The sequence below is a fragment of the Streptomyces sp. NPDC029138 genome (assembly GCF_055564375.1).
Window position 1 is genome coordinate 12205 of the sequence record NZ_JBVHWM010000041.1, and the last position, 57671, is coordinate 69875.

17 protein-coding genes and 1 pseudogene are annotated in these 57671 nt (G+C 75.5%); 3 read left to right on the plus strand and 15 right to left on the minus strand.

What is annotated here, in order from left to right:
* Positions 1 to 408 precede the first annotated feature (408 nt).
* From ACZ4WH_RS27520 to ACZ4WH_RS27535, 4 genes are read right to left on the minus strand one after another with little or no spacing between them, the layout of a single operon-like run.
* Positions 409 to 909, minus strand: a complete 501-nt coding sequence (locus ACZ4WH_RS27520; protein WP_468185300.1) for a metallophosphoesterase family protein — start codon at positions 907 to 909, stop codon at positions 409 to 411.
* Between the two features lie 9 nt (positions 910 to 918).
* Complete coding sequence (locus ACZ4WH_RS27525) at positions 919 to 1929, minus strand: SDR family oxidoreductase (RefSeq protein WP_468185303.1); 1011 nt, start codon at positions 1927 to 1929, stop codon at positions 919 to 921.
* Between the two features lie 30 nt (positions 1930 to 1959).
* Complete coding sequence (locus tag ACZ4WH_RS27530; RefSeq protein ID WP_468185306.1) at positions 1960 to 3069, minus strand: enolase C-terminal domain-like protein; 1110 nt, start codon at positions 3067 to 3069, stop codon at positions 1960 to 1962.
* Between the two features lie 2 nt (positions 3070 to 3071).
* The gene (locus ACZ4WH_RS27535) at positions 3072 to 6107 is read right to left on the minus strand and encodes an FAD-binding and (Fe-S)-binding domain-containing protein (protein WP_468185308.1); all 3036 of its coding nucleotides are present in this window, start codon (positions 6105 to 6107) and stop codon (positions 3072 to 3074) included.
* 145 nt (positions 6108 to 6252) lie between these two features.
* On the opposite strand from ACZ4WH_RS27535, the gene ACZ4WH_RS27540 reads away from it, so the two are divergent.
* From ACZ4WH_RS27540 to ACZ4WH_RS27550, 3 genes are read left to right on the plus strand one after another with little or no spacing between them, the layout of a single operon-like run.
* The gene (locus tag ACZ4WH_RS27540) at positions 6253 to 6690 is read left to right on the plus strand and encodes a MarR family winged helix-turn-helix transcriptional regulator (RefSeq protein WP_365784166.1); all 438 of its coding nucleotides are present in this window, start codon (positions 6253 to 6255) and stop codon (positions 6688 to 6690) included.
* Positions 6687 to 8072 (plus strand): MFS transporter, encoded by a 1386-nt coding sequence (locus tag ACZ4WH_RS27545; protein ID WP_468185311.1) that lies wholly within the window; start codon positions 6687 to 6689, stop codon positions 8070 to 8072. The genes ACZ4WH_RS27540 and ACZ4WH_RS27545 overlap by 4 nt, the downstream gene beginning before the upstream one ends.
* A 7-nt stretch (positions 8073 to 8079) precedes the next feature.
* Positions 8080 to 8664, plus strand: a complete 585-nt coding sequence (locus ACZ4WH_RS27550; protein ID WP_468185314.1) for an isochorismatase family protein — start codon at positions 8080 to 8082, stop codon at positions 8662 to 8664.
* Between the two features lie 52 nt (positions 8665 to 8716).
* Here ACZ4WH_RS27550 and rfbB read toward each other — a convergent pair whose 3' ends face one another.
* The 11 genes and pseudogenes from rfbB to ACZ4WH_RS27605 all read right to left on the minus strand — a co-directional run bounded on the left by rfbB (position 8717) and on the right by ACZ4WH_RS27605 (position 57163).
* On the minus strand, positions 8717 to 9688 hold the full coding sequence (gene rfbB / locus ACZ4WH_RS27555) for a dTDP-glucose 4,6-dehydratase (RefSeq protein ID WP_468185317.1): 972 nt from the start codon (positions 9686 to 9688) through the stop codon (positions 8717 to 8719).
* An 86-nt stretch (positions 9689 to 9774) separates the two neighbouring features.
* Positions 9775 to 9960 carry a hypothetical protein gene (locus tag ACZ4WH_RS27560; protein ID WP_468185319.1) on the minus strand — a complete coding sequence of 62 codons (186 nt, stop codon included), beginning with the start codon at positions 9958 to 9960 and terminating at the stop codon, positions 9775 to 9777.
* 128 nt (positions 9961 to 10088) lie between these two features.
* Positions 10089 to 10457, minus strand: a complete 369-nt coding sequence (locus tag ACZ4WH_RS27565) for a DUF6479 family protein (RefSeq protein WP_468185322.1) — start codon at positions 10455 to 10457, stop codon at positions 10089 to 10091.
* 164 nt (positions 10458 to 10621) lie between these two features.
* Positions 10622 to 10894 (minus strand): hypothetical protein, encoded by a 273-nt coding sequence (locus tag ACZ4WH_RS27570; RefSeq protein WP_468185325.1) that lies wholly within the window; start codon positions 10892 to 10894, stop codon positions 10622 to 10624.
* 81 nt (positions 10895 to 10975) lie between these two features.
* On the minus strand, positions 10976 to 13423 hold the full coding sequence (locus ACZ4WH_RS27575) for a SpoIIE family protein phosphatase (RefSeq protein WP_468185328.1): 2448 nt from the start codon (positions 13421 to 13423) through the stop codon (positions 10976 to 10978).
* A gap of 164 nt (positions 13424 to 13587) precedes the next feature.
* Entirely contained in the window at positions 13588 to 14175 is a 588-nt protein-coding gene (locus ACZ4WH_RS27580) for a GNAT family N-acetyltransferase (protein ID WP_468185330.1), read from the minus strand.
* A 137-nt stretch (positions 14176 to 14312) separates the two neighbouring features.
* A complete protein-coding gene (locus ACZ4WH_RS27585; protein ID WP_014676677.1) occupies positions 14313 to 14516 on the minus strand; it encodes an MbtH family protein in 204 nt (67 codons plus the stop codon).
* A gap of 125 nt (positions 14517 to 14641) precedes the next feature.
* Positions 14642 to 34848: pseudogene (locus tag ACZ4WH_RS27590) on the minus strand (non-ribosomal peptide synthase/polyketide synthase).
* Positions 34849 to 34861: 13 nt separating this feature from the next.
* Positions 34862 to 54049, minus strand: coding sequence for a non-ribosomal peptide synthetase (locus tag ACZ4WH_RS27595; protein WP_468185333.1), 19188 nt, complete (start codon positions 54047 to 54049; stop codon positions 34862 to 34864).
* A 451-nt stretch (positions 54050 to 54500) separates the two neighbouring features.
* The gene (locus tag ACZ4WH_RS27600; RefSeq protein WP_468185335.1) at positions 54501 to 55853 is read right to left on the minus strand and encodes a serine hydrolase domain-containing protein; all 1353 of its coding nucleotides are present in this window, start codon (positions 55851 to 55853) and stop codon (positions 54501 to 54503) included.
* Between the two features lie 101 nt (positions 55854 to 55954).
* Positions 55955 to 57163 (minus strand): cytochrome P450, encoded by a 1209-nt coding sequence (locus tag ACZ4WH_RS27605; RefSeq protein ID WP_468185337.1) that lies wholly within the window; start codon positions 57161 to 57163, stop codon positions 55955 to 55957.
* Positions 57164 to 57671: the final 508 nt, after the last annotated feature.

Below are 57671 nucleotides of genomic sequence, written 5' to 3' on the forward strand. Positions count from 1 at the left end.
GGGAGTTCGTCGGCGCATCCGCCACAGCGAGGAATCACCGGCGCGTCCGCCACAGCGAGGAATCACCGGCCGCGTCCGCCACAGAGGGGATCACCCGGGCGTCCGCCACGGCGGGAATCCATCAACGCCCCCGCCCCACCGGGAGATCACCCGCGTGTCCTGTCGCAGCCGGGGGGCCGTCGGCGCGTCCGCCGCAGAGGGGATCACCGGGCGTCCGCCACACCGGGGATTTATCAGCGCCCCTGCCCCAGCGGGAGGCCACCGGCGTGTCCGCCACAGCGGGAATTCATCAGCGCCCCTTCGCCACCGGAGGTCACCGGCGCCCGTTCCCCACCGGAAGATCACCGGCGCCTCCGTACAGCCGGAGACCACCGGCCTCTCCGCGCCCGGCGCCTCCGCCCCCGGCGGCTACCGCCGCGGCAGCCGGTGCAGGGTCACCTCCGTGAGGGTTCCGGTGGCGACCGTCGCCGTGAGGTACGTGCAGTGGGGCTGGCGGCGGCGGTCCGTCGGGGAGCCGGGGTTGAGCAGGCGCAGGCCGCCGGGGGCGGTGGTGTCCCAGGGGATGTGGCTGTGCCCGAAGACCAGGACGTCCAGGTCGGGGAAGCGGGCGGCGCAGCGGGCCTCGCGGCCCTGGGCGGGGCCGGTCTCGTGGACGACCCCGAAGCGCAGGCCGCCGAGTTCGGCGCGGGCCACCTCGGGGAGCCGGGCGCGCAACTCGGGGCCGTCGTTGTTGCCGTACACGCCGATCAGCCGGCGGCTGCGGCTCTCCAGCAGGTCGAGGGTGGCGGTGTCGACCCAGTCCCCGGCGTGGAACACGACGTCCGCGCGCGGGAGTTCGGCGAGCAGCTGCTCCGGGAGCGCCTTGGCGCGCTTGGGCAGATGCGTGTCGGACATGAGCAGGAGGCGCACCTCGTCAGCCTATGCGGAGGAGGAGGTCAGGCGGCGGATGCCGCGTACGGTGCCCAGCAGCGCGGCGCCCGCGCCGAGGGCGGTCGCGGCGGGGTGCCGGACCAGGGTCTCCTGCCAGGAGCGGGCGTGGGCGGTGTCGTCGAAGGAGCCGTGGGCGCCCTGGTCGTCGGCGGGCCCGCGGTCGACCGGTTCGAAGAGGTTGTCCAGGCCGGCGGGCGGGATGCGGTCGGTCTGCTGGGAGTCGTAGCCGGTGCGGGCCAGGTAGCGGTCGAGCAGCGCCGGGGCCAGCCGGTTGGCCCAGATGGTGGCGACGGTGGACGCGCCGATGTAGTACTGCTTGCGGCCCGGATGGTCGGCGGCGTACAGCACGCCCCGCGCGGCCACCTCGGGCTGGTAGATCGGCGGGACCGGCATGGGGTGCTTGGCGAGGCGGGAGCGGACCCATTCGAACTGGGGGGTGTTGACGGCCGGCAGCTGGGCGACGGTGACACGGACGCCGCTGCCCCGGTGCAGCAGTTCGGTGCGCAGGGAGGAGGTGAAGCCGTTGATGGCGTGCTTGGCTCCGCAGTACGCCGACTGGAGGGGGATGGAGCGTTCCCCGAGCGCTGAGCCGACCTGCACGATCGTGCCCCGGTCGCGGGGGAGCATGCGCTTCAGCGCGGAGCGGGTGCCGTTGACGAAGCCGAGGTAGGTCACCTCCGTGATCCGCCGGTACTCCTCGGGGGTGATCTCCTCGAACGGCGCGAACACGCTGGCGAAGGCGCAGTTGATCCAGACGTCGATGGGGCCGAACTCCTTCTCCGCGGCCTCGGCGACGGCTTCCGTCTGGGCCGGGTCGGCGACGTCGGCGGGCCGTACCAGGGGCCGTCCGCCGAGCGCCGCGACCTCGTCGGCCGCCGCCTCCAGGCCGCCCTCGCCGCGCGCGACCAGGACGACGTCGGCGCCGCGCCGGGCGTACAGGCGGGCGGTGGCGCGGCCGATGCCGGCGCTGGCGCCGGTGATGACGACGGTGGGGGGCATGTTCGTCTCCTCCTGCGTACGCGGTGTGTGTCACTCCACCCGGTAGGGCGCCGCCCGCTCCTCCACGAGGGTCAGGCCGAGGCCGGGTGCCCCGTCGGCGCCCGGTGTGACGCTGCCGCCGCCCGGGTCGAGGACGCCGTCGAACAGGAGCCGTTCGATGCGGACGTGGTCGTGGAACCACTCCAGATGGCGCAGGTTGGGCACGGCCGCGGCCGCGTGGGCGTGGGCGTGGGGCGCGCAGTGCCCGGAGACGTCGAGCCCGCGCGCGTGGGCGAGCGCGGCGGCGCGCAGCCAGACGGTGATGCCGCCGCACCGGGTGACGTCGGCCTGGAGGCAGTCGACGGCTCCGGCGTCCAGCATGTGCTGGAAGTACGGCAGGGCGTAGCCGTATTCGCCGGCGGCGACGTCGATCGGGACGCGCCCGCGGATGTCGGCGAGCGCGGTGAGGTGGTCGGAGGAGACGGGTTCCTCGAACCAGGTGACGCCGTGGTCGGCGAGAGGGCCCGCGAGGCGTACGGCCTGGCCGCCGCGGTAGCCGCCGTTGGCGTCGACGTACAGCTCGGCGGTGTCGCCGATGACGGCCCGCGCGCGGGCGACGCGTTCCAGGTCGCGCTCCTCCCGGGCGCCCCATGACTCGCCGATCTTGATCTTGACGCGGGGGATGCCCTGTTCCTCGGTCCAGCCGCGCAGCTGGCGCTCCTGCCGGGCGGTGTCGTAGGTGGTGAAGCCGCCGCTGCCGTAGACGGGCACGTCGTCGCGGGCGGCGCCCAGCAGGTGGACGAGGGGCAGGCCGAGCAGGCGTGCCTTCAGGTCCCACAGGGCGATGTCGACGGCGGCGACGGCCTGGGCGGCCACGCCGGGCAGTCCGGCGTTGCGGACGGCTCGGCACATGCGCTCGTTGGCGCGCGGCACGTCGTACGCGGACAGGCCGGTGACGGTGCCGGCGAGCAGTTCGCGGACGACGTGGCCGGTGGCGGCGGGCGCGTAGGTGTAGCCGAGCCCGGTGGTGGTGCCGGCGCGGGCGGTGACCAGGACCAGGGTGGTCCTGTCCCAGGCGAGGGTGCCGTCGGCCTCGGGCGTGTCGGTGGGCACGGTGTAGACGGCGGTGTCCACGGCCTCGACGGCCGGCAGGTCGCTCATGGTCACCTCCTCAGCTGCCGCAGTCCGCCCGCGGCGCCCAGGGCGAGGGCGGTCACGGAGGCGGCCGTCGCCCAGCGGGCCGTACGGGACGGCTGGGCGGGGCGGTCGGCGAGCCGCTCCGGATGGTCGCTGGGCAGGTTGCCGTCGAGGGCGAGCGCGAGGACCTCGGCGAGGTGCAGCGCGCGGCGGCCGGTGGTGCCCTGCTCGATCTGGGTGCGGCAGCTGAAGCCGTCGGCGAGGACCAGGCTGTCCGGGGCGGCCCCGCGCACGGCGGGCAGGACGCCCTGTTCCGCGACGGCCATGGACACCTCGTGGTGGCCGCGCTCGAAGCCGAAGTTGCCGGCCAGGCCGCAGCAGCCCTCGTCGAGCACCTCGGCGTCGAGGTGGGCGCGGCGCATCAGTTCGCGGTCGGCGTCGAACTTCATGATGGCGTGCTGGTGGCAGTGGGTCTGCACGGTGGCCTGCCGGGCGAGCCGCGGGGGCCGCCAGCCGTCGGGGGCGTGGTGGACGAGCTGTTCGGCGAAGGTGCGCGTCTGGGCGGCGAGCCGCTCCACGTCCTGGTCGCCGGGCATCAGCTCCGGGGCGTCGGCGCGGAAGACGGCCGTGCAGGAGGGCTCCAGGCCGATCACCGGGGTGCCGGCCTCCAGATAGGGGCGCAACACGTCGAGGGTGTGGCGCAGCACCCGCTTCGCGGTGGGCAGTTGGCCGGTGGAGATCCAGGTGAGGCCGCAGCACACCGGCCGGGAGGGGACGGCGATCCGGAAGCCGGCGTCCTCCAGGAGCCGTACGGCCGAGATCGCGATGGAGGGGTGGAAGTAGGTGCTGAAGGTGTCGGGCCACAGCACGACGGTGCGCGGGTCGGCCGGGTCGGGCTCCTCCCGGTCGCGCGCCCGCCACCACTGGAGGAAGGACTGCCCGGCGAACACCGGTGCCGGGCGGGCCGCGTCGATCCCGGCGAGCCGTTTGCCCAGGCTTGCGAGGCCGGGCGCGTGCAGCGCGGAGTTGACCAGGGACGGGGCGGCCCGGGACAGCCGGGCCCAGACCGGCAGCCAGCCCATGGAGTAGTGGGCCATGGGGCGCAGCCGTCCCTCGTAGTGGTGGGACATGAACTCCGCTTTGAGGGTGGCCATGTCGACGCCGGTCGGGCAGTCGGACTTGCAGCCCTTGCAGGCCAGGCAGAGGTCGAGGGCGTCGCGTACGGCGGTGGAGCGCCAGCCGTCCTTGACGGCGGAGTCGGCGTGCCCGTCGAGCATCTCGAACAGCAGCCGGGCCCGGCCGCGGGTGGAGTGTTCCTCCTCCATGGTGGCCCGGTAGGAGGGGCACATGACGCCGCCGGAGTGGGCGCGGCAGTTGCCGATGCCGACGCAGCGCATCACGGCGCGGTTGAAGGAGTGGTCGTCCTCGGGATAGCCGAAGTGGGTCGCCGGGGTGACGGGACGCCAGGAGGGGCCGAGCCGCAGCTGTCCGTCGACGGGGTTGGGGTGGACGACCTTGCCGGGGTTCATCCGGTTGCGGGGGTCGAAGAGGGCCTTCAGTTCGCCGAACGCGGTGACGAGCCGTTCCCCGAACATCCGGGTGAGCAGCTCGCCCCGGGACTGGCCGTCCCCGTGCTCGCCGGAGAGGGAGCCGCCGTAGGAGGCGACGAGGTCGGCGGCCCGCTCCACGAACCGCCGGAAGTCGGCCACGCCCTGGGCGGTCCGCAGCCCGAAGGGGATGCGGGTGTGCACGCAGCCCTGGCCGAAGTGCCCGTACAGGGACGGGTGGTCGTAGTCGAACTCGGCGAACAGGTCCTTCAGGTCGCGCAGGTAGTCGCCGAGCCGCTCGGGCGGTACGGCGGAGTCCTCCCAGCCCTCCCAGGTCTCCCGGTCGTCGGGTGGGCGGGCGGTCACGCCGAGTCCGGCCTCGCGGGCCTTGAGCATCTTCTGCTCGCGTTCGGGGTTGTCGGAGAAGGCGACGTTCGCCTCCTTCTCGCCGCGGCCGACGGCGCGCAGCAGCGCGTGCGCCTGTTCGTCGACGTCCTCCTGGCTGTCGCCGCTGTACTGCACCATCAGCCAGCTGTCGCCCTCGGGCAGGACGTCGAGGGAGTCCAGGTAGGCGCCCTCCTCGCGCATCAGCTGGGCCATGCGCCCGTCCAGGGCCTCCAGTTGGCTGGGCGAGCAGTGCTCCAGCAGGTGGGGGACGTCGTCGGCGGCGGCGCAGATGTCGTCGTAGCCGAGGACGAGCAGGGACTGGTACGGCGGCACGGGCACGAGGTCGAGTTCGGCGCGCAGGACGGTCACCAGGGTGCCCTCGCTGCCGACGAGGGCCTTGGCGACGTCGAAGCCGTTCTCGGGCAGCAGGGAGTCCAGGTTGTAGCCGGAGACGCGGCGGGGGATCTCGGGGTAGCCGCGGCGGATGTCGGCCAGGTACTCGGTGGCGATGCGGTCGAGGCCGGCGTAGATCTCGGCGAGCCGGCCGCCGCCGGAGATGATCCGGGCGCGCTCGTCGGGCGGGGTGGGGCCGACCCAGGCGCGCTGCCCGTCGTAGGTGAGGATCTCCAGGCGCCGGACGTTGTCGACGGTCTTGCCGTAGGCCTGGGCGGAGGCGCCGCAGGAGTTGTTGCCGATCATGCCGCCGAGCGCGCAGTGGCTGTGGGTGGACGGCTTGGGCCCGAACTGGAGCTTGTGGCGGGCGAGGTGCCGGTTGAGCTGGTCCAGGACGATGCCGGGCTCCACCACACAGGTGCGCCGTTCCGGGTCGACGGAGAGCACACCGGTGCAGTACTTGCTCCAGTCGATCACCACGGCGGTGTTGGTGGACTGTCCGGCCAGGCTGGTGCCACCGCCCCGGGAGAGGACGGGGGCGCCGAAGCGTGCGCACACCGACACCGCCCGGGCGCCCGCCTCGACGGTGCGGGGCACGACGACTCCCAACGGGACCTGGCGGTAGTTCGAACCGTCCGTGGCGTAGGCGCCTCGGCTGCCCGCGTCGAAGCGGACTTCGCCGTCCACCTCGGCGCTCAGGGCCGCCTCCAGGCCGGACCTGTCCGGAGGGGTCATCTGCGCTCCTCGATTCGCTCCGTGCGGGCATCGACCTTCGGGGCTGCCGCGCTGTCCGAGGTCCGGCGAGTACCCCGGCAAACAGACAGTCAAAACTGAACAGTTCCAACTGGACAGTCTCGACTGCCGGTCCTAGCCTGGCGGCATGGCTGACATCTCCGACTCCGCCGCCCGCGCCGCGCGCGATCTGCGCGTGGTGTTCAGCAGGCTGCGGCGCCGCATCCGCGAGGTCGCGCAGGACGCCGACCTCAGCCCCTCGCAGGAGTCGGCGCTCACCCTGGTCGGCAAGCACGGAGCGGCCACGGCCAGCGCGCTCGCCGCCGCCGAGGGGGTACGCCCGCAGTCCATGGCCACCACGCTGGCCGCCCTGGAGCAGCACGGGCTGATCCGCCGCGCCCCCGACCCCGACGACGGCCGCCGCCAGCTGGTCACCCTGACCGACGGCGGCCGGGCCCGCATCGAGGGGAACAGGCAGGTGCGCGAGGAGTGGCTGGCCCGCGCCTTCCAGGACCGCTACACCGAGGAAGAGCGGCAGACCGTCCTCGCGGCGCTGGAGCTGATGGAACGGCTGTCCCGGCCGTGACACCGAGGCTCACCGCGCGCGCCGGGACCGCCCGTCCCTCCCCCGCCGGATTCGACCGCCGGCTCGTCCCGCCGATGGTCCTCGGCTCGGTCCTGAACCCCGTCAACTCCTCGATGATCGCCGTGGCGCTCGTGCCGATCGGCGTCGCGTTCGGCGCCCCGCCGGCCGAGACGGTGTGGCTGGTCTCGGCGCTCTACCTGGCCACCGCCGTCGGCCAGCCCGTCATCGGCCGTCTGGTGGACATGTACGGCCCGCGCAGGCTCTACCTCACCGGTACGGCCCTGGTCGGCGTCGCCGGACTGCTCGGCGCGCTCGCCCCCTCGCTCGGCGCGCTGATCGCGGCCCGGGTGCTGCTGGGCCTCGGCACGTCGGCGGCGTACCCGGCGGCCATGCGGCTGACCCGCGCCGAGGCCGAACGCACCGGGCAGGACAGCCCGGCGGGCGTGCTGGCCGCGCTCGCCGTCGCCAGCCAGACGGTGGCCGTCGTCGGGCCCGCGCTCGGCGGCCTGCTGATCCAACTGGGCGGCTGGCGGGCCGTGTTCACCGTCAACGTGCCGCTCTCGGCGGCCTGTCTGGTGCTCGGCGCGCTGCGGCTGCCCCGCTCCGAGACCCGGCGGCGCGGCCTGGACGTACCCGGCATGGCACTGTTCGCCGCGCTGCTGGTCGCGCTGATGCTGTGCCTGACGGAGCCTCGGGCCGGCCGCTGGTACCTGCCGGTGCTGTCCGCCGCGGCCGCCGCCGGCTTCGCGCTGCGCGAGCTGCGGGTGCCGGACCCGTTCATCGACCTGCGCGTCCTCGGCGGCAACGGCCCGCTGCTCGCCACCTACCTGCGCCAGCTGCTCGGCTACACCACCGCCTACGCCTTCATGTACGGCTACACGCAGTGGCTGGAGCAGGGCCGCGGGCTCGGTGCCTCCACCGCCGGGCTCGCGCTGCTGCCGCTGTCGGCGGCGGCGCTCACCGCCTCCGCGCTGACCGGGCGCCGCGAGGCGGTGCGGGCCAAGCTGATCACCGGTTCCGTCCTCCAGCTCGCGGGCTGCGCGGTGCTGCTCCTGATCGGCGACCGCAGCCCGTTCTGGCTGCTGCTCGGGGTCGGTGTGCTGCTCGGCGTCCCCCAGGGGCTGATCGGCCTGGCCACGCAGAACGCGCTGTACCGGCAGGCCGAGCCGGAGCGGATCGCCTCCGCCGCCGGGCTGCTGCGGACCTTCATGTACCTCGGCGCGCTGGGCGCGTCCGCCGCCACCGCGGCGTTCTACCCGCACCGCGCCGACACGGCCGGGCTGCACAGCCTGGCCCTGTTCATGCTCGCCGGCTCCGCACTGCTGCTGGCGACGACCCTGCCCGACCGGTCCCTCGGCCGGCTCACCCCCCGAAAGGCCTGACCGACTCATGTCGCTCACCACGCTCGACCCCCGTACCGCCCTCGTCGCGATCGACCTCCAGAACGGCATCGTGGCCATGCCGACGCAGCCGTACCCGGGCGCCGAGGTCGTCTCCCGCACGGCCGCGCTCGCCGACGCCTTCCGCTCCCACGGGCTGCCCGTCGTCCTGGTCCGGGTGTCCTTCGCGCCGGACGGTGCGGACGCCGTCCCGGGCCGCACCGAGCGCCAGCCGCGCGGGCTGTCCTTCCCGGAGGGCTGGGACGTCGTCGTCGACGACCTGTCCGGACACCCCGGGGACATCCGCGTCACCAAGCACAACTGGAGCGCCTTCCACGGCACCGACCTGGACGTCCAGCTGCGCCGGCGGGGCGTCACGCAGATCGTGCTGACCGGCATCGCCACCAGCATCGGCGTCGAGTCCACCGCCCGCGACGCCTACGCGCACGGCTACCACGTCACCCTCGCCACCGACGCCATGGCCGACGCCGACGGCGAGGCGCACGCGAACAGCGTCGAGCGCGTCTTCCCGCGCCTCGGCGAGACCGGCACGACCGCCGAGATCCTGGAGCTGCTGACGAAGACCCACGCCTGACCACCGCCCGCGCCGACGAGGGAGGGGGTGGGGGCCACGGCCATCTGCCGGCTCAGCGGGCGGTGTGCCGCTTGAGCGGTTCCCACCAGGTCCGGTGGGTGCGGTACCAGGCGACCGTCCGGGCGAGGCCCGCGGTGAAGTCGCGGCGCGGCCGGTAGCCGAGTTCGTCGCGGGCCTTGCTCCAGTCGACCGAGTAGCGCAGGTCGTGGCCCTTGCGGTCGGCGACGTGCACGACGTGCTCCCAGCCCGCGCCGCACGCCTCCAGCAGCAGGCCGGTCAGCTCCTTGTTGGTCAGCTCGGTGCCGCCGCCGAGGTTGTAGACCTCGCCGGGGCGGCCCCGGGTGCGGACCAGGTCGATGCCGTGGCAGTGGTCGTCGACGTGCAGCCAGTCACGGACGTGACGCCCGTCGCCGTACAGCGGGACGGGCAGGCCGTCGAGGAGGTTGGTGACGAAGAGCGGGATCACCTTCTCGGGGAACTGGCGCGGGCCGTAGTTGTTGGAGCAGCGGGTGATCCGGACGTCCATGCCGTGGGTGCGGTGGTGGGCGAGGGCGATGAGGTCGGCGGAGGCCTTCGACGCGGCGTACGGGGAGCTGGGCGCGAGCGGATGGGTCTCGGGCCAGGAACCGGTCTCGATGGAGCCGTAGACCTCGTCGGTGGAGACGTGCACGAACGGCCCGGTGCCGTGCCGGAGCGCCGCGTCCAGCAGGGTCTGCGTGCCGAGCACGTTGGTGCGGACGAACTCCCCCGCACCCTCGATCGACCGGTCGACGTGCGACTCGGCGGCGAAGTGCACCACCTGGTCGGCGTCCGCCATCAGCTTGTCGACCAGGCCGGCGTCGCAGACGTCCCCGTGCACGAAGTCCAGCCGGGGATGGCCGAGGGGGAGGTGGGTGAGCGTGCCGGCATAGGTGAGCTTGTCCAGCACGGTGACGCGGGGCGCGTCCGGCGCGTCGTCGGCCAGGAGCCCGCGGACGTAGTGGGAGCCGATGAACCCGGCGGCGCCGGTGACGAGCAGGTTCATGACCGGAGCCGCACCTGGCCGCGGCCACCGGGGAGTCCCGGAGCGTTCATTCGCCCCACCTTAGCGGCGGGGACGTCCGGGGGCGTTCAGTCCTCGCCGCGCACGATGTTGTCCTCGGGGTCCGGGCCCTGCCGCTGCGCGGAGGTGCGGTCCAGGACGGCGGGTACGCAGGTGCGTACTCCCCGGTTCCGCCGACGGTGGGCCTGGGCCCAGCCCGTCTCCACGTGGGCTACGGCCGGTTTCTCGCTGGCATGCGCGGTCACGTCGTTCATCTTCCTTCTGCGTCCCGCTCGCCGCGGGGCGCCGTTCGCCGGGCCCGCCCGGGCCCGGGGTGCGATGTGTGCCTGACCGGGTCCCCGGACCGAGCGGCCCGCAAACGCGGCGGTGCCCCGCGCCGGGCTCAGGTACGGCCGCCGCCACCACCGCCGAAGGACCCGCTGGACCCGGGCGACCAGCGGGGGCGGCGCTGGTCGTCGGCGCGCTTGGTGCCGACGTTGCCGAGTTGGTGGGGGGTGAGGCGCTCGCTCTCGTCGGCGGCCCGGGGCACCTCGTCGGGCTCGCGGACCTCGCGGGTCTCGTGGACCGGGCCCGACGGCGGAGTCCTCGGGTGTTCGTCCGGGCGCGGCGGTGCCGGTTCCCGCTCGCGCACCTTGAACCCCAGCCGGAAGGCCCAGATCAGTCCGACGACGCAGGCCACTCCGGCGACCAGGATGAGGGCGTAGCCGAAGACCTGGGCGCCCGTGGCCGCTTCGTACATGGCAGTGTTCATGGCCGCCGAGTACCCGGCGCGGCGCGACGGATGCGCGCGCCGGCCCGAACCGGCAGGCCGGCGGCCCGGCGGCCCGGTCCGGCCCGCCCAGGTCCGGCCGTGGGTCAGTCCGTGGATCAGTCCCTGGATCAGTCCGCGGGGCGGCACCTGGGTCAGTCCCTGGGTCAGTCCGTCTCCTCCGCCGCCGCGCGTTCCACCTCCGCCTCGACCTCGGCCCGTGGCCGGCCGGTCTGCCGGGCGTACTCGCTCACCGCCGCCTGCACATCGCGGGCCAGGTCCCGCCAGGCGCGCAGGGCGGTCTCGTAGGTGCCCGACTGGGCGCCGGTCATCCGCCGCTCGGCCGGCGGGCCGTAGGCGACCCGCAGTTCCTGCACCTGGGCGTGGGCGGCGGCGGCCGCGCGCTGCTTCGCGACCAGTTCTTCGAAGGTGTGCGACACGCCAACCGACCCTAGGCAGCTCCGGGGCGCGGGCCCGCGACGACCTGCCGGGGACGCCGGCACGCGCACCCGAGTGGCGGGTCAGCGGTCGGGTACGAGGTCCGCCCAGACCTGTTTGCCACCGCTGACCGGGACCGTGCCCCAGGCCTCCGACACCGCCTCCACCAGCAGGATGCCCCGGCCGCCGGTGGCCTCCCAGCCGATGCTGGTCGGCTTGACGGGGCTGCGCGGGGAGGAGTCGGCGACGGCGAGCCGCAGCCGGTGGTTGACCAGGCTGAGGTCGAGCCGGACCTGGCCGCCGGTGTGCACCAGGGCGTTGGTGACGAGTTCGGAGACGACCAGCAGGGCCACGTCGATCGTGTCCCGGGACAGGCCCCAGGCGCGCAGGGTGCGCCGGGTGAAGCGGCGGGCGTGCCGGACCGCCTCCGGTACCCGCCAAACCGTCCAGCTCTCCCGCAGCGGCCGTACGGCCAGGCCGTCGTAGCGCATCAGCAGCAGCGCCACGTCGTCGCCGCGGTGGGCGCCGGAGAGCAGGGCGTCGGCGACCAGGCCCAGGTGGGCGGGGTCGGCGGCGGACAGTTCGCGGGCCAGGCGGTCCATGCCGGCGTCGAGGTCGACGGAGGGGGACTCCACCAGGCCGTCGGTGGTCAGCGCGACCACGGTGCCGGGCCGGAGCCGGAGCGGGGTCATCGGGAACTCGGCCTGGGAGAGGACGCCGAGCGGGGGGCCGCCCTCGGCCAGCACGATCTCGGCGGTGCCGTCCGGGTGCCGCAGCACGGGTTGGACATGCCCGGCGCGTACGCACCAGGCGGTGCCCTGCTCCACGTCGACGTCGACGTAGGCGCAGGTCGCGAACAGGTCCGTCTCCATGTCCAGGAGCAGCCGGTTGGCGTGGGCGACGACCACGTCCGGGGAGTGGCCCTCGACGGCGTAGGCGCGCAGCGCGGTGCGCATCTGGCCCATCAGGGTGGCGGCGCCCGCGTTGTGGCCCTGGACGTCGCCGATGACCAGGGCGACGTGGTTGTCGGCCAGCGGGATCACGTCGTACCAGTCGCCGCCGACCTCCAGACCGGCCGTGGTGGGCAGGTAGCGGGCGACGGCGACCGCGCCGGGCAGCCGGGGCAGCCGGCGGGGCAGCAGGGTGCGCTGGAGCATGCCGACGAGTTCGTGCTCGGCGTCGAAGGCGTGGGCGCGCAGCAGGGCCTGGCCGGTCAGGCCGGCGCAGGCGGTGAGCAGGGCACGTTCGTCGGGCGCGAAGTCGTGCGGGCGGTCCCAGCCGACCAGGCAGGCGCCCGCCATGCGGCTGCCCGCGGGCAGCGGCAGCACGGCGAGGCCGCCCGGGCCGACCTCGGCGAGGGCGGGCTCCAGCGCCGAGCCGGAGGGCCAGATCTTGGCGCGGCCCTCGCGCAGGGCGGCAGCCAGGGTGGGCATGGCGCGCACCGGCGCGTCGGGCCATTCGGTGCGCCACTCGCTGCGCCACACCTCGGGCCAGGCCTCGGGTTCCGGCGGGTCGAGGACGGTGACGACCAGCCGGTCGTTCTCCAGTTCGGCCAGGGCGATCCGGTCGGCCCGCAACGGCTTGCGCAGGGCGGCCACGACGGCCTGGCCGACGTCCCTGACGGTGCCGGCGGTGGCGAGGGCGGCGGCCAGGCGCTGCACGCGGGCGACGTCGGTGACGTCGGAGCGCAGCGTGGAGGCGTCGGCGACGGTGCCGACCAGCCGGGCGGAGCGGCCCTTGCCGCCGGGCAGCAGCCGGCCGCGCAGCCGCAGCCACTTGGGCGGGCCGGCGGGCTGAAGGATGCGGAACTCCAGCTCACGGTCGCCGATGGACATGTGGTCGGCCTCGACCACCGACATCAGCGCGGGCAGATCCTCGGGCACCGCGCGGCCGAGCAGGGTCTCCACGCGGCCGTCGAATGTCTCCCGGTCGATCCCGAACAGCCGCAGGATCGCCTCGCCGACCTCCACCCGGCCGGTGTCCATGGCCAGGCTGAAGGCGTCCTCGGGCAGCTCACCGGTGTCACCGGCGGCGGCCGGGGCGGGTACGGCGACGGCGCGGGCGATCAGCTCCAGGCTGGCCCTGTCGTCGGTGCCGAAGCCGCCGGGGTGCTCACCGACGGCCAGCAGGCAGCCGCCGTCCGCCGGGCCGAGCGGCAGGACGGCCACGGAGAAGTCCGGGGACGGGGTACGGCGGGAGTCCGGGCCGGCGGCCAGTTCGGCGGGGCCGAGCCAGCGCGGCCGTCCGGTGCGGTGCGCCTCCGCGACCGGGGAGGCGCCGGCGACCGGGTAGCAGTCCCGGAGGCCGTACAGCGTGCGGGGCAGGCCGGCCGACTCGGCGAGGCAGAGCTGCGTGGCGTCGTCGCCGGGCGTGTACACCCCGGCGAACGACGCACCGGCGAACACGAGCGCCTGTTCGAGGACCCGGCGCAGCCGGTCGGGGGTCGGCGGCGACGCCATCAGCGACGCGAGGGCGGCTTCGGCACGCTCCGGCGCCGTTCTCGTCCCGCTGATCGCAGCGCCCTCACTCACCACGTCGCCATTACAGCGCGTATGAGCCGCCCGCGCAGCCCCTGTGACGGCGCACTGGGCGGACATCGTCCGGATGCCCTGGCCGAGGACGGCCGCTGACGAGGGCGGCGATGACGACCAGGTCTGCCGGAGCCGGCGTCGGCCGCGGCAGGCGGACCCGAGACTCACACGGGATCCTCGACGGCCGCCGTCGCGCCCGGCCCCTCGCCGCTCGCCGTCTGCCCCGGCTCTGTCGGCTCCCTGGTGGAGACGACCAGCAGCTGGGTGACCGAACCGTCGTCCGCCACGACGTCCCGGACGTGGCGGAAGCCCAGGCGGCGGCACATCGTCAGGCTGGCGGCGTTGTCGGCGCCGACCATGCCGTACGCCTCGGAGAGTCCGAGGTCGTCGGCGGCGTGCCGGAGGAGGCCGCGTACCGCCTCGCGGCCCAGTCCGCGCCCCCAGTAGCCGGGGGCGAGCGCGGTGACGAGTTCATGGCCGTCAACGTTGCCGGTCGGCTTCACCTCGGCGTGGCCGACGTAGCCGCCCTCGAACCACAGGCCCCACACGTCGAAGCGGCGCTGGGGGTAGACGTCGGTGAGGATGGCGCGGAACAGCTCGCGGATCTGCGGTTCGGGCACGCGTTCCTGGCCCATCCAGCGGCACACCTCCTCGTCGCCCAGCAGGGCGACGAAGGCGTCCTCGTGCTCGGGCCGGTAGGGGAGGAACTCCAGGCGTTCGGTGCGCAGGACGGGGGTCATGACGGACGTCATGGCGGACTCCTCGGGAGTGATGCGGTGCGGCGGGTGCCGGGCGACCGGCGACGCGTGGGGGCGGAGGAGTGGGGGGAGACGCCGGGCCGGCCGTACTGGGCCGGCCCGGCGTGACGGTCGTGGTGGACGCGCCGGCGTCAGGCGCCGGCGTTCTCCATGCGCTCGCGCAGGCTCTTGGGCCGCATGTCGGTCCAGACCTCGTCGACGTAGGCGGAGCACTCGGCCTCGGTGCCCTCCTTGCCGACGGGCTGCCAGCCGGCGGGCACCTCGATGTCGACGGGCCAGAGGGAGTACTGCTCCTCGTCGTTGCGCAGCACCTGGTAGCGGGTGTTCTCGTCCATGTCGGCCTCCTCGGGGGTTCGGTTCGGGTGAGCTGGGGCGAAGCGGTGGGCGGTCGGGGCGCGAGGGGCGCGCGGCCCGTGCCGGGTGGTGCGCCGGCGCGGAGGCTCGCGGAGCCTGAGGGTCGTCACCGGCCTCCCCTGGCGTGCCGGGCGAGGTGGCGCAGGGCCTCGGCGAACTCCCCGGCCACCCGGCGCACGGTCGCCGTGTCGTGGACGCCGGGCCGGTGGTGCCAGGTGAAGGCGAGCCGGCCGTGCTGCACCGCGCCCACCACCTCCAGCAGGTGCGAGCCGGGGTCCCGAGGGTCGTGGTCCTGCCCGAAGGAGCCGTGTTCGGCGCGGACCAGGCCGCCCCGCGCGGTCTCCGGGCGGGCGTCCCACTGGCCGAGGTAGTTGAACACCACCTGGCTGTGCGCCCCGCCGCCGAGGCGTTCGCGGACCTCGGGCGGGCCGAAGGTGCGCAGCGCGCCGAAGCCGATGCCGTTGCCGGGTACGGCGCGCAACTGGCGGCGCACCGACTTCACCAGGGACCGCCAGTCGCGGTCGGGGCCGAGATCGCCGGGGTCGGGCACCTGGACGGCGACCGGGTGGACGGTGGTGAACCAGCCGACGGTGCGGGACAGGTCGACCCCGTCGAGCAGGTCCTCGCGGCCGTGGCCCTCCAGGTCCAGGCGGACCCGGTCGCGTCCGGTCCAGCGGGCCAGCGCCAGGGTGAGGGCGGCGAGCAGCACGTCGTTGACCCGGGTGCGGTAGGCGGTGGGCGCCGAGCGCAGCAGGGCCGTGGTGTCCTCCTCGCCGAGTTCCACGCTCACCGTGGCGGCCGGTCCGGCGGCGGAGGGCTCGGGTGGCGCCGGTTCGGTGTCCACCGCCTGTTCCCAGTACGGCAGTTCGTGGTCGAGGCCGCCCTCGGCGACGTACGCGGCGAGTCCCCGCGACCACGCGCGGAAGCTGGTGCCGCGCTCCCCCAGTGTCACCGGTCCGCCCTGGAGGGCCTGCCGGTAGGCGGTCTCCAGGTCGTCGCGCAGGATGCGCCAGGAGACGGCGTCCACGACCAGGTGGTGGGCGACGAGGAGGAGGAACACGGGCCGGTCCGGCTCCCCGGTGAACAGGGCCGCGCGCAGCTGCGGGCCCCGGGCCAGGTCGAAGCTCGCGTGCAGTTCGTCGGCGGCCTTCGCCATGGCCGCGTCGGCCTCCTCGGCGGACAGCCCGGTCAGGTCGTGCCGGACGAGGATGCCGGGGCCGGCGGCGGGTGGCGGGTTGAACTGACGCCAGCCGTCCGCGTCCCGGGTGAACCGCATGCGCAGCGCGTCGTGGTGCTCCAGCAGCGCGTCGAGGGCGGCGCGCAGCGCCCGCTCGTCGGGGGTGCCGTCGAGTTCCAGCAGCGCCGACTGGTTGAAGTGGTGGTGGGCGGCGCGGGGGGCGGTCAGGAACCACTCCTGGATCGGGGTGAGCGGCACCTCGCCGGTGACCGGGCCGTCCCCGGACCGCAGGGGCGCGGCTCGGACCACGGTGGCGAGTTCGGCCACGGTCTGGTGCGTGAACAGGTCGCGCGTGGCCACGTGCAGGCCGTCGCGGCGCAGCCGAGAGACGACCTGCATGCTCAGGATGGAGTCGCCGCCGAGCGCGAAGAAGTTGTCGTCGGCGCCGACCTCCTCGATGCCCAGCACATCGGCCCAGATGCGGGCGATCCGGCGTTCGGTGTCGGTGCGCGGCGCGGTCTTCGGGCCGTCCGCGTGCTGCGCGGGCCCGGGCGCGGGCAGCGCCCGCCGGTCCGTCTTGCCGTTCGGGGTGAGCGGCAGCCGGTCGAGCGGCACGAAGACGGACGGCACCATGTGCGGGGGCAACAGCCCGGCCAGGTGGAGCCGCAACTCGCCGACGGGCAGCCGCAACTCACCGACGGGCCGATCGACAGCGGCTCGATCGGCAACGGACCGATCGGCAACGGCTCGATCGGCAATGGCCGGATCGGCAACGGACGGATCGCCGCCCGCCGGATCGGCAGCGGGCCCCTCCGCCGCCGGATCGGCGGTCGACGCATCGGCAGCGGGCCCCTCCGCCGTCGGATCGCCGCCCGACGCATCGACACCGGGCCCCTCCGCCGGAACCACGTAAGCGATCAGCCGGGCCGGCGCCCCCGGCGTCTCCCCCGCGCGTACGACCACGACCGCGTCCCGCACCAGCGGGCTGCGCCGCAGCGCGCTCTCGATCTCGCCGGGCTCGATGCGGAACCCGCGCAGCTTGACCTGGTCGTCGGCGCGCCCCGCGAACCGGAGCCGGCCGTCCGGGGCCCAGCGGACCAGATCCCCGGTGCGGTACATCCGCTCCCCCGGCGCGCCGTACGGGTCGGCGACGAACCGCTGGGCGGTGAGTCCCGGCCGGCCCAGGTAGCCCCGGGCGAGACCGGGTCCCGCGAGGTACAGCTCCCCGGTCACGCCCGGCGGTACGGGACGCAGGGCGGCGTCGAGCACGCGGACGCGGATGCCGCCGGCGGGGCGGCCGATGGGCGGGGTGCCGGTGCCGGGGGTGAGCGGGCCGGTCCAGGTGGCGACGACGGTGGCCTCGGTCGGTCCGTAGGAGTTGATCATCCGGCGGCCGGGGGCCCAGGTGTCGACGAGGTCGGCCGGGCAGGCCTCGGCGCCCACGATGAGCGTGCGCAGACGGGGCAGGGCGGCGGCGGTCTCCGGCGGGACGGTGGCCAGCGCGGCCGGGGGGATCAGGCTGTGGCTGACGCGCCGCTCGGCGAGCACCTCCGCCAGCCGCTCCCCGACCAGCGGCCCTTCCTCGCCCGTGACCAGCGCGGCCCCGCTGAGCAGGGAGACGCACAGCTCCAGCACGGAGGCGTCGAAACTGGGCGAGGCGAACTGGAGGACCCGGTCGCCGGGGCCCGCCGCGTACTGTTCGGCGGCCGCCGCGGCGAAGGAGGCGAGACCGCGATGGGTCACCACCACGCCCTTGGGGGTGCCGGTGGAGCCGGAGGTGTAGATGACGTAGGCGGGATGGGCGGGAGTGAGGGGCGCGGTGCGGTCGGTGTCCGTGGGTGACGTGTCCGGCCCGTCGGCGGTCCACACCTCGGCCGGGTCGCCGAGGACCAGGTGGGCGCCCGCGTCCCGGATCATGAACTCCCTTCGCCGCGGCGGGTAGTCGGGGTCCACGGGCAGGAAGGCGCCGCCGGCCTTGGCGACGGCGAGCTGGGCCACGACCGTCGCCGCCGAGCGGGGCAGCGCGAGGGCGACCACGCGCTCCGGTCCGACGCCGTCCCGGAGGAGCCGGTGGGCCAGCCGGTTGGCCGCCCGGTCCACCTCCGCGTAGGTCAGCTCCCGGTCGCCGTCGACCAGCGCGACCGCGTCCGGGGTACGGGCCGCCTGCCGTTCGAACAGGGCGGGCAGGGTCGTCTCGGGCACCGGACGGAAGGTGCCGAGGCCCTGGTCCAGCAGGGTCTTCAGCTCGTCGTCGGAGGTCAGCGGCAGCGCGCCGAGCGGCCGGTCCGGGTCCTCGGCGACGGCGTGCAGCAGGGTGCCGAGCTGTCCGGCCATCCGTTCGGCGGTGGCCGGGTCGAACAGGTCGGTGTTGTAGGTGAGCAGGCCGTGCAGGGCTCCGCCGTCGGTCTCGGCGAACTCCAGGGTGAGGTCGAACGCGGCCTGCTCGGACTCGGGTTCGACGTCGGTGACGTCGAGGCCGGGCAGGTCGAGACCGGCGGCCGGGCTGTTCTGGAGGACGACCATGACCTGGAAGAGGGGACTGCGGCTGGTGTCGCGGACCGGGTCGACCTCGTCCACGACCCGTTCGAACGGCACGTCCTGGTGGGCGAAGGCGTCGAGGACGGTCTGCCGTACGGCGGTGAGGAACCCGGTGAAGGGCTCCTCGGCCTCGGCCCGGGAGCGCAGCACCAGGGTGTTGACGAAGAACCCGACGAGCGCCTGGGTCTCGGGCCGGTCGCGGCCCGAGGTGACGGTGCCGACGGTGATGTCCTCGGCGCCGGTGAGCCGGGCGAGGTAGGCCTGGGCGGCGGCGACGAGCGTGGTGAACAGGGTGGTGCCGTGGTCCCGGGCGAGCCGGGTCAGCCGCCGGGCGGTCGGGGCGGGCACCACCAGCCGGGTGGTCGCGCCGGGGCTGGTGCGCACCGGCGGCCGGGGCCGGTCGGTGGGCAGCTCCAGCGGTGCCGTGTCGGCCAATTGCCGCTTCCAGTAGGCGAGATGCTCGTCCGCGCCGGCGTCCCCGGCGCCGCGCTGCCAGCGGGCGTAGTCGGCGTACTGCACCGGCAGCGGCGGCAGGTCTCCTTTTACGGACCCGAGTTCGGCGCGGTAGAGGTGGGCGAGGTCGCCGAGCAGGACGGAGCTGGACCAGCCGTCGGTGACGATGTGGTGCAGGGTGAGGGTGAGCACGTGGTCGTTCTCGGCCAGCCGGATCAGGCCGGTGCGCAGCAGCGGTCCCTGACGCAGGTCGAAGGGGCGGGAGCGCTCCTCTGCGAGCAGCCCGCGCAGGCGGGACTCGGGGTCGGCGGCCTGTGACAGGTCGCGCACGGGCAGCGGCACGTCGTGGGGCGGGTGGACGCGCTGGACGCCGTGCCCGTCGACGCTGTCGAAGGTGGTGCGCAGCGACTCGTGCCGGGCCACCAGGGCGGTGAGGGCCGCGCGGAGAGCGCCGGTGTCCAGGGTGCCGCGCAGCCGGAGGGCGAGCGCGGTCACGTACTCGGCGCCGCCAGGTGCGAACTCCTCCAGGAACCACAGGCGTTGCTGGGCGTACGACATCGGCGCGGCCCCGTCCCGGGCGGCCGGGACGATCGCCGACCGGCCGGTGCCCTGCCGGGCGTCGAGCAGCCGGGCCAGTCCGGCCGGGGTGGGGTGGGTGAACACCGCGCGCGGGGTGACGTCGGTGTCGAAGGTCTCGGCGAGCCGGGAGGCGAGCCGGATGCTGAGGATCGAGTCGCCGCCGAGCTGGAAGAAGTCGTCCTCCGCACCGGGCGGTTCGCTGCCCAGCACCTCCCCGAAGACGGCCGCGGTGCGGCGCTCGACCTCGGTGCGGGGCTCGACCCGCGCGCGGCCGGGCAGGGCTTCCGGCGCGGGCAGGGCCGTGCGGTCGACCTTGCCGTTGCGGCTGAGCGGGAGGGCGGTGAGCGGGACGACGGCGCCGGGGACGAGGTAGTCGGGCAGGGTGCGGGCGGCGAAGTCCCGCAGCTCCTCGCCGTTCTGCCCGGCCGGTCCGACGACATAGGCCACGAGCCGCTTGGCGCCGGGCCGGTCCTCGCGGGCCACCACGGCCACGTCGACGACGCCCGGGTGGGCGGCGAGGGCGGCCTCGACCTCGCCGGGCTCCACCCGGAAGCCCCGGATCTTCACCTGATGGTCGGCGCGGCCCAGGAACTCGACGGTGCCGTCCGGCCGCCGCCGGGCCAGGTCGCCGGTGCGGTACATCCGGGCACCGGGCGGGCCGTAGGGGTCGGCGAGGAAGCGGGCCGCGGTGTCGCCGGGGCGGCCCAGATAGCCGCGGGCGACGCCCTCGCCGGCCACGTACAGCTCTCCGGGGCAGCCCGGCGGCACGGGCCGCAGCCGGGCGTCGAGGACGTGCACCCGCATGTCGTCCAGCGGGTGGCCGATGGGGACGGTGCCGGGCACGTCCGCCGGGTCGGTGAGGGCGCAGGAGGTCGCGAAGGTGGTGGTCTCGGTGGGGCCGTAGCCGTCCACGACGGTCAGGCCGGGGCAGGCGGCCAGCACCCGGCGCACGGCCGGGGCGGGGACGACGTCACCGCCGGTCCACACCTGGGCGAGGCCCCGGAAGCACTCGGGCGCGTCCTGCGCGAGCAGCCGGAACAGTCCGGCGGTCAGCCACAGGGCCGTCAGTTCGCCGTCGGCGGCCAGCCGGCGCACCAGGGCCGCGTCCACGCCGCCGCCCGGGGCCACGACCACGCAGCCGCCGTTCAGCAGCGGCGCCCACACCTCGAAAGTGGCGGCGTCGAAGGCCACCGGCGAGTGCAGCAGCACCCGCGCGCACACCCCGTCGGCGAACCGGCTGTCGGTGGCGAGCGCCGCCACGTCCCGGTGCCGTACGGCGACCGCCTTGGGCCGGCCGGTGGAGCCGGAGGTGAACATCACGTACGCCAGCCGGTCGGGGTCGGCGGCCGGTGTGCGCCCCTTCTCGGTGCCGACGCCGGTGCGGGCGGCGGTGCGGGCGGCGGTCACCTCGGCCGCAGTGAGCCGGACGGTCGCGCCCGCCTGGGCGAGCAGGGTGCGGCGGCGCTCCTCGGGGGCCCGGGTGTCGACGGGGACGTAGGCGCCGCCGGCCATGAGCACGGCGAGCTGGGCGACGACGAGTTCGGCGGAGCGGTCCAGCAGCAGCGCCACCCGGTCCTCGGCCCGCAACCCCTCGGCCACCAGCCTGGCCGCCAACGCGTCGGCCCAGTCGGCCAGCTCCCGGCAGGTCAGCTCGCGCTCGCCGTCACGGACCGCGATCGCGTCCGGGGTGCGGCGGGCCCGCTCGGCGAAGAGGTCCACAGGGCTGCGCGGGGCGGCCCGGCGGGCGGTGGTGTTCCAGGCGGCCAGCAGGTCCCGGTCGGCCGGGGTGAGCAGGTCCAGGTCGGCCAGGTCGGTGTCGAACCCGTCGGCGAGGGCGGCGAGCAGGGCCGCCAGCCGGTCGGCGGCGCGCTCGGCGGTCGCGGCGTCGAACAGGGCGGGGTCGTAGGCCAGGTCGAAGGCGAGCCGTTCGGCGAGGTGGGCGCGGAGGCACCAGGGGAAGGTGGTGGCGTCGTCGGCGCGCACCTCCTCGACGCGGACGCCCGTGCGGGCCGTGGCCGACTCGTCCACGGGGTAGTTCTCGAACACCACCATGCTGTCGAACAGCGGCTCGCCGGACGGGACGTCGCTGACGGCCTGGACGCGGGGCAGGGAGAGGAAGTCGAAGCGGCGGGCGTCGCTCTGCCGTTCCTGGAGACCGCGCAGCCACGGCAGCACGGGCCCGGCGGGGACGCGGACACGGGTCGGCACGGTGTTGATGAACATGCCGATCATGCCTTCGACGCCGGGCAGTTCGGCCGGGCGGCCGGACACCGTGGTGCCGAACACCACGTCGTCCCGGCCGCCGGAGCGGGCCAGCAGCAGCGCCCAGGCGCCCTCCACCACGGTGTTGACGGTGAGCCCGGCGCGGGCGGCGGTCTCCCGCAGCCGGCGCGAGACCCGCGCGTCCAGCTCGTGGTGGACGGCGGCGGCGGAGCGGGCGCGGTGGGCCTCGGCGGGCGTGCGGTCGTACGGCAGCGGGGTGCGGGCGGTGAACCCGGCCAGGGCGTCGGCCCAGTACCGCTCGGCCGCCTGCTCGTCCTGCTCGCGCAGCCAGTGCAGGAAGTCCGCGAAGGGCCGCCGTACCGGGGGTGCCGGGTCCGGGCCGCCGGTGAGGGCGGCGTAGCGCTCGCAGACCTCGGTGAGCAGCTGACCGGTGCTCCAGCCGTCGAGGACGATGTGGTGCGTCGACCAGAGCAGCAGCACCTCGTCGCCGGGCAGGGCGGCCAGGGTGAGGCGGGTCAGCGGCGCGGCGGTGAGGTCCATGCCCGCCGCGCGGTCCTCGGCGAGCAGCCGCTCGGTGGCCTCCGCGCGCCGCTCCTGTGTGAGCGTCCGCCAGTCGAGGTGGGTGACGGGCAGCTCGGCGCGCCGGTGGACCACCTGGACCGGGTGGGGCAGACCCTGCCAGTGCACGCTGCTGCGCAGCGCCGGGGTGCGGTCGGCGACCTGCTGCCAGGCGGCGGCGAACGCGCGCGGGTCCGCGACGCCGGACAGGCGTACGGCCGTACGGTCGAAGTAGGCGTGCTCGCTGTCCACGAGGCCGTGGAAGAGCATGCCGGACTGGAGCGGGGTGAGCGGCAGGACGTCCTCGGCCTGCCCGCCGGTGCCGACGAGCCGGTCCAGCTGCTCCTGGCCGAGGCCGGCGAGCGGGAAGTCGGAGGGGGTACGGCCGCCCGCTCCGGGACGGGCGCAGTGCGCCACGATGTCCCGCAGGGCCGCGACCGTCTCCTCGGCGAGCCGGCGGACGGTGGCCTGGTCGTAGACGGCCGCCGGGTAGGTCCAGCCGAGTTCGAGACGGCCCCGCTGGACCACTCCGGTGACGTCCAGCAGGTAGGGACGGGGTTCGTCCGGGTCGGTGTCCCGGCCGGCCGGGGGCAGGGCGCCGCGCAGGAGCCCGCCGGTGCCGTCCGCGTCCCACTGGCCGTGGTAGTTGAAGCCGACGCGGGGGGCGGGGGCGCCGGCGAGCGGGCTGCCGGGCACGAGGTGGCGCAGGGCGCCGTGGCTCAGGCCGCGCAGCGGCACCGCGCGCAGCTGTTCCTTGACCGAGCGGAGGGTGTCGTGCCAGCCGGCGTCCGGGTCGACGCGCAGCGCGAGCGGGAACTCGGCGGTGAACCAGCCGACGGTCCGCGCCAGGTCGACGTCCGCGAACAGGTCCTCCCGGCCGTGTCCCTCCACGCCGAGCAGGACGGTGTCGCGCCCGCACCAGCGGGCCAGGGTGCGGCCGAGGGCGCTGAGCAGGACGTCGTTGACCTGGGTGCGGTAGGCCTCCGGGACCTGCCGCAGCAGGGCGTCGGTCGTCTCCGCGTCCAGCGTGACGGTGAGGGTGGCGGCGGTGCCGTGGGTGTGGGGGCCGGGCCGTCCGGCGGGCAGCTCGGCCGGGGCCGCGCAGGTGCGCGTCCAGTAGGGCAGGTCGGCGTCCAGGGCGCCGGAGCGGGTGTGCCGGTCGAGCCGGGCGGCCCAGGTGACGTAGGAGGTGCCCGTGGTGGGCAGCTCGACGGGCCGGCCGGCCGCCGCCGTCCGGTGGGCGGTCTCCAGGTCCGCGAGCAGGATGCGCCAGGACACCCCGTCGATCACCAAGTGGTGGGCGGTGACGACAAGTTGGCCCTCCCGCTGTGGGCCACGGTCGAAGAACAGGACGCGGACGACCCGGCCCTCGACGGGGTCGAGCGCGGTCTGTGCCTCCTCGGTGAGCCGCTGGACCTCGCTCTCGACCGCCGTGTCGTCCAGCCCGGTGACGTCGTGCCGGGTGAAGACGCCGTCCGGGGTCTCGGGCAGCACCTCCTGGCGCCAGCCGCCGGCGGAGTGCCGGAACCGGGTGCGCAGGGCGGCGTGGTGGTGCACGAGGGCGTCGACAGCGGTCCGAAGCGCGGACCCGTCCGTGCCGACGGCGAGTTCCAGGCGCTGGGTCATGGTGAACCGGAGCCGCTGCCCGGGGTCGCGGCCGTCCAGGTACCAGTGCTGGATCGGCGTCAGCGGCGCCTCGCCGGTCTCCTCGGTGACGGCTGGGCTCGGATGGGACTCCCGTACCCGCAGGGCGAGTTCGGCGACGGTCTGGTGGCGGAAGACGTCCTTGGTGGTGAGGGCGAGGCCCGCCTGCCGGGCGCGGGAGACGATCTGGATGCTCAGGATGGAGTCGCCGCCGAGCGTGAAGAAGTTGTCGCGCGCGCCGACCCGTTCGACGCCGAGCACCTGAGCCCAGATCGCGGCCAGGCGCTCCTCCGTGCCGGGCCGGGGGGTGACGTACGGGGTGCTGCTGTCGGGCTGCGCGGGCGGTGCGGGCAGGGCCCGTCGGTCGGTCTTGCCGCTGGTGGTGCGGGGGATGCGGGCCAGCGGGACGAACGCGGCGGGCACCATGTGGTCGGGCAGGGTACGGCGCAGGGCGAGGCGCAGTTCGTCGGCGCACGGGACGCGGCCGGCGGACGGCACCACGTAGCCGACGAGCATGAGACGGCCGGCGTGCTCGCGCGCGGCGACCGCGGCGTCGGCGACGTCCGGGTGGTCCAGGAGGGCGGTCTCCACCTCGCCGGGCTCGATACGGAACCCGCGGATCTTGACCTGCTCGTCCACCCGGCCCAGGAACTCCAGCAGCCCGTCCCGGTCCCAGCGGGCCCGGTCCCCGGTGCGGTACATCCGCTCCCCCGGCGCCCCGAACGGGTCGGCGAGGAAGCGGGCGGCGGTGAAACCGGGCCGGTGCGGATAGCCACGGGCCACCTGGGCCCCGGCCAGGTACAGCTCGCCGGGCACTCCGGGCGGCACCGGGCGCAGGGCACCGTCGAGGACGTAGGCGCGCAGGTTGCCGCCTGGTCGGCCGATGACCGGACGCTCGGGCCGGTCGGCGCAGCGGCCGTAGACGGCGTCGACGGTGCACTCGGTGGGGCCGTACATGTTGTACACGGCCACACCCGACTCCTTCTCGGCGCGCACGAGTTCGCGCCAGTCGGCCGGGGTGACGGCCTCGCCGCCGACGAGCAGCAGGCGCGGGTGGTGGCGGCCGGGGGCGAGCAGGCCGGCGGCGGTGAGTTCGCGCAGGAAGGACGGGGTGACGTTCACGAGGTCGAGGCGGTGTTCGGCGACCTGGGCGCAGAAGGCCTGCGGGTCCAGGCGTACGTCCTCGTCGACGAGGTGGACCTCGTGGCCGAGGGCGAGGAGCAGCGGCCCCTCCCAGGAGGTGTCGAAGGAGAAGGAGGCGCTGAGCGCGGCCCGCAGCCGCCGCCCGCCGTCGGTGTGCGGGGCGAGCAGGGCCGCCCGGTGGTCGTGGCACAGGTTGACGAGGTGCCGGTGCTCGACGGCGACGCCCTTGGGGCGGCCGGTGGAGCCGGAGGTGTAGACGATGTACGCCGTGTGCTCGGGCAGCAGGGGCCGGACGCGGTCGGCGTCGGCCGGGTCGTGGGCGGGGAGCCGGTCCCAGGGCACCTCGCCGAGGCCGGTCAGCAGGGTGTGCGGCCGGGCGTCGCCGAGCAGGAAGTCCGCTCGCTCCTCGGGGAGTTCGGGGTCCAGGCAGAGCAGGGTCGCCCCCGCCTTGAGGACCGCGAGGAGCGCCACCACCAGGTCGGCGGTGCGCGGGAGCCGTACGGCGACCACGTCCTCGGGGCCGGCGCCCTGGGCGATGAGGTGGTGGGCCAGCCGGTTGGCGCGCTCGTTCAGCGCGGCGAAGTCCAGGGTGGTGTCCCCGGCCGCCAGGGCGGTGTGGTGCGGGGTGCGGGCGGCCCGGGCCTCGAACAGGGCGGGGAAGGTGGTGTCCGGTTCGGGCAGTCGGGCGCCCTGCCCGTACCGGAGCACCTGCCGCCGCTCGTCGTCGGTCATCAGCGGCAGGCGGCCCACGGCCCGCTCCGGGTCCTCGGCGGCGGCCTCCAGCAGGACGCGCAGCCGGGCGGCCAGACGTTCGGCGGTGTCGGCGTCGAAGAGCCCGGTGTTGTACTCCAGGTAGCCGGTGAGGCCGCCGTCGGTCTCCGCGAAGTCGAAGGCGAGGTCGAAGGTGGCGTTGCGGACCGGTGGGGTCACCGGCTCCACCGCCAGCCCGGGCAGCCGGGGCGGCTCGGCGCCGAGGTTGTGCAGGGCGACCATGACCTGGAACAGCGGGGTACGGCTGGTGTCCCGCTCGGGCTGGAGGGCGTCCACCACACGCTCGAACGGCAGCTCCTGGTGGGCGAACGCGTCCAGGACGGTGGTGCGCACCTCGGCCAGCAGGTCCCGGAAGGGCAGCTCGGCGCGGACCCGTGTGCGCAGCACGAGCGTGTTGACGAACATGCCGACCATGTCGTGCAGTTCGGGCCGCTCCCGGCCGGCGGTGACGGTGCCGACGGTGACGTCCTCCTGGTCCGCCCAGCGGGCGAGCAGGATCTGGCAGGCCGTCACGAGTGTCATGTAGAGGGTGGCGTCGGCCTCCCGGCCCCGCTCGCGCAACCGCTCGGTCAGCGCGGCGGGCAGGGTGAAGGTCACCAGGGCGCCGTCGCGGGTGCGGACGGCCGGGCGCGGCCGGTCGGTGGGCAGCTCCAGCGGGGTCACACCGTCCAGCGCCCGGCGCCAGTGGGCCAGTTCGGCCTCGGCCCGCTCGGCGCGGGCGCGCTGCCAGGAGGCGTAGTCGGCGTAGCGGAGGGGGAAGGCCGGCAGGTCGGGACGGCGGTCCTCCAGGGCCGCCGCGTACAGCTCGCCGAGGTCCCGGGCCAGCACGCCGGCGGACCAGCCGTCCGTGACGATGTGGTGCAGGGCCAGGACGAGAACGTGCTCGTCGGCGGCGCACCGGACCAGGCGCACCCGGAACAGCGGCCCGGCGGCCAGGTCGAAGGGGGGGGGGCGGCCTCGCGCGCCAGGAGGCTGTCCAGGGCGGCGGTGTCGCTACGGGCGCCCGGAGCGGTGACCGCGCGGCCGTCCACTGCGGCGGGTTCCGCGTCGCCGCCCGAGGCGACGGCGTCCGCTCGGCCGTCCACGGCAGCCGTGTCCGTGCGGCCGTCCGAAGCGGCGATGTCCGCGAGGTCGTCCACCCGGAGGTCCACGGGCCGGGGCGGGTGGACCGACTGCCGGGCCTGGCCGCCCTGTTCGGTGAACGTGGTGCGCAGGGCCTCGTGCCGGGCGACCAGGCCGTCCAGGGCGGTGCGCAGGGCGGCGGTGTCGAGCGGGCCGCGCAGCCGCAGCACGGACAGGGTCGTGTACTCGGTGCTGCCCGGCTCGAACCGGTCGAGGAACCACAGGCGTTGCTGGGCGTACGACAGGGGCGCCGGGGTGTCCGGGTCGCCGGCCGGGATGGTGTCGGCGGTGCCTTCGCCCCGGGGTTCACCCAGCGCGGCCGCGAGGGCGGACAGCGTGGAGTGGGTGAACAGCAGCCGGGGTGAGACGTCCCTGCCGAAGGCGGCGCGCAGCCGGGAGGTGACGCGGACGGCGAGGATGGAGTCGCCGCCGAGGGCGAAGAAGTCGTCGTCGGCGCCGACCTCCCCGGTGTCCAGGACGTCCGCCCACGCGGCGGCGACGAGCCGCTCGGCCGGTGTGCGCGGCGGGGTCCGTGTGCCGTCGGCGGCGAAGCCGTCGGGGCCGGGCGCGGGCAGGGCGCGCCGGTCGAGCTTGCCGTTGGCGGTGAGCGGCAGCGCGGACATCGGAACATAGGCGGCCGGGACCATGTGCGCGGGCAGCAACGCCTCCAGGTGGGCGCGGAGTTCGGCGGCGGGCGGGGGCGGTACGGCACGGTCGCCGCTGCCGGTGCCGACGACATGCGCGACCAGCCGGCGCGTCCCGGCGGTGTCCTCGTACACGCCGACGGTGGCCGCGCCCACGTCCGGGTGGCGGTGCAGGGCGGCCTCGATCTCCCCGGGTTCGATGCGGTAGCCGCGGATCTTCACCTGCTGGTCGGCGCGGCCCAGGTACTCCAGGGTGCCGTCGGCCCGCCAGCGGGCACGGTCGCCGGTGCGGTACATACGGGTGCCGGGCCGGCCGAACGGGTCGGCGAGGAAGCGGGTCGCGGTGAGGCCGGGCCGGTTCAGATAGCCGCGCGCCAGGCCCTGGCCGGCGACGAACAGCTCGCCGACGGCGCCGGGCGGCACCGGCCGCAGGCCTTCGTCGAGGACGTAGAGCCGCAGGTCGGGGATGCCGGTGCCGATGGGGCCGGCGGTACCGGCTCGGGCCGCCCGGCGGTCCAGTCCGGTGTGGGTGACGTGCACGGTGGTCTCGGTGATGCCGTACATGTTCACCAGGCGGGGCGCGGTGTCCGGGTGGCGGGCGTACCAGTCGGCGAGCCGGCTCACGTCCAGCGCCTCGCCGCCGAAGATCACCGTGCGCAGCGCCAAGCGGGCGCTGACGTCGGGCAGTTCGGCGTCGGCGCGGATCAGCGGGTAGAAGGCGGAGGGGGTCTGGTTGAGGACGGTGACCTGTTCGTCGGCGAGCAGGCGCAGGAAGTCCTCCGGGGAGCGGGCGGTGTCCTCGGGTACGATCACGAGCCGGCCGCCGTGCAGCAGCGGGCCCCACAGCTCCCACACCGAGAAGTCGAAGGCGTAGGAGTGGAACAGGGTCCACACGTCGTCGGGGCCGAAGCCGAACCAGTGCCGGGTGCGGGTGAACAGCCGGACCACGTTGGCGTGCGGGACGACGACACCCTTGGGGCGGCCGGTGGAGCCGGAGGTGTAGATGGCGTACGCGGGGCTCTCGGGCAGCGCGCGGCGTGCCGGACCGTCGGCGGGGCGGCGGGCCAGGTCGGCGCGGACTTCGGGGTCGTCCAGCGGCAGGAGCGGCACGGTCGTCTCGACGGCGGTCCCGGCGGTGGTCACCAGTGTCACCGGGCGGGCGTCGGCGAGCAGGTCCCGGACGCGTTCGGCGGGCAGCGCGGGGTCGATGGGCAGGTAGGCGGCGCCGGTCCTGAGGACGGCGAGGACGGCCACGACGAGGTCGGTGGAGCGGGGCAGCGCGAGCGCCACGAACGTCTCGGGTCGGGCGCCGAGTTCGGCGAGCCGGTGGGCGAGCTGTCCTGAACGCTCGTCCAGGGTGGCGTAGTCGAGCCGGTCGGCGCCGCAGGTGACGGCCTCGGCGTGGGGGGTGCGGGCGGCCTGGGCGGCGAAGAGGGCGTCCAGGGTGTCGGAGGGCCGGCCCTCCTCGGTGCCGTTCCAGTCGGCCAGCATCCGCCGCCGCTCCTCGGCGGTCGTCCAGGCGAGCGCGCGCACGGGCCGGTCGGGGTCGTCGGCCAGCTCGGTGAGCAGCAGGCACAGCCGGTCGGCGAGGGCGCGCACGGTCGGGGCGTCGAACAGCCCGGGGTCGTAGGCCAGGTCGAAGCCGAACCGCTCGCCCTGGTAAGCGCGCAGCACCAGGGCGTAGTTGGTGGCGTCGCGGGCCGAGACGTCGGCGAGGCGTATGCCGGTGCCGGCGGAACGTGCCTGGTCGAAGGGGTAGTTCTCGAAGGCCACCATGCTGTCGAACAGCGGGCTGCCGGCGGGCACGTCGCTCAGCGAGGTCAGCTCGGCGAGGGACACCGTCGCGAACCGCCGTGCCTCGGCCTGCGCCTCCTGTAGCTCCCGGAGCCAGGCGGCGGCGCTGCGGCCGCCGTCCACGCGGACGCGGGTGGGCAGGGTGTTGATGAACATGCCGACCATCGACTCGACGCCGGGCAGGTCGTCGGGGCGTCCGGAGACGGTGGTCCCGAACAGCACGTCCGGCTCGGCGCCGTAGCGGGACAGCAGCAGCGCCCAGGCGCCCTGCACCACGGTGCCGAGGGTGAGGCCGGCCGCGCGGGCGGTGCGCGTCAGCCGGGCCGAGACCTCGTCGGAGAGCCCGGCCGTGTGCACGCCCGCTGAGCGGGTCTCGTGGCCCGGGCGGCGGACGCGGTCGGCGGGCAGCGGGGTGGGGGTGGCGAACCCGGCGAGGACGGTCCGCCAGTGGGCGCGTGCGGCCTCGGTGTCCTGGCCGGCCAGCCAGCGCACGTAGTCGGCGAACGGCCGCCGTGCCGGGGGCCGGGGCTCGGCGCCGGTGGTGAGCGCCGCGTACTCTTCGAAGACGTCGGTGAGCACCTGGGCCAGGCTCCAGCCGTCCAGGATCAGATGGTGGGAGGTCCACAGGAGCTGGAGCCGGGCCTCGGGCAGCCGGACGAGGGTGAGCCGCATCAGGGGGGCCGTGCCGAGGTCCAGGCCGCGCGCGAGGTCGTCGGCGCGCAGCCGGTCCAGCCGCTCGGGCCGCTCCCCCGGGTCCACGTCCCGCCAGTCGACCTGCTCGACGGGCACGGTGACGTGGCGGTGCACGACCTGGAGCGGCACCGGCACGTCCTCCCACACCACCGAGGTGCGCAGGGCGGGGGTGCGGTCGGTCACGCGCTGCCAGGCCAGGGCGAGGGCGTCGGGGTCGCTCACCCCCTCCAGCAGCAGGGCGGCCTGGTCGACGTACACGTCGTCCGGTCCGCCGACCAGCCGGTGGAAGAGCATGCCCTCCTGGAGCGGGGTGAGCGGCAGCAGATCCTCCACGTCCCGGCCGTCGCCGGCCAGGCGGTCCACACCGGCCTGGTCCAGGCGGGCCAGCGGGAAGTCGGAGGGGGTGCGGCCGCCCGCGCCGGGCCGGGCGCAGTGCTCGGCGACGGCGGCGAGCGCCCGCACCATCCCGTCGGCCAACCGCCGTACGGTGTCGGCCCGGTGCACCTGGTCGCTGTAGTGCCAGGTGATCTCCAGCTCGCCGTCGGCGACCAGGGCGGAGACGTCCAGGAGGTGGTCCAGTGGCGCGCCGGGGTCCATGTCCCGGCCGGGCACGTCGGTGACGGGCGCGAAGTCCCCGCCGGCGGGCGCCTCCCACTGGCCGTGGTAGGTGAAGCACACCTGGGGCAGCGGGAGTTCGCCGAGGGCCCTCGCTTCTGGCCGGGGGGAGCGGAGGTGGCCCAGCGCCTGGTAGCTCAGACCACGGCGGGGCACCGCCCGCAGCCGTTCCTTGACGGCCTTGAGCGTGGCCCCCCAGTCGGCCGGGCCCGCCGGCGTCAGGGTGACCGGGTACTGGGTGGTGAACCAGCCGACCGTGCGGGACAGATCGGCGCCCTCGGCCGGTTCCTCCTCCCGGCCGTGGCCCTCCAGGGCGACGGTCACCCGGTCCTCGCCCGTCCAGTCGGCCAGCACCCGGGCCAGCGCGCTCAGCAGCACGTCGTTGACCTGGGTGCGGTAGACGCCCGGCACGCGTCGCAGCAGCGCCTCGGTGGTGGCGCGGTCCACCCGGGTGCGGACGGTGCGTACGGACCCGGCGAGCGGGGTGCCGGGGAGGTCGACGGGGAGCGGGGTGCGCGGTCGCGCGGTTTCCTCCGTCCAGTGGGGCAGGTCGTCGTCCAGGTCACCGGCCCGCACCCGCTCGGCCAGCCGGCGCGCCCAGTCGGCGAACGGGGTGTGTTCGGGCTCCGGCCGGGGCTCCTCCCCCGCCACGGCCTGCCGGTAGGCCTGTTCCAGGTCGGCGAGCAGGACCCGCCAGGAGACGCTGTCGACGGCCAGGTGGTGGGCGGTGACGAACAGTCGCGGGCGTTCCCCGCCGGTGAGCAGGGCCGCGCGCAGCAGGGTTCCGGTGGCCGGGTCCAGGGCGGCGCGGGCGGCGTCGGCGGCCTCGGCGGGCGGGGTCCCGGGGCCGTACCGGGTCAGCAGGCCGGTGGCCGGGCCGGTGCCGGGGTGCTGCCGCCAGGTCTCCCCGGTGCGGGTGAACCGGGCGCGCAGTGCGGGGTGCCGGTCGACGACGGCGTCCAGCGCCCGTTCCAGTGCCCGCTCGTCGAGGTCGTGGGGCAGGTCGAGCAGCATCGACATGCTGAAGTGCCGCAGCGGGCCGTGCGTGGCGAGGAACCATTCCTGGACCGGGGTGAGCGGGGCGGGCCCGTCCTCCTGCGGGCGCCGGGGGGCGGGCAGGTCGGCGGTGCGCCGGGTCGCGGCGGCGGCCAGGTCGGCGACCGTCTGGTGGCGGAAGACGTCCTGCGAGCCGATCCTGAGGCCCGCCGCGCGGGCCCGGGAGACGGCCTGGATGCTCAGGATCGAGTCGCCGCCCAGCTCGAAGAAGTTGTCGGTGACGCCCACCCGGTCCACTCCGAGCACCTCGGCCCAGACGGTGGCGAGCGTCTCCTCCTCCGGGGTGCGCGGGGCCACGAACTCCCGCTCCCGGTCGGGGCTTTCGGGCGCGGGCAGGGCACGGCGGTCCAGCTTGCCGCTGGTGGTCAGCGGCAGCGCGTCCAGCGGGGTGAACGAGGAGGGCACCAGCGGATCGGGCAGGACGCGGCGCAGGGCCGCCCGCAGATCGGCGGGGGCGGGCCGGGGCGCGCCTGGCGCGGGGACGACGTACGCGGCGAGGCGGGTGTGGCCGTGCGCGTCGGGGACGGCGACGACCGCGGCGGCGGCGATGCCGGGCAGCGCATGCAGGGCGGCCTCGATCTCGCCGGGCTCGATGCGGTGGCCGCGCACCTTGACCTGGTCGTCGGCGCGCCCGAGGTAGTCCAGGCGGCCGTCGGCGGTCCAGCGGGCCAGGTCGCCGGTGCGGTACATGCGGGTGCCGGGCGGCCCGTAGGGGTCGGCGGGGAAGCGGGCGGCGGTCAGGCCGGGGCGGCCGGTGTAGCCCCGGGCCAGCTGGGCGCCCGCGAGGTACAGCTCGCCGCCGACACCGGGCGGCACCGGCTGGAGCCGGTCGTCCAGCACATAGGCCCGCACGCCGGGCAGGGGGCGGCCGACCAGCGGGCGGTCGCCGCCGTCGATACGGCAGGACAGCGCGTCGACCGTGCACTCGGTGGGGCCGTAGAAGTTGTGGGCGGTCACGTCCGGGTGCGCGGCCAGCTCACGCCAGAGCGCGGACCCGACCGCCTCGCCGCCGAGCATGAGGACCCGGGGGTGGTGCCGGGGGTCGGTGAGCAGTCCGGCGGGCAGCAGCTGGCGCAGGTACGACGGGGTGACGTCGAGGAAGTCGACACGGTGCTCGACGACGTACGCGACCAGGGCGGCCGGGTCCATCCGGGTCGTCTCGTCGACCAGGTGCAGCGGGTGGCCGTCGGCCATCAGCAGCACGCCTTCGAGGGAGGTGTCGAAGGAGAAGGAGGCGGTGAGCGCCACCCGCAGCGGGCCGCCGCCCGCCTCGGCGACGAAGCCGGCCCGGTGCGCGGCCAGCAGGTGCGCCGCCGAGCGGTGGGACACGGCGACGCCCTTGGGGCGGCCGGTGGAGCCGGAGGTGTGGATGACGTACGCGAGGTGGTCGGGGTCCAGCGGGGCGCGCCGGTCGGCGTCGGTGGGGTCGCTGTCCGGGGCGGTCGCGGGGACGGCACGCAGGGCGGCCTCGTCCAGGACCAGGGCCGGGCGGGCGTCGTCCAGCAGGTACCGGACGCGTTCTTCGGGAAGGGCCGGGTCCAGCGGCAGATGACCGGCGCCGGACTTCCAGACGGCGAGGATCGCGACGATCATGTCGGCGGTGCGCGGCAGCCGCAGCGCGACCAGCCGCTCGGGGCCTGCGCCGAGCGCGATGAGGTGGTGGGCGAGCCGGTTGGCGCGGGCGTTGAGCGTGGCGTAGTCCAGCCGTTCGCCGCCCGCGACGAGGGCGAGGGCGTCGGGCGTGCGGGCCGCGCGGCGCTCGAAGATCTCCGGGTAGGTGATGTCGTCCACGGGGTGGTGCGGGCCGGCGCTCCAGTCGTGGACGACACGCCGTATCTCGTCCCCGGACAGCAGGGGCAGACTGCCCAGCGGGCGGTCCGGGGCCTCGGCGGCGCCCTCCAGCAGGCGCAGCAGCTGTCCGGCGAGCCGCTCGGCCGTGGCCGGGTCGAACAGGTCGGTGCGGTACTCCAGCAGACCGGTCAGACCCGCACCGTCCGGCACGAACTCGATGCTCAGGTCGAAGGTGGCCGCCTGCCGGGGCACGGTGACCGGGCTGGTGGCGAGGGAGCGCGGGGCGGTCGCGGCGGGCGGGTCGGGGTGCAGCAGGACCATCACGTCGAACAGCGGGTTGCGGCCCGCCTCGCGGGCTGCGCCCACCGCCTCCACGATCCGCTCGAACGGCGTGTCGCCGTGCGCGAAGGCGTCGTTGACCGTGCCGGCCGTCTTCGCGAGCAGGTCGCGGAAGGAGCCGGACGCGTCGACCGGGGTGCGCAGCACGACGGTGTTCACGAAGAACCCGACGGTCCGTTCGAGGTCGGTGCGGGACCGGCCGGGGGTGAGGGAGCCGACGGTGATGTCGTCCTGGCCGGACCAGCGGGCCAGCAGGGCCTGGGTGGCGGCGACCAGGGCGGTGTGGAGGGTGCTGTGCCGCTCTCTGGCGAGGTCGCGCAACCGCGCGGTGAGGGGGGCGGGAACGGTGAAGGTGTGGACGGCGCCCTCGCCCGCCTCCTCGCCGCGCCGGGGCCGGTCCAGGGGCAGCTCGGGCGCCACCGCGCCCGCCAACTGCTCCTTCCAGTAGGCGAGATGGCGTTCGAGACGGGGCCCGGACAGCTGTTCGCGCTGCCACACCGCGAAGTCCGGGTACTGCGTGGCCACCGGGGGCAGGTCCGGCCGGCTGCCCCGCGCGAGGGCGTCGTAGGCGGTGCACAGCTCGTCCAGGACCACGCCCATCGACCAGCCGTCCGTGATGATGTGATGGGCCGTCAGCAGCAGGACGTGCGAGGTCGCCGACTCGCGCAGCAGCAGGGCGCGCAGCAGCGGCCCGTGCCGCAGGTCGAAGGGGCGGGAGTACTCCGCGAGCAGGTCCGCGTCCAGGTCGCCGGCGTCCCGGACCGGCAGCGGCACCGGGCCCGCCGGACGCACGCGCTGCACCGGCCGGCCGTCGGTCTCCTCGAAGGCGGTGCGCAGGGCCTCGTGCCGGGCCACGACGGCGGCGAGTGCCTCGCCCAGCGCCGTGTGGTCCAGGGCGCCGGTGAGGCGGACGGCGACCGCGCTGTTGTAGCGGGCGTCGCCGGGGCGCAGCCGGTCCAGGAACCACAGCCGCTGCTGCGCGAACGACAGCGGCAGCGGGCGGTCCCGGTCGGCGCGCGGGATGCCCTGCCGGGCGGCCGGGGCCGCGCCGCCGGCCCGTCCGGCGAGCCGCCGCCGCAGCGCCTCCCGCAGCTCCTCGGGGAGCGCCTCGGCGCGGTCCCGCTTGGAGGGCCGCGCGGAGCCGGAGGGATTCGAAGGGGTCGAAGACGTCATGGTCGTCGGATCCTCACCGTTCGTGGTCGTGGCCGCCGGCAGCGGCGTCTTCGGCGTCGGCGTCGGCGTCGTAGGAGGGGTTTCCGGGGTCGTCGCCGTACGCCGCGTCCTCCAGTTCGCTCAGCACCTGTTCCTCCACGAGGTCCGCCAGGGCGGCGACGGTGCGGGAGACGAGGACGTCGCGGGGGGTGAGCGTGACGCCGAACGCGTCGTTGGCGCGGGAGGCGATGAGCAGGGCGCGCATGGAGTCGCCGCCGAGCAGGAAGTAGTCGTCCTCGGCGCCCACGGCCGTCTCCAGGGTCTCCTCCCAGAGGGCCGCGAGCGCTTCCTCGGTGGGCGTGCGCGGTGCGACGTACTCGGGCCGTGCCCGCTCCTCGGCCGGTGCCGGGGCGGGCAGGGCGGCCCGGTCGGTCTTGCCGTTCTCGGTGAGCGGGAAGCGGTCCAGGACCACGAACGCCGAGGGGACCATGTGACCGGGCAGGGAGCGGGCGGCCCGCTCACGCAGCTCGGTGGCGGTGGGCGGTTCGGCGCCCGGGGCCGTGAGCAGGTGGGCGACCAGCCGTGGCAGGCCCGGTTCGTCCTCGCGTACGGTCACCACGGCGTCCAGCACGCCCGGATGGCGGACCAGGGTGGCCTCGACCTCCCCCGCCTCGATGCGGTGGCCGCGCAGCTTCAGCTGGTGGTCGGTGCGGCCCAGGTAGCGCAGCTCGCCCGCGCTGTCGCGGCGCACCAGGTCGCCGGTGCGGTACATGCGGGTGCCGGGTGGCCCGAACGGGTCGGCGCGGAACCGGGCGGCGGTCAGCCCGGGCCGGCCGAGGTAACCGCGGGCCAACGCCGGTCCGGACAGCCAGAGTTCGCCGGGGACTCCGTCGGGGACCGGCCGCAGCCGGGCGTCGAGGACGTAGGCGCCGGTGGCGGGCAGCGGGCGGCCGATGGGCGGTGCGGCGCCGTCCGCCTCCAGGGGAGCGGACCAGGTGGCGACGACGGTGGCCTCGGTGGGGCCGTAGGAGTTGACCATGCGGTGGTGCGGGGCCCAGCGGGCGACGAGTTCCGCCCCGCACGCGTCGGCGCCGACGATCAGCGTCTTCAGGTCGGGCAGGGTGCCGGGGGTGTCGGCGGGCAGGGTGGCGAGCGCGGCCGGGGGCAGCAGGGTGTGCGTGACCCGCTCGGCCCGCAGGACGTCGGCCAGCTGGGCGCCGAGCAGCGGTCCCGGCGGGGGTACGACGAGCCGGGCGCCGTGCGGCAGGGACATGCACAGCTCCAGCACGGAGGCGTCGAAGCTGGGCGTGGCGAAGGCCAGGACCCGGTCGCCCGCGGTCACTTGGTAGTGGGCGGCCTCGGCGGCGGAGAACGCGGCGAGCCCGCGATGGGTGACGACGACGCCCTTGGGGGTGCCGGTGGAACCGGAGGTGTAGATGACGTAGGCCGGGTCGTCCAGGTCGAGCGGGCGGGTCCGGTCGGCGTCGCCGGGCCGGTGTCCGGGCACGTCGTCCGGCGGGGCGGCGAGCAGGTCCGCAACCTCCTTGGCGTCGAGGGTGAGGGCGGGGGCCGCGTCGCGCAGCATCAGGGCGATCCGCTCCTCGGGGTAGGCGGGGTCGACGGGCAGGAACGCGGCGCCCGCCTTGGTCACGGCGAGCTGTGCCAGCACCATGTCCGCCGAGCGGGGCAGCAGCAGCGCGACGAGGTCGCCGGGGCCGGTGCCCCGGGCGATGAGCCGGTGGGCGAGCCGGTTGGCCCGCGTCTCGGCCTCCGCGAACGTGAGGAGCGTGCCGGGCGCGTCGAGCGCGGGTGCCGTGGGCCACCGGTCGACGGCGGCTTCCACGAGCGCGGGCAGGGTGGCGGCGGGCACCGGGCCGGGCGCGGGGCGGGCCGGGCCGCGCAGCAGCCGGTCGCGCTGGTCGGGCGGCAGTACGTCGATGTCGTCCAGGCGGGCGGTGCCGTCCGAGGCGGCCAGGGCACGCAGGGTGTGCAGCAGCTGTCCGGCCAGGGATTCGGCGGTGACCGTGTCGAAGTACCGCGGGTCGTAGCCGAGTTCGACGGCCAGCCGGTCGCCGGGTGAGACGACCACGGTGAGCGGGTAGTTGGTGGCCTCCCTGGCGTCCAGGTCCCGCAGGGCGAGCCCGTGCGCACCGGCGGTCGCGTCGCCGACCGGGTAGTTCTCGAAGACGACCAGGCTGTCGAACAGCGCCGTACCGGGCGGCAGTTGGCTGAGGGCGTGCAGCGCGTTGAGGGGCAGATGGTCGTGGCGGCGGTCCTCGGCCCGTGCCTCCTGCACCGCGCGCAGCCAGTCGGCGCAGGCGGCGCCGCCGTCGACGTCGGTCCGGGCGGGCAGCGTGGTGATGAACAGGCCGGTGATGCCGTCGGCGCCCGGCAGGTCGGCGGGCCGCCCGGAGACGGTCGTGCCGAAGCACACCTCCCGCTGCCCGCTCCAGCGCGCCAGCAGCAGCGCCCAGGCGCCCTGCACCAGGGTGTTGAGGGTGAGCCGGTGCCGGCGGGCGAACTCCTGGAGCCGCGTCGTCCGTTCGGCGTCGAGCCGCCGCGAGAGCCAGGTGCCGGAGCGGGCCGTGGTGCCCGGGGCGGGCCTGCGGTCGTACGGCAGTGGGGTCGGGGTGCCGAAACCGGCCAGGACACCGCGCCAGTGGTCCTGTGCCGCTGCGGTGTCGCGGGCGGCCAGCCAGCCGGCGTAGTCCGCGAACGGCCGGCGCTCGGGCAGCCGGGGCCGCTCGCCCCTGGTGAGGGCGGCGTGCGCGTTCATGACGTCGGACAGGACGTGGAAGACGCTCCAGCCGTCCAGCAGGACGTGGTGGAAGGTCCACACCACGCGCACCGCGTCCGGGCCGAGCCGGACCAGGGCGAGCCGCAGCAGCGGGGCCCGGTCCAGGGCGACGCCCCGGGCGCGTTCGTCGGCGAGCAGGCGCTCCAGCTCCGCGTCCCGCCGGTCGGCCGGCACCCCGCTCCAGTCCAGCTCGGTGACCGGCAGGGTCACGCGGCGGTGGACGACCTGGAGCGGCACGGGGACGCCGTGCAGGGCGACGGACGTGCACAGCACGGGGGTGCGGTCGACCACGTGCCGCCAGGCGTCGGCGAGGGTGCGCGGGTCGCGGGCGCCGTCCGCCACGAAGGTGATCTGCTCCACGTACAGGCCGTGTTCGGCCTCGTCCAGGCCGTGCATCACCATGCCGGTCTGGGTGGGCGTGAGCGGATACACGTCCGCGACGTCGGCTCCGCTGCCGACGAGCCGGTCGACGGCCGTCTGGTCCAGCGGCGCGAGCGGGAAGTCGGAGGGGGTGCGGCCGCCGGCGCCGGGTTCGGCGCAGTGCCGGACGATCGCGCGGAGTTCGTCGGCCAGGTCGGCCGCGAGCCGGGCGACGGTCTCCCTCCGGTGCACCTCTCGGGAGTACGACCAGGTGAACTCCAGCCTGTCGTCGGCGACTCGGCCGAGGACGTCGAGAAGGTACGGCCGGTCCGCCGAGCGGTCCATGCCGCCGGTGAGGCCGCCGTGCGGCGCGTGCAGCAGGCCGTCCGGGGCGGGCGTGCCGTCCTGCCGGCCCAGGTAGTTGAAGCAGACCGGCGGCAGGGCGGGCAGCCCGGGTCCGGCCGTGGGGTGCAGGAAGCGGAGGGCGCCGTAGCCGAGTCCGCCGTGCGGTACGGCCCGCAGGTTCTCCTTGACGGCCATCAGCACGGTGCCGGTGCCGGCGTCCCGGGGCACGTCCAGGGTGACCGGGTACATCGCGGTGAACCAGCCGACGGTCCGGGCGAGGTCGAGGTCGTCGAGCAGTTCCTCGCGGCCGTGGCCCTCCAGGGTCACCGCCACCCGGTCCCGGCCGGTCCAGCGGGCCAGGACCCGGCCCAGCGCGCACAGCAGGACGTCGTTGACGCGGGTGCGGTAGACGTCCGGCACGTCCTGGAGCAGCCGGCGTGTCTCCTCGGCGTCCAGTCCGGAGGTCACGCTGTCCTCGTCGGCGACGGTGTTCCCGCCGCCGGGGTGGTCGGTGGGCAGCGGGGTGCCGGCGTCGAGGCCCTGCCAGTAGGCGAGTTCGCTGTCGAAGCCGCCGGCCCCGGTGTGCGCGGCGAGCCGCCGGGCCCAGTCCCGGAACGAGCTGCTCTTGGCGCCGAGAGCGGGCCGCTCGCCGTCCCGCAGGGCGCGGTAGGCGAGGTCCAGGTCCTCCAGGATCAGCCGCCACGACACGGCGTCCACGACCAGGTGGTGGGCGGCCAGCAGCAGCACCGGCCGGCCGCCGTCGTCCGGCCGGCACAGCGCGGCCCGCAGCAGCGGCCCGCCGGCCAGGTCGAACCCGGCGCCGAGGGCGTCGGCCACGTCGTCGGGCGCGGTCCCCCGGTGCACCTCCAGGTGCGGGGCGTCGTCCCCCGGCACGGTGCCGTACTGTCGCCACCGCCCGTCCCCGCCCGGCTCGAAGCGCATTCGCAGCGCGTCGTGGTGCGCCAGTACGGCGGCCAGGGCGGCCCGCAGCAGACCCTCGTCCGGGTCCGTGGCCAGCTCGAAGGCGACCGTCTGGCTGAAGTGGGCGGGGTCGCCGGTGAGGGTGTCGAGGAGCCAGTGCTGTACGGGGGTGAGCGGGGCGTCACCGGTCACCGGGCCCTGTTCGGCGACGACGGCGCCGGCGCCGGAGCCCTCGCCGTCCGGCGACCGCTCGGCGGCGGCGGCGAGTTCGGCGAGGGTCTGGTGGGTGAACAGGTGCCGGGGAGTCAGCGCGAGCCCGGCCCGGCGGGCGGCCGAGACGATCTGGATACCGAGGACGGAGTCGCCGCCGAGCGTGAAGTAGTTGTCGTCGGCGCCGACTTCGGGCACGCCGAGCACCTCGGCCCAGATGCCCGCGAGGACGCGCTCCGCCTGGGTGCGCGGCGACCGGCCCGCCGCACCGGTGGCCGTGGCGGCCCACCGCGGCGCGGGCAACGCCCGCCGGTCGAGCTTGCCGGTGACCCCGAGCGGCAGCCTCTCCAACGGGACGACGAGGGCGGGGACCAGGTGGTCGGGCAGGCTACGGGCGAGGAAGGCACGCAGCTCGGCCGGGTCCGGCAGGCCCGCCGCGCGGGGCACCGCATAGCCGACCAGGCGGCGGTGGCCCGCCTCCTCGACCACCCGGGCCGCTGCCACCGCCACGGACGGATGGCGGGTCAGGGCGGTCTCCACCTCGCCGAGTTCGATGCGGAAGCCGCGCACCTTCACCTGGTCGTCGCCGCGGCCGAGGTAGACGAGGTCGCCGTCGGCCGTCCAGCGGACCAGGTCGCCGGTGCGGTACATGCGGCTGCCGGGCGCGCCGAACGGGTCGGGCAGGAAGCGGCTCGCGGTCAGGCCGGGGCGGCGCAGATAGCCGCGGGCGACGCCGGTTCCGGCGAGGAACAGCTCGCCGGGCGCGCCGACGGGCACCGGGCGCATCCGCTCGTCCAGGACGTAGGCGCGGGCACCGCCGAGCGGCCGGCCGATCGGCGGGTCGCGGTCGGGGTCGGCCGGGTCGCAGGTGAAGGCGGTGGCGTAGACGGTGGCCTCGGTGGGGCCGTAGATGTTGCGCACCTGGCTGCCCGGGACGGCGTCACGGACGCGGCGTACGGTCCGGGCGGGCAGCCCCTCCCCCGCCAGGACGACGGTGTCCGCGGTGATCCGTACGGCGTCCTCCGCGAGCAGCCGGTCCAGGGCCGACGGCACCGCGCTGAGCAGGCCCGCCCGCCAGGGGCCGGGACGCTCGGCGAGGGCCAGCAGATCGCGGACGACCTCGACACAACCGCCGGACAGGAGGGGCGAGAAGATCTCGAACACCGACACGTCGAAGTTGAGCGAGGTCGACGCCACCACATGCTCCAGACCCTGGCCGGTGAACTCGGCCGCCGCCCAGTCGGTCAGGGCCAGCACGGACGCGTGGCTGACGACCACGCCCTTGGGACGGCCGGTCGAGCCGGAGGTGTGGATGACGTAGGCGGGGTGGCCGGGCAGCAGGGGGCCGCGCCGTTCGGCGTCGCCGACCGGGGTGTCCGGCACGTCGGTGCCCGGGTACTCGTCCAGCAGGATGCGGGTGAACGGGCCCTCGGGCAGCCGGCCGGCGGTCTCCGTGGCCGTGATCACGGCGTCGGGGCGGACGTCCTCGAAGAGGAACACGACTCGCTCGGCCGGGTACTGGGGGTCGACCGGCAGATAGGCCGCGCCGCTCTTCAGCACCGCGAGGAGCGCCACGATCAGATCGGCGGTGCGGGGCAGGCACAGGGCGACGAAGCGCTCGGGCCCGGCGCCGGCGGCGATGAGCAGCCGGGCCAGCCGGCTGGAGCGCGCGTCGAGTTCACGGTAGGTGAGGCAGGTGCCGCCGTGGCGGACGGCCGGGGCGCCCGGGGTGCGCTCGGCCTGCCGCCGGAACGCCTCGGGCAGGGTGTCGCGCGGTGTCTCGGCCACCCGTCCGCCGAACCGGTCCACCAGCGCCCGCCCCTCGGCCGGGTCCAGCAGCGGCAGGTCGGCCAGGCGGCGGTCCGGGTCGGTGGCCATGCCGGTCAGCAGGGTGCGCAGGCTCTCGCCGAGCGCCTCCACCGTCGTGGTGTCGAACGCGGCCGGGTCGTGGTCCAGGTTCACGGTCAGGGTGTCCCCGGGCGCGACGACCACGCTGAGCGGGTAGTTGGTCGGCTCCAGGTCCCGTTCCTGCTCCATGGCCAGGCCGTGCCGGGCGAGCGCCCCCTCGTCGAAGGGGTAGTTCTCGAAGACCACGATGGAGTCGAACAGACTGGTGCCGCCGGGCACTTCGCTCCACGACTGCACCTGGGCCAGCGAGACGGAGTCGTGGCGCCGGGCCTCGGACTGGGCGGCCTGGAGGTCGCGCAGCCACTCCAGCAGCGGGCGCCGCCCGTCGACGCGGGCCCGGGTGGGCAGGGTGTTGATGAACAGGCCGACCATCGAGGTGACGCCCGGCAGTTCGGCAGGCCGCCCGGAGACGGTCGTACCGAACACCACGTCCTCGCCGCCGCCGTAGCGGGACAGCAGCAGCGCCCACGCGCCCTGGAGGACCGTGTTGAGCGTCAGCCCCGCCCGCTGTGCGGTGTCCCGCAGGCGCGCCGAGACGTCGTGGCCGAGCGTCATCCGCACCGACCCGGAGGAGGAGGCGCGGTGGGCCTCGGCGGGCCGCCGGTCCCGGGGCAGTTCGGTGGGCGCCTGGAAACCGGCGAGAGCCTCGCGCCAGTACCGTTCGGCGCGGGCGGTGTCCCGCCCGGCCAGCCGGCGCAGATGGTCGGCGAAGGGCCGGCGCTCGGGCACCTGCGGGCGGCGCCCGGAGGTGAGGGCCGCGTACCGCTCGCACACCTCGTCGAAGACCTGGGCCGCGCTCCACCCGTCGAGCAGGACGTGGTGGAACGTCCACAGCAGGCGGACCCGGTCCGGTGCCAGCCGGATCAGCGTCAGCCGCATCAGGGGCGCGGTGCCCAGGTCGATGCCCGCCTCCCGGTCCTCGGCGAGCAGCCGGTCCAGATCGTGGCCCTGGCCGCCGGACCAGTCGAGGTGGGTGACGGGCACGGTGGCCCGGTGCCGGACGACCTGGAGCGGTTCCGGGGTCTCCTGCCACACCAGGCGGGTGCGCAGCACCGGGTTGGCGTCGGCGGTGTGCTGCCACGCCTCGGCGAGCGCGTGCGGGTCGGTGACGCCGGTCAGCACCAGCTGCACCTGGTTGACGTAGGTGCGGCCGGAGGGATCCAGCAGGCTGTGGAAGAGCATGCCCGCCTGCATCGGCGTCAGCGGGTAGACGTCGGCGACGTCCCGGCCGTTCCCGGCGATCCGGTCCACGGCGGCCTGGTCCAGCCGGGCCAGCGGGAAGTCGGAGGGGGTACGGCCGCCCGCGTCCGGGCGGGCGCAGTGCGCGACGATGTCGCCGAGGGCCCGCAGCATGCCCTCGGCGAGCGCGGTGACGGTCTCCTCGCGGTGTCGTCCGGCGCTGTAGTGCCAGGTGATCTCCAGCCGGTCGTCCTCGACCCGGGCCACGACGTCCAGCAGGTGTGGCCGCTCGGTGCCGGGCGCCTCCGCGCCGCCGAGGCCGCCGGGCACGGCCCCGATGAGGGTACCGCCCTCGGCGGACCAGTCGAAGCGGCCCAGGTAGTTGAAGCTGACGCCGGGCGCGGGAGCGCCGGTGAGCCGTGCGTCGCGGGCCAGGTGGCGCAGGACGCCGTGGCCGAGGCCCCGGTCGGGTACGGCCCGCAGCTGCTCCTTCACCGCCTTCAGGGCGGTTCCCCAGTCCCCGGCCGGGACGGTCAGGGCGACCGGGAAGAGCGAGGTGAACCAGCCGACCGTGCGGGACAGGTCGACGTCCTCGAACAGCTGGTCCTCGCGGCCGTGCCCCTCCAGGCCGACGGCGACGGTGTCGCGGCCGGTCCAGTCGGCGAGGACCCGGCCCAGCGCGGTGAGCAGGACGTCGTCGACGCGGGTGCGGTAGACCCCGGGGACGCGGCGCAGGAGGCCGTCGGTGCGGTCGCGGTCCAGCCGTACGGTCACCTCGCGGGTATCGGCCATGGTGGTGCCGCCGTCGCCGTCCACGGGCAGCGGGTCGGCGCACGCCCGGGCGGCCTCCTCCCAGTAGGCGCGCCCGGCGGCGAACACGTCGGCGCGCTCGCGCAGCCGGCGGGCCCACTCCCGCACCGAGGTGGTGCGGGCGGGCAGCCGTACGGGCTGTCCGGACGCGGCCTGCCGGTAGGCGGTCTCCAGGTCCTCCAGCAGGATGCGCCAGGAGACGCCGTCGACCACCAGGTGGTGGGCGATCAGCAGCAGCCGGGCGGGCCGGGTGCCGTCGGCGGTGAACAGACGGGCGGTGAACAACGGGCCCGTCTCCAGGCGGAGTCCGGCGTGAGCCGCCGCCGTGACGCGCTCCTCGGCCCGGGGGTCGTGGACCTGGAGCAGCTCGGGGACCGGGCTGTCGGCGGCGGCGATGTCCTGGCGCCAGGCGTCGACGTCGGGGACGAACCGGCCGTCGTTGCCGGGGACGAACCGGGCGTCACCGTCGGGGACGAGCAGGGCGTCGTTGTCGCGGAGGAACCGGGCGCGCAGGGCGTCGTGGTGGGTCCACAGGGCGGTGAGGGCGCGGCGCAGGGCGTCCTCGTCCACCGGGCCGGCCGTCTCGATGACGACGGACTGGTTGAAGAAGGCGGGGTGCGCGGGGCGCGGGTCCAGGAACCAGTGCTGGATCGGGGTGAGGTCCGCCGGTCCGGCGACCGGCCCCGTGCCGGCGACGGCGGGCGCGGCACCGCCGCCGGCCGCGGCCAGCTCGGCCACCGTGGGGTGCCGGAAGAGATCGCGCGGGGTGAGCGTGACCCCTGCGGCCCGGGCCCGCGAGACCACCTGGATGCTGAGGATGGAGTCGCCGCCCAGCATGAAGAAGTTGTCGTCGACGCCGACCTGTTCGAGGCCGAGCAGCTCGGCCCAGATCCCGGCGAGGATGTGCTCGGTCTCGGTGCGTGGGGCGCGGTGGGCCCGCTCACCGCCCGCCGACCAGTCGGGGGCGGGCAGCCGCCTCCGGTCCACCTTGCCGTTGGCCGTCAGCGACAGCTCCGGCACGGTGACGAACGCGGCGGGCAACATGTAGTCGGGCAGCCCGGCCGCGAGATGGGCGCGCAGCTCGGCGGCGGACGGCATGGTGGCGCCTTCGGCCGGTACGAGGTGGGCGGCCAGCCGCTTGCGTCCGGTGTCCTCGTAGAGGGAGACGACTGCCTCGGCGACGCCGGGGTGCGCGGTGAGCCGGGCCTCGATCTCGGCGGGCTCGACACGGAAGCCACGGATCTTGATCTGGTCGTCCGCTCGGCCCACGAAGTGCAGCTCGCCGTCGGCGCTCCAGCGCACGATGTCACCGGTGCGGTACATCCGCGCGCCGGGCGAGCCGAAGGGGTCGGCGACATAGCGGGCGGCGGTCGCCCCGGGCCGGCCGGCGTAGCCCCGGGCCAGGCCCGCGCCGGCGATGAACAACTCGCCGGGTATGCCTGGTGGTTGGGGCTGGAGGGCGGCGTCCAGGACGTACACGCGGGTGTTGTCCAGCGGGCGTCCGATGGGCAGGACGGCGGGCAGCGGGTCGCCGGAGCGGAAGACGCGGCGGGTCGCGAAGGTGGTGGTCTCGGTGGGGCCGTAGCCGTCCACGACGGTCAGTTCCGGGCAGGCGTCCAGCACCCGGCGCACGACCGCGCCCGGCACGGCCTCGCCGCCCGTCCACACCTCGCGGGCGCCGCGCAGGCAGCCGGGGTCCTCCTGGGCCAGCAGCCGGAACAGCCCCGCGGTCAGCCACAGGCAGGTCACGCCCTGCTCCGTGACGGCACGGCGGACCAGGGCGGCGTCCAGGTCGGCGGGCGGGGCGAGCACGGCCGTACCACCGCGCAGCAGCGGCACCCAGACCTCGTAGGTCGCGGCGTCGAAGGCGTGCGGCGAGTGCACGAGGACCCGGTCGTGCCCGGCGAAGGCCCGGTCCAGGGCGAGCGCGACGACGTCCCGCTGACGCACCGCGACGCCCTTGGGGGTGCCCGTGGAGCCCGAAGTGAACATCAGGTACTGGACGTTTTCGGGGTGGACGGCGTGGGCGGGGATCGCGGAGGCGTCCGTGCCGGAGCGGACGGGTGTCGCCGGGCCGTCCGCGTCGGAGTGGACGGGTGTCGCCGGGCCGTCCGCGTCGGAGTGGACGGGCGTCGCCGGGCCGTCCGCGTCGGAGTGGGCGGGCGTCGCCGGGCCGTCTGTCTCGAAACCGGCCGTGCCACAGATGTCATCCACGCGCAGGACACCGTCCCCGGGCAGCACCTCCCGGGCCGTCTCCTCCCACCCGGCGTCGGTGAGCAGCAGACCGGCTCCGGCCTCGGTGAGCGTCCGGCGCAACCGCTCGACGGGCGCCCGGCCGTCCAGCGGCACGTACACCCCGCCGGTGCGGACGAGTGCCAGCTGGGTGACGATCAGCTCGACGGAACGGTCCATGAGCACGCCGACCGGGTGCTCCGGCCGTACGCCGGACCCGGCCAGGCGTGCCGCCAAATCGCCTGCTCGCCCATCGAGTTCGCGGTACGTCACGCGCTCGTCGCCGGCCTCCAGGGCCACCGCGTCGGGAGTGCGGCGCACCTGCGCGGCGAAGAGGTCCGCGACGGTGGTGTCGGGGAGATCGGTGGCGGTGTCGTTCCAGGCGCGCAGCACCTGTGCGCGGCGGTCCGGGGTGAGCAGCGGAAGCCGGGCGGGCGGGCGAGCGGCGCCCGTGGGCATGCCGGCGAGCAGGACGGTCAGGTACTCGGCCATCCGCTCGGCGGTTCCCGCGTCGAAGAGTTCGGGGTCGTAGCCGAGGCGCAGGGCCAGTTCGGTGCCCGGGTAGGCGGTGAGGCTCAGCGGGTAGTTGGTGGTCTCGATGCCCTCCAGGCCGCTCAGGCGCAGTCCGTGGGCGGCGGCGAGGTCGTCGTCCACCGGGTAGTTCTCGAAGACGACGATGCTGTCGAACAGGCCGACCCGCTCGGGGAGTTCGGTGAACGTCCGCATCCGGGTGAGCGGCAGGTGGTCGAAGCGCCGGTCCTCGCTCTGGTCGTGCTGGAGCGCGCGCAGCCAGTCGAGCAGGGTGCCGTGGCCGGGGACGGTGACCCGGGTGGGCAGGGTGGTGATGAACAGGCCGGTCATGGCCTCGGCGCCGGGCAGCTCGGGCGGCCGTCCGGACACGGTGGTGCCGAACACCACCTCGTCCCGGCCCGCCTGCCGGGCCAGCAGCAGCGCCCAGGCGCCCTGCACGAGGGTGTTCAGGGTCAGGCCGGAGGTCCGGGCCAGCTCTTCCAGCGCCCGGCCGGCGGGCGCGGGCAGCGTCGCGCGGACGGCGTGCGTGGACTCGGCGCGGTGGGCCTCGCGCGGCTCACGGTCGTACGGCAGCGGGGTGGCCTCGGTCAGACCGGACAGGCGGCGCCGCCAGTGCCGTTCGGCGGCGCCCGGGTCGCGCTGGCGCAGCCAGCGCACGTAGTCGCGGTGGGGCGGGCGGTCCGGGAGGGTGCCGGGTCCGGTCCCGGCGTGGTGGGCGAAGACGTCCGAGAGCACCTGGAACAGGCTCCAGCCGTCCAGCAGCAGATGGTGGAAGGACCACACCACGCGCACCTCGGTGTCGGAGACGCGGGCGAGGAGCAGCCGCTGGAGCGGGGCACTGCCGAGGTCGATGCCGTCCGCGCGGTCGCGGGCCAGCACGTCGTCCAGCCGGGCGCGGCGCTCGTCGGCGGTCAGGTCGCGCCAGTCCAGGTGGGTGACCGGGACGGCCGCGTGCCGTCGCACCACCAGCAGCGGCTCGGGCACGTCCTGCCAGACGACGCGGGCGCGCAGCACCTCGGTGCGGTCGGTGACGTGTTGCCAGGCGGTGGCGAGGGCCCGCGGGTCGGGCACGCCGTCCAGGACGAACGTCAGCTGCTGGAAGTAGACACCGCGGTCGTCCTGGGACAGACCGTGGAAGAGCATGCCCGCCTGGGTGGGCGTGAGCGGGTACACGTCCGCGACCGCCGCCGGGTCCGGGCCGGTGATCCGGTCCACGGCGGCCTGGTCGAGGCGGGCCAGCGGGAAGTCGGACGGGGTGCGCCCGGCGGCGCCCGGCCGGTTGGCGTGCCGGGCCAGGTCGGCGAGCGCGTCGGCGAAGCGGCTCGCCAGGTCCGCGACCGTGTCCTCACGGTGCAGCCGGTCGGAGTAGAACCAGGTGAACTCCAGGCTGTCATCCACCAATTGGCCGACGACCTCCAGGGCGTGCGGGCGCTCGGCCGCCGGGTCGGCGTCCAGCTCCAGCGGCCGTACGGTGCCTCGGTAGAGGCCGTCGGGGTCCTCCGGCAGCCCCATCCGGCCCAGGTAGTTGAAGCTGACCTGCGCCTCGGGGGTGCGCGTCGGCGCCCCGGAACCGGTCAGGTGGCGCAGCGCGTCATGGCCCAGGCCGTGCCGGGGTACGGCGCGCAGCTGCTCCTTGACCCGCTTGAGTACGGCGTCCCAGCCGGCGTCCTCGGGGACGGCGAGCGCGACGGGGTACCGGGTCGTGAACCAGCCGACCGTGCGGCTGATGTCCAGCTCGGGGAAGAGTTCCTCGCGCCCGTGCCCCTCGACGTCGACCAGCACCCGGTCCCGGCCGCTCCAGGCGCACAGCGCCCGGCCGAGGGCGCTGAGCAGGACGTCGTTGGCCTGCGTGCGGTAGGTGTCGGGCAGGGTGCGCAGCAGGGAGGAGGTGTCCTCCGAGCTCAGGCGCACGGTGACGGCGCGCTGTGAGGCGTAGGTGTTCGCGCGTTGCGAGGCGTCAGTGTTCGCGCGTTGCGAGACCTCGGTATTCCCGCGGTGCGAGATTTCGGCGTTCACCCGTTGCGAGACCTCGGCGTCCCCGCGATGCGAGACCTCGGCGTCCCCGCGTTGCGAGACCTCGGTATTCCCGCGTTGCGAGACCTCGGCGTTCACCCGTTGCGAGACCTCGGCGTCCCCGCGATGCGAGACCTCGGCGTTCACCCGTTGCGAGACCTCGGCGTCCCCGCGATGCGAGACCTCGGTATTCCCGCGTTGCGAGACCTCGGCGTTCACCCGTTGCGAGACCTCGGCGTTCGCGCGCTGTGAGGCGTCCGTGTTCGCGTCTCCCGGCGGCACCAGGGGTTCGGTCTCCGGGACCGCCCGGGCCCAGTACTCCCGTTCGTCGTCGAAGCCGCCGTCCGTCGCGTGCGCGGCCAGCCGGCGGGCCCACTGCCGCAGGGGCGAGGACTTCGCGGGCAGTGCCGCCAGGCCGTCGTCGCCGGCCCGGCGGGCCCGGTAGGCGCGGTCCAGGTCCTCCAGCAGCACCCGCCAGGACACCCCGTCGACGACCAGGTGGTGGACGGCGAGGTGCAGGACGCGGGGCCGGCCGGCGCCGTGGTCGTGCAGCACGGCCCGCAGCAGCGGCCCCCGGGCGAGGTCGAACGGGCCGAAGTGGGGGGTGTCCGTGTCCGGGCCGGTGTGGCGGGCCAGACGGAGCCGGGGCGCCCGGTCCTCGATGTGCCAGCGGACGCCCGGACCGGTGCCGTCGGTGGCGAACCGGGAGCGCAGGGCGTCGTGGTGGGCGACCAGGTCGTTGAGCGCGTCCTCCAGCGCCCCCGGGTCCAGGTCATCGGGCACGCGGACGGACAGCGCCTGGGCGTAGTGGCCGGCGCGCTCGGGGGCGGTGCCGAACAGCCAGTGCTGGATGGGGGTCAGGGGGGCGGGGCCGGTGGCCGGCTCCGGTGCGGGTGCGGCCTCGCGCGGGCCCTGGGCGGCGTCGGCGCAGCGGGCGAGGGCGGCGACCGTCTGGTGCCGGTAGACGTCCCGGGAGGTAAGCGGCAGCCCTTCCTGCCGGGAGCGGGCCACCGCCTGGATGCTGAGGATGGAGTCGCCGCCGAGTTCGAAGAAGTTGTCGTCGACGCCGACGCGTTCGACGCGCAGCACCTCGGCCCAGATCGCGGCGAGCGCGCGCTCGGTGGGCGTGCGGGGCGCGACATGCCGTACCGCGCGCACGGCGGGGCCCGGGTCGGGGAGGCGGGCGCGGTCGAGCTTGCCGTTCGGGTTGAGCGGCAGGGCGTCGAGCACGACGACGGCCGACGGCACCATGGAGGCGGGCAGCGTACGGCCGAGTTCCCGGCGTACGGCCTCGGGTTCGGCCCGCTGCCCGGCGGCCGGGACGACGTAGCCGGCCAGTCGCCGGTGGCCGTCGGCGTCGGTGGTGACGGTGGCCGCCGCCTCGGCCACGCCCGCGCAGCGGCGCAGCGCCTCCTCCACCTCGCCCAGTTCGATCCGGAAGCCGCGCACCTTGACCTGCTGGTCGATCCGGCCGACGTACTCCAGAGCGCCGTCGGCACGGCGGCGCACCAGGTCGCCGGTGCGGTACATCCGCTCCCCCGGCGCGCCGAACGGGTCGGCGACGAACCGGGCGGCGGTCAGTCCGGGCCGGTGCAGATAGCCACGGGCCAGGCCGCCGCCCCCGAGGTACAACTCGCCGGTGACACCGACCGGTTGGGGCCGCAGGGCGCCGTCGAGGACGTAGGCCCGGGTGAGCGCCACGGGTGCGCCGATGGGCGGGGCCTGCTCGGGCAGCCGGTCGCCGGCGAACCAGGCGGTGGCGTACACGGTGGCCTCGGTGGGCCCGTAGATGTTCGCGATACGGCAGTCGGGCAGGGCTGCGCGCAGGTCGTGCACCGTCTGCGCGGGCAGGGCCTCACCGGCCAGGACGACGGTGTCCGCGCTCACGGGTGCCGTACCGCCCGCGATCAGGCGGGAGACGACGGACGGCACCGCGCTGAGCAGCCCGGCGCGCCGGGGGCCGGAGCCGTCGGCGAGGGCCGGCAGGTCGGCGACCACCTCGACGGTGCCGCCGGCCGTCAGCGGGCACAGCAGCTCGAAGACGGAGACGTCGAAGTTGAGGGAGGTGGAGGCGATCACATGGTCCAGGCCGGCGGCCCCGAACCGCTCCTTCGTCCACGCCGCCAGCGCGGCTACCGTGCGGTGGGTGACCACGACCCCCTTGGGGCGGCCGGTGGAACCTGAGGTGTAGATGACGTACGCGGGATGGTCCGGCAGCAGTGGCCGGGGCCGGTCGGCGTCGGTGAGGTCCGTGTCGGGCACGGCCGGGTCGGCGCAGTCCTCCAGGAGCAGGGGAGCGCAGTCGGCGGGCAGGGCGGAGGCGGTCTCCCGGGTGGCGAGGACGAGGGCGGGCCGGGCGTCGGCGAGCATGAGGCGGACGCGTTCGGCCGGATAGCCGGGGTCGACGGGGAGATAGCCCGCGCCCGAGGCGAGCACCGCCCAGAGCACGGGTACGAGGTCGGCGGAGCGCGGCAGGCACAGCGCGACCAGGGTCTCCGGGCCCGCGCCGCGCGCGAGGAGCTGCCGGGCCAGCCGGTTGGCGCGCCGGGCGACCTCGGCGTAGTCCAGCCGGACCGGGCCGCAGATCACGGCGGTACGGTCGGGGGTCCGGGCCGCCTGGGCGCGGAACAGGCCGGGCAGCGTGCCGTGACGGGTGTCCCGGGCCTGGCGGGCGGGCGGGTTCCAGGTGTCCACCAGGGTGCGCTGTTCCTTGGCCGAGAGCATGGGCAACTCGGCGAGCGTGCGGCCCGGTCCGTCCGCCATGCCCTCCAGCAGGCGGTGCAGATGGGCCGTCAGCCGGGCCACGGTGGCGGCGTCGAACAGGTCCGTGTTGAACTCGGCGGTCAGCACGCAGCCGCCGTCCGCGTCCGGTGAGAACTCCAGGACCAGGTCGAAGCGGGCCGCCGGGCGGGGCAGCGGGTGCTCGGTGAGGCGCAGCCCGCCGGACCGGGGCGGCACGGGCAGGGCGGTCTGCTGCACGACGAGGGCCTGCACCAGCGGGGTGCGGCTCGGGTCGCGGGGCGGGGCCAGCTCCTCGACCACCCGGTCGAACGGCACTCCGTCGTGGGCGAAGGCGTCCAGTACGGTCGTCCGCATGCTCTCCACGAACCGGTCCACGGTGGCCCGTTCGTCGACCTCGCCCCGCAGCACGACCGTGTTGGCGAAGAAGCCCGGCACGTCCTCCAGGTCGCGTCGGCCGCGCCCGGTGGTGACGGTGCCGAACGCGACGTCCCGCTGTCCCGAGTAGCGGGAGAACAGCAGCGCGGAGGCGCCCGCGAAGAGGGTGAACACCGTGGTGCCGCGCCCTGCGGCCAGCTGCCGCAGCCGGGTCACCAACTCCGCGGGCAGCGGGTGCCGGTGGGCGGCTCCGGCGGTGGTGCGCACGGCGGGACGCGGCCGGTCCGTGGGCAGCTCCAGCTGCTGCGTGTCCGCCAGATGCCGTTTCCAGTAGGCCAGGTCGGCCGCATCGGCCTCGGTGGCCCGCCGGCCCCGCTCCCACACCGCGAAGTCCGGGTACTGCACGGCGGGTCGCGGGAGGCCGTCGGGTTCGCCGGTGGCCTCCGCGTGGTAGAGGGCGGCGAGTTCGCGGGTGAGGATGCCCACCGACCAGCCGTCGGTGACGATGTGGTGCTGGGCCAGGAGCAGCAGGTGGTCCTCGGCGGCGAGCCGGACGAGCAGCGCCCGGGTGAGCGGGCCGGCCGCCAGGTCGAAGGGGCGGCGCAGCTCCTCGGTGAGCAGCGCCTCCGCGGCGTCGGCGCGGCGCGCGCCGGGTACGTCGGCGAGGTCGGCCGTCCGCAGGGGCAGGTCGGGCTCCGGCGCGACACGCTGGGCGCCCTGTCCGTCGGCCGTGGTGAACGTGGTGCGCAGGGAGGCGTGACGGGCGGCGAGGCGGTGCAGGGAGCGGCGCAGCGCGTCGGGGTCCAGGGGGCCGCGCAGCCGCAGGGACACGCCGGTGTTGTACTCGGTACCGCCCTCGGTGAGGTCGTCGAGATACCAGAGCCGCCGCTGCGCGCTGGACAGCGGCAGAGCGCCCTCGCGGGGCGCCGGCGGTATCGGCTCCTGCGGTGCGGCGGCCGACGGGTCGTCCAGCAGGGGGGCCAGGGCGGCGATCGTCCGCGCGGTGAAGACGTCCCGCACCGTGAGCCGCACGCCCAGCTCGTCCCGCATCCGGGCCAGGGCGCGGGCGGCGAGGATCGATTCACCGCCGAGGTCGAGGAAGTCGTCCGTCACACCGACGGCGTCGACGCCCAGTACGTCCGCCCAGATCCGGGCGAGGGCCCGCTCGCCCGCCGAACGCGGCGCGACATGGCCCACCGTGACGCTCCGCTCCGGCGCGGGCAGGGCCCGCCGGTCGATCTTGTGCTGCGGGGTGAGCGGCATCCGGTCGAGCACCACGAGGGCGGACGGCACCATGTGGGCGGGCAGCACGGCGGCTACGGCTTGGCGGAGGGCCGCCGGGTCGAGGGGCTGCGAGCGGTCGGAGGGGGCTGGGGCGACGGGGCCGGTGGAAGCCTGCCCGGCCGGGGTGACGTAACCGACCAGGCGTTGGTGGCCCGGCTCGTCCTCGCGGACCACGACCACCGCCTCGCCGACGCTGCCGGCGCCGGCGCGGCGCAACGCCGCCTCGATCTCGCCCGGTTCGACACGGAAGCCGCGGATCTTGACCTGCCGGTCCAGCCGGCCCAGGAACTCCAGTTCCCCGTCGGCGGTCCAGCGCGCCCGGTCCCCGGTGCGGTACAGGCGGGCGCCGGGCGGGCCGAAGGGGTCGGCGACGAACCGGGCGGCGGTCAGACCCGGGCGGCCCAGGTAGCCACGGGCCACCGCGTCGCCGCCGATGAACAACTCGCCGTCCGCACCGGCCGGTACGGGACGCAGCGCGGCGTCGAGGACGTACACCCGGGTGTGCGGCAGGGCGTCGCCGATCGTCGGGGTGCCCTGGCCGGCGGTGAGCGGCCCGGTCCAGGTGGCGACGATGGTGGCCTCGGTCGGGCCATAGGAGTTGATCATGCGGCGCCCGGGTGCCCAGCGGTCGACCAGAGAGGCGGGGCAGGCCTCGGCGCCCACGATCAGCGTGCGCAGACGGCGGGCGGTGCCCTGTGCGGGGTCCGGCAGGGTGGCCAGCGCGGCCGGCGGGATGAGGGCGTGGGTGATGCGGTGCTCGTCCAGGACCGCGGCGAGTTCGTCTCCCAGCCAGGGGCCGTGCGGCGGTACGACGAGGGTGGCGCCGGACAGGACGGAGACGAACAGCTCCAGCACGGAGGCGTCGAAGCTCGGCGAGGAGAACTGGAGCACGCGGTCGCCGGGGCCCACCGCGTACCGTTCGGCGGCGGCCGTGGTGAAGCCGCCGATGCCGCGGTGGGTGACGGTCACGCCCTTGGGTGTGCCGGTGGAACCGGAGGTGTAGATGACGTAGGCGGCGTGGTCGGCGTCGACAGGGGCCTCCGCATCGGCCGCGTGCCCCGCGCTGCCCTCTTTCTCCAGTAACTCGCGGACCCGGCGCGGATCGTCGAGGGTGACGGCGGGCGCGGCGTCGGCCAGCATCAGCGCGCGGCGCTCGGCCGGGTAGGCGGGGTCCACGGGCAGGAAGGCGGCACCTGTCCGGGCGACGGCCAGCTCCGCCGCGATCAGCTCCATGGAGCGCGGCAGGACCAGGGCGACGACCCGGTCGGGCCCGGCTCCTCGCCGAGCGAGGTGTACGGCCAACCGGTCGGCTCGGGCGGCCAGTTCGCGGTAGCTCCAGGTCCGCCGGCCGTCGGTGAGGGCCGGTGCGTCCGGGGTGCGGGCCACCCACGCGGCGAACAGCTCGCCGAGCGTCGGACAGGCCGGAGTCGCCACGCTCTCCGACGCGCCGGCGGCGGGGCCGGCCTGCGGCGGCAGGGAGGACGCCGGTACGGGCTTGTCGTGCGGGTCCGTCATGGGTGAAGTCCTTTGGAGAGCGGGACGATGCGGCGCGGACGATCCCGGGCCCCACCGGGGGGCTGTGTGCAGGCTCGGGTGACGCACCGGGGGTGCGGGGCGGTGCTGCGGGATGGAGATGCTGGGGACGGACTTGGGGCGCAGTGCCGCTGCTGCCGGGGCGCGGGGCACTCCCGGTCCGGGCGGCTGCGGTCACCAGCACCGACACCAGCAGCCGGGGGTCGGACCCCATCCGGTACCGACGCCAGCAGCCGGGGATCGGCCCCAGCCCGGGACCTCCCACCCGAGCCGACGCGGAGCGACTCGGCCAGTGACCGGGCCCGCCCCGACCGGCGGGGTTGCCGGGGACCCGACACCACGGCCCAGGCCCCGAGCCGGGCCGGGACCGGCAGGCTTCGCCGGGCCCCGGCCCCCGGCCCCGGGCCGGGCCGGAACCGGCCGGCACCGGCCTTCAGTCAGGGTCGGTGCGACGGGCCGTGCGGCCGGAGATCTGTACCCGGTCGAGCGTCCCGGTGGCCGGATCGCGATGGAAGCGGCCCCCGGGTTCGAGGCGCCCGGTGTCCGGATCGCGCAGGTCGCAGGAGAGGTCGGCGTAGCAGACCAGCGGGAGGGGCAGGTCGCCGTCCACCGACAGGGCGGGCGAGCCGTCCGGTCCGGGCGCGATGCGGTAGGTCGTGGTGCCGTTGCGGTAGGTGCCCACGCAATCGGGCAGGGCGACGGGACGCCCCCGGTCCACGGTCGGCACGCCGGCGGGCACCCGTACGCCGGTCAGCCGGCCCAGTTCCTCGGCGAGGTCGCGCCAGAGCGCGGTGGCACCTGAGGCGTTGCCGGTGAAGGCGACCACCACCCCGCTCTCCGGGTCCGCCCGCAGATGGCAGGACGTGCCCTGGGCGTTGCCGTCGTGCCCGCACCACACGCGGTCGTCCCGCTGGTAGAGGGCGAGCCCGGGGCCCCAGCCGTCGGCGAGCGTGCCCGGCCGGGCGGCGGTCTCGGGGCGGCGCATCTCCTTGGCGACGGCGGGCGGCAGCAGGTCAGCGCGGCCGATCAGGGCGTTGCCGAACGCGACGAGGTCCCGGGCGCTCGCGAGCAGCGCTCCGGCCGGCGCCTCCAGCGGTGCCAGGTTCTGCCGGGCCGGACGGGCCTGCCCGGTCGCGGAGTTGACGGCGTGCCCGGCGGCCACGGAGCGACCGGGCGCGACATCGCCGATGAACGTGGGTGTGACACCGAGGGGTTCGAGGAGCAGCGCCCGGACCGCCTCGGCCCACGGCATGCCGGTGACCGTCTCCACCAGCCGTCCGGCGGCGACGTAGCCGGCGTTGGAGTAGGAGAAGTCGGTCCCCGGCGGGAAGAGCGCGTCGCGGGCGGTGCACACGGCGGCGAGATAGCGGGCGGCGGTGGTCGCGGCGGCGGTGTCCGAGTCCGGTCCGGTGGGCAACCCGCCGGAGTGGCTGAGGAGGTGACGTATCGTCACGTCCGGTACGCCGTTCAGCTCGGGGAGGTGTTCGGCGGCGGGTTCGTCCAGGTCCAGGTCGCCGTCGTCGGCCAGGAGCATGACGAGCGCGGCGGTGCAGGGCTTCGTGAGCGATCCCAGGGGGACCGCCGTGTCCTCGGTGAAGGGACTGCCGGTCGTGACGTCGGCCGTACCGGTGTGCACGGCGATGACGTCCGTGCCGGTGTCGAGGGCGAGTTGGGCGCCGGGCACCCGGTGGGTCCGGGCGAGGGCGTCGAGACGGCCCCGCACCTCCCGGCGTAACAGGGACGGCGTCCGGGAGGCGGCCGGAGCGGTGGGGATGGTGTACGGCATGAGAAGGGGACTCCCGTTGGATGGGTCTCATGTGCGGGTGTGCCGGTCCGCCCCGGTTCTGAGCGGTGTCGGGGCCGGCCGGTGCGCTGCGCGCGCTCGGGCTACGGTCTGCGGACCTCGACGGGCAGATGCCGTACGCCGATGATCACGGCCGGATTCTGGTAGGCGATGTCCTCGTAGGAGGGGATCACCAGCGTGCGGAATCGTTCATGCAACATCCGCAGCGCGATCCGCGCCTCCAGCCGGGCCAGGGGTGCGCCGAAACAGAAGTGAATGCCGTGCCCGAAGGTCAGATGCGGGTTGGGGTGCCGGGTCACGTCGAAGACGTCGGGCGCGTCGAAGCGGGCGGGGTCCCGGTTGGCCGCGCCCAGATGCGCCATCAGCAGGGTGTCCGCCGGGATGTCGTGGCCGCCGAGACTCACGGGCCGGGCCACCCGGCGGCCCAGCTCCGGGAACGGCGGCAGCCAGCGCAGCACTTCCTCGACGGCGGCCGGGATCCGCGCGGGGTCGGCGCGCAGCGCGGCGTCGGTGCCGGGGTGCCGGTCGAAGGTGACGACGGCGTTGCCCAGCAGCGCGGTGGTGGTGATGTGCCCGGCGACCAGCAGCAGGGCCACGAAGCCGACCATCTCCTGGTCGGCGAGGCGGACGCCGTCCACCTCGGCGGCGATGAGTCTGCTGGTGAGGTCGTCACCGGGGGCGGCGCGGCGGGCGCGGATGTGGTCGAGCATGTAGCCGTTCATCTCGCGCACCGTGGGGGCGATGGCCTCCAGCGCCCGTTCCAGGTCGGCCATGTCGGGCGCCTCGCCGAGCTGGTCGCCGCCGAACAGGACGCTCGCCCACTCCTGGAAGAGCCGGTGTTCCTCCGCCGGGATGCCGAGGAGTTCGGCGATGACGATGATCGGGAGCGGATAGGCCAGCGCGTCGACCAGGTCGAACCGGTCGCGGTCGGCGACGGCGTCCAGCAGCCGGGCGCAGACGGCCTCGATGCGGGGGCCGAGCCCCTGGACGACCCGGGGGGTGAACGCCTGGCTCACCAGGGCGCGGAGCTTGCGGTGCTCCGGCGGGTCCATGCCGACGAAGTTGCCCTGCCGGAAGGTCTCGAAGTCGGACTGGGTGGGCGCGAGGGCGGAGAGGTCGGAGGAGTACGTCGCCGGGTCGGCGAGCACGGTGGCGACGGTCTCGTGGTCCAGCACCTGCCAGACGCCCTGTGTCTCGTCGTACCGCACCGGCTCCGCCGCGCGTAAGCCACGCCAGCGGTCGGGTAACTCCTCCAGGAGGAGCCGTTCACCCGTCGGTTGCTTGCTGATCACCTTGTCTCCTTGCTGGCGCGTGCGGGCGTGGAGGAGTCATGCGCACAGGGGGATGGCGGGACCCGCGCCGGCCAGGAGGCCGGCGGGTTCCGGGCACGGCTGTGCCCCCGCTGCCGGGACATCCGGACGGGAAGAGCGTGTGACCCCCGTGTCCTCCTCGGACGCGGCGACGGTGAGCCGCCGTCGGACTGGTGCCTGGGTGGGCCGAAGACCCTGGCGCATGCGAGGAAGTCCCGCCCCGTGCGGGGGAAACCTCAGCCCATGCGAGGGAGCCTCGGCACATGCGGTGCGGCGTCAGCACATACGTGCGGCCTCAGCACATGCGATGAAGGACGTGGCGGCTGCGCGGCCGGCCACGGCCTCGCAGTGAGCCCGGTCGTACGGCCCGCCAACCCGACATAACCCATCCCCTCGGCGATACCTCCCGCGCGATGCTCACGCGGGACCCTCCCGGCTCGTGAGGTGTGAGAATACGCAGTCGCAGGGCGTGCAGCCCCGCGATTGGCAT

Coding starts and splice junctions, on each gene's coding strand:
- ACZ4WH_RS27525 (WP_468185303.1), bottom strand. CDS start 1,929: ATGCCCCCCACCGTCGTCATCACCGGCGCCAGCGCCGGCATCGGCCGC.
- ACZ4WH_RS27530 (WP_468185306.1), bottom strand. CDS start 3,069: ATGAGCGACCTGCCGGCCGTCGAGGCCGTGGACACCGCCGTCTACACC.
- ACZ4WH_RS27535 (WP_468185308.1), bottom strand. CDS start 6,107: ATGACCCCTCCGGACAGGTCCGGCCTGGAGGCGGCCCTGAGCGCCGAG.
- ACZ4WH_RS27540 (WP_365784166.1), top strand. CDS start 6,253: ATGGCTGACATCTCCGACTCCGCCGCCCGCGCCGCGCGCGATCTGCGC.
- ACZ4WH_RS27550 (WP_468185314.1), top strand. CDS start 8,080: ATGTCGCTCACCACGCTCGACCCCCGTACCGCCCTCGTCGCGATCGAC.
- rfbB (WP_468185317.1), bottom strand. CDS start 9,688: ATGAACCTGCTCGTCACCGGCGCCGCCGGGTTCATCGGCTCCCACTAC.
- ACZ4WH_RS27560 (WP_468185319.1), bottom strand. CDS start 9,960: ATGAACGACGTGACCGCGCATGCCAGCGAGAAACCGGCCGTAGCCCAC.
- ACZ4WH_RS27565 (WP_468185322.1), bottom strand. CDS start 10,457: ATGAACACTGCCATGTACGAAGCGGCCACGGGCGCCCAGGTCTTCGGC.
- ACZ4WH_RS27580 (WP_468185330.1), bottom strand. CDS start 14,175: ATGACGTCCGTCATGACCCCCGTCCTGCGCACCGAACGCCTGGAGTTC.
- ACZ4WH_RS27585 (WP_014676677.1), bottom strand. CDS start 14,516: ATGGACGAGAACACCCGCTACCAGGTGCTGCGCAACGACGAGGAGCAG.
- ACZ4WH_RS27595 (WP_468185333.1), bottom strand. CDS start 54,049: ATGACGGACCCGCACGACAAGCCCGTACCGGCGTCCTCCCTGCCGCCG.
- ACZ4WH_RS27600 (WP_468185335.1), bottom strand. CDS start 55,853: ATGCCGTACACCATCCCCACCGCTCCGGCCGCCTCCCGGACGCCGTCC.